Source organism: Facklamia sp. P12932 (assembly GCF_050409545.1).
Lineage (GTDB): Bacteria > Bacillota > Bacilli > Lactobacillales > Aerococcaceae > Facklamia.
In genome coordinates this window covers 1-42,293 of sequence record NZ_JBNUPG010000013.1, presented here as the reverse complement: position 1 = coordinate 42,293, position 42,293 = coordinate 1, and the positions used below count along the sequence as shown (strand labels likewise).

Below are 42,293 nucleotides of genomic sequence, written 5' to 3'. Positions count from 1 at the left end.
GTACTTTCTTCTTTAGAGCTTATTTCTTTGGTACTCTCTTCTTTAGAGCTCTCTTTTTTAGAGCTTTTTTCTTTGGAGCTTTCTTCTTTAGAACTCTCTTTTTTAGAGCTTATTTCTTTGGTACTTTCTTCTTTAGAGCTTATTTCTTTGGTACTCTCTTCTTTAGAGCTCTCTTCTTTGGTACTTTCTTCTTTAGTTGTTTCCTCTTCAGTTTCTTCATTCATCACTTCAGTAGCTGTTGTTTCATCAACGGATGTGTCAGTATTCGTGGTAGTGTTCTCATTTGTACAACCAACTAATAGGGCAATGGCTGATAGAGATAGCACTCCCACTTTCATCTGATTTAAAATTGATTTTTTCATTCAACTCTCCCTTTCATCAATAGAATTTATTAATCAGCAACAATAAAATGAATATGCTTATTTTATGACAAACATATTTCATTCAGCTTTATTGTACGAACGAAAACGCAACAAGTCAAACAATTCAATATTAAATTAGATATAAACAACATATATTATAGATAATGAAAACTTGCTAGAAAATTTATTATTAAATTTAATTATCAAATTATTCAAAATTACTTAGCATAGATTGCTTAAGGAGAATCATGTAGCCGGCTTATCTTGAAGCTTAAATATAAAATTTAAAAAGCAAAGCCTATGAATTATGTTAAGAGGGATTTTATTTTTTTGTTAGTCGCTTTATAGAAAGAAAGTGTATAAATGAATCAGCAAAAACACCTATTATAATTTGAAAGAATTAGCGAATACCCCAATTAAAGTCATTGATTCAAAATTTAATTCAGGCGCTCAGTGACTGGTGGTTAAAAAAGCTGCAGAAGTTTTAGCCGCTAGAGAGGACTTTTAAGAAACGGTTAAAAGAATAGAAGGAACTATTAAGAAAACGCATCTCTTTATCAACGCTCCTACCTTGAAATATATGTTAAATCAGGATGCATAGCTAGGGCGCAGGTTTTTGTTGCCAATAAGGTTATTTTAAAACCAGTAGTCTCGATGGATGAGGTTGGCGGCGGGGTAGCAATAGGTATGACCATTAGTTAAAAGGGTAATATTAAAAAGATTTAAAAATGAGTTAATAATTGTATGCAAGAGCATACAATTATTAACTATGCTAGTGTTCATGCCTATGGAGGCCAATGCGTGCAAGAATTTGAGGAATATTAAACTTAATTAATTAGTAGGGGGCTAGATTATACGATGAAATTTTAGCATTTGTAGCGATGAGTGCGAGGATAGGTTCGGTCGCTATCGCCTTAACTACTGAATCGAATAAGAAGGGGGTTAACTGGATTTTAAAAGGGTAATTATATATAGTGTGTTATTTATAGTCACCTTGGTGATCGCCACTCAAGGCTTTACGACTAAGATGGAGGTGGCTTGATGTTGCCACTTCTTTTCCCCTTTATTTATTTCACTATTATTTTTTAAAATTAAGGGCAACTCAATTGTCGATATAGGGTGGGGCTTAGTCTTTGTGTTGCAAGGAATCTTTAATTTTATTGTCGGCTCGGTAAGCTATTCGATTATTAAATACAATCAATTTGATTTTTCTATGAGTCATAATTACATTGTAATAATTAGCTTGCTAATTGCTGACATTGGTCTGTTTTTCGAAGTGGTTGGCGATGAACAACTTAGATAACACATAAATAAAAACACAGGCAAATGACTCCGAACAGACTTATGGTCAATGCCCCGTCATCCTAATTATTTTAGAGAGATCTTAGTTTAGGTCGACCTATATATTAGTGGGTTCACCTTATTATTTATTCAAGCCGTTCATCCTGTTTATTATATCGTTCTAGTTATTTCTCCTCTAGTAATGGCGACAGTATTGATAAAAATATCTATTCCTTTATTAGAAAAAACATGTAGTAATATGAAGGTTGGCAAGAATATACTCAAAGAGTCCCTATGTTATTTCCATGGGGCAAGAAATAACATCTAATAAAATAACTTCCTAACAAACTGTTTTGAGACAGTTTGTTAGGAAGTTATTTTGTATTAAAGTTCGAAGTTAAAATGGATAGGAGGTTGGAGGTCAAATCTATTCACTACGAAGAGCTTCAACCGGGTTTTTGCGTGAAGCTTGTTTAGATGGAATTAAACCAGCAATAAATGATAGTAGAATGCTTAAGCCAATTAAGATAAGGGCATTTTTAAAAGATAAGCTGACTGTGACCTCTTCTAATAAGTGCAGCAATAAATTGTTTAAAGGAGTGTGTAATAAATAAGTAAACCCGATGCCTAATAATCCTGAAAACAAGCCGATAATAATCGTTTCAGCATTAAAAACCGTTGAAATATTTCTTTTTGAGGCGCCGATGGCTCTTAGAATACCAATTTCTTTTGTGCGTTCTAATACTGAGATATAAGTGATGATCCCGATCATAATCGATGATACGAGTAATGATACGCTGACAAAAGCAATGAGAACGTAGGTAATAACATTCACAATTTCCGAAACAGAAGACATGATTAAGCCGGCAAAGTCGGAGTAGGTAATTTTTTCCTTTTCACTAACAGTCTGATTATAAGCTTCAATTGCGTCAGAAATAGCTTCTTTATCAGCAAAATCATCTGCATAAATACTGATTGCAGAAGGATTTTCAGTAGAAACGACACCAAATTCTTTTAAATTAGTGTCGTAACTAGCCGGTGCAATTGAAGAATCATAAATTTCAAGAAGGGACGAATCATCCAGGTCTTTAACGACTTGATTAAATGGATCCGCGATATTAGCCGGATTGTCAGCTAAATTTGGCTCTGTTGTTGCGAACGGTTCTAAGCTTTGCTGTTTTGCTTGAATTTGCTTAATAAATTCAGCTTGTTGACTGAGGGTGAAATCCTCTAAATAATGATAGACATCTTCAATTTTTTCTCTATCGTTAGCTGCTTCAAAAGCTAGACCATTTAAAACGTTGGTTTTTGGTTGCTTTTTTTGTGCTTGAACGATGTCACTTTGATTGACATAAGCCATTAAAAAGTTTCTTAATTTGCGTGTATAAGCAAGCGGAGTGCGAATGGTTAAGGTTTTAGCATTATCAACTGGTTGAATGATACCGGAAATTTTTATCGGGATAGCTTTTTCTTTAACAACTTTTTCAATCGTTAAGGGATCGTCAGTCAGTTTTTGATAATTACCTCGCGCGTTTTTCTCATAGTAATCACTGCGAGGTAATAAATAAAAAGTTTGATTGCGTAGGTCTTTAAACCGAAGTGTCTTTTTTTCGAGGTGAAGTTCTTCATCATTTTCTATTTGATTGAGAATTTTCTCATAATCTTCAGAGGGGAGCATGCCAAACTCGTAAAAATCAGAAAGGCTGATTTCATTGGCTTCATTTACAACCAGCACCATCTCATTATATTTTTCAGGCCATTTACCATCGATTAAATGATAATTATCCTTTACAACTGGGCTAATAACTTGCTCACCTTGACCTGGAAGAAGTTCGCTAATTTTTGTGTTGGGTTGATTAAACGAGTTTGAAGGGGAACTAAAGTTTGTTCTTGGTTGTCGATTCACACTTTCAAAAGAACTACCATCAGTATTGATCAAACGCTCATTTTCGTCGTAGGCGAATAAATCAAAATTGATAGCGTAAGAATAAACGATACCATTTTTGCCGACATAGTTAGAAAGTTTATTGTCATCTTGATCTAAATATTTTTTGAAAGCTGTTAAATTATTTTGGCGAAAAGAAGAATTGAACTCACTCATTTGTTCAAGCGATTCATTGTTACTGTAGATGACGTCTAAATTTTCATTGTTAGAGTCGGTATCTTCTGTTTCTTTAGTAGAAGTTTCCGCTCTTCTTGCCGACATTAATTGATTAAAGTCGACAGACTCTTGTTCAATGGTTATTGGATAGGCCGACATAGTCTCTTCTTGGACGTTATCAATATAGTTATTCACGCCGGTCGATAGCGATAGAATGAGGGCAATTCCAATAATCCCGATGGACCCTGCAAAAGCTGTCAAAAACGTTCGGGCTTTTTTAGCGTTTAAATTATTAAAACTTAACGACAAGGCCGTAAGAAACGACATGGAAGACTTGCCCATGCTTTCATGCTTAGAGTTTTTGTTTTCTTCAATGGCTAAAGGATGGGTGTCAGAAATGACTTTGCCGTCTTGCAATTCAATAATGCGGTTGGAGTATTGGTGAGCCAATTCAGCATTATGAGTAACCATCACGACCAAACGTTTTTTGGCAACGTTTTTTAATAGGTTCATTATTTGAAGGCTAGTCTGTGTATCTAAGGCTCCTGTCGGTTCATCGGCTAAAAGAATATCTGGCTCATTGACTAATGCTCGTGCGATCGCAACTCGTTGCATTTGCCCCCCAGATAATTGATTGGGCTGTTTGTTGATATGATCTTTTAACTCTACTTCCTCTAAGGCTTTGATAGCTTTTTGCTTCCGAAGCTTGGCTGAAATTCCTGAAATAGTAAGTGCCAATTCAACATTGGATAAAACGGATTGGTGAGGGATTAAATTATAGCTTTGAAAGACAAAACCGACCGAGTGGTTGCGGTATGAATCCCAGTCTTTGTCTTTATAATTTTTGGTTGAAATGCCATTAATAATAATATCACCACTGTCATAGCGGTCCAAGCCGCCAATGATATTGAGTAACGTCGTTTTACCTGACCCGCTGTGACCTAAAATAGATACAAACTCATTGTCTCTTAAATTGAACGTCACATTATCCAAGGCTTTTTGCTTAAAGCCCCCTGTATGGTAACTTTTGGTTATTTTTTCTATTTGGTGCATTGTAAAACTCCTTCATTGAAAGATTTACGAATAAATGGTAATAGTCTCATTTCAAACAAAGTATATCACTAATACCGACCTAATTCGATCCTAGCGCAAACAAAAAATAGCAACACAATATCTTCCACCTAAAAAAACTCAAGTCGAAAGTTTTAAGGTATGCGTGGGAAGCCTTGCGATAAAATAGTAAGTGTGATCAATTGTCTGATAAGGATGTTTTTTATATTGTTAGCTTAATGGGACATGAACGACTAAAATAATCCGTCAGGTAACGATTGGAGCATTATTTTATAATATAAATCTATCAGTTTCTAAAATGACACCAAGGGGAGCTAGTTTGTAGGATGCTTAAAGGGAACAGTGCATAAGTTTTCCAAGCAAAAGCCATTGTGGCCTACCACTTAATTAAATAGAATTTTAAGAAGTTATCTAATAAATCAGGCCTATTTATCAGAAACTCTGATAGGTCCGCGGCCTGTTAGTAAGTTATAATAGCATCAGGAATATTATTTAGATGCATCCATCCAAGATGTTGAGAGTGGTTTTGTTTATAGGAAGCCTGTTGTTCACAAAAGCGGTAGGACTTAAATAATGCTAGTGCAACTAATAGAAAAAGAGCGAGGGGTTAATTTTGAATAGTAAGCGTATGTTAGATTGTTTCGCAAGTGATTTTGCTACGATGACTTCCTCGGATTTACTCAATAGTATACGAGCTAATGAAGGCAGAACTTTATTAGTAGAATTAAGAGAAGATCGAACTCCTCACCTACCTGATCTTACTAACAGTGAACTTGCTCGAGCCGCTGGTGCGGATTTGATTTTGCTCAATCAAGTAGATGTTTTTAATCCAAAGATATGGGCTTTACCAGATACGCCACATCCAATTGAAACTTTGAAACAGTTTGTCCAACGTCCCATCGGTGTCAATTTAGAACCGGTAGCCAGTGAGGGACATTATTTGGAAAAAGTAAAGAGCCTAGTTGAGGGGCGTATATGTAGTGTTGAAAGCTTAAAAAGAGTGGAAGAATTGGGGTTAGATTTTATATGCTTAACAGGAAACCCACAATCCGGAGTTAGTAATCAGGCAATAGTAGAAGGTATTCGTCTGGCGAAAAACCATTATTCTGGTATTGTGATTGCTGGCAAAATGCATGGGGCAGCCTATGATGAACCTATTTCTTCAGAAGAATGGGTGCAACACTTTTTGACAGCTGGGGCTGAAATTATCATATTACCTCAAGTTGGAACCGTGCCTGGTTACTCGATGGAAGAGTTTAGGCGCAGTTGTCAGTTGATTCACAAAGTGGGGGCTTTGAGTTTAGCAGCTAACGGGACGAGTCAGGATTGTTCACAAAAAGAGGTGGTTACTCAATTGGGATTAACTGCTAAAATAGGTGGTGCAGATATTTTGCATATTGGTTGTTCAGGTAGTGGGGGCATTGCCCCGTTTGAAAATATTATGCAATTATCGATTGCCATTCGAGGGTTGAATCACACGCTTAGAAGAATGGCCATATCCAATCTTCGATAAAGACTCTGCTTCAAGACTTATTACTAAAAAAGATGGAAAGGATGTGGTAGGCTAGAATAGATAATTATTTAGGGATTTAGTCATTCCAACAACTTAAAGAATAAAGGAGAAAAATATGAAAAAAACATTAAAAAGCATCTTAGCAGCATCGCTCACTTTATCAACTGTGTTAGCACCTTTAACAGCTATGGCTCAAGAAGAAAATGCAGGTATAGAAATTAGCTTTATGATTCCTGATTGGGGAGCTCCATCGGATGAAATGTTGGCTAGATTTGAAGAAGAGTATGGGATTAAAGTCAATGTTTTACCAACTAGTTGGGACGATATTCGTGATAAGTTAGCGATTGCAGCTGCAAGTAACACGGTGGCAGCGGATGTCTTTGAAGTAGATTGGTCTTGGATGGGAGAATTCACCAGCGCAGATTGGTTGGCTCCTATTGATTTGCCAGATGCGGATGCTTTTCCAGCAATCGAGCAATTTATGCTAAACGATGAGGTCTATGCAGTCCCTTATGCAAATGATTTTCGGATTGCCTACTACAATACAAAAATGTATGAGGAGGCTGGCTTAGAAGAACCGCCAGTAACTTGGGATCAAGTGATGGAACAAGCTAAAACTATTAAAGATGCTGGAATTACAGAATACCCAGTATCGCTTCCGTTAGGTGCGGATGAAAATTTAACGACTACTTTCTTCTGGTTGGCTTATACACGCAATGGTATTATATTTAATGAGGATAATACTTTGAATGAAGAAGCGTCTCTCGATGCATTAACTATTATTAAGGCTTTATCAGATGAAGAATTAATTAATCCAGGTAATGTGAACGGTTCGGGAATGGACGCTTACAGACAGATTAACTCAGGAGATACTGCCTTTATAGTAGGCCCATCTTCATTTGTTGGTCGCGTTAATAATGAAGAGGAGTCAACAGTAGTTGGACAGGTAAAACCAATTTTACTGCCAGGTGTTGATGCAAACGCTGAAAGAACAGTACCTTTCCAAGAAGCAGTAGGTATTTCACCAAATACTGAAAATATGGAAGCTGCTCAAACCTTCGTTAAGTGGTATACTTCCGAAGAAACTCAATTAGAATTATTTGATGCGGTAGGAGCACTTCCTACACGATTAAGCATCTTACAGCAGCTAATTGATGAGGAAAAGATTAAAAACACAGGTGCGATGGTTGAATTGGCTGAAATGGTTGAATCGCCATTCCCAAATGGGGTGCCAGAATATTACACCGAAATGAGTGCCGAAATTTATAATACTATCAATAAAATGGTAACTTCAGATCTTTCTGCCGAAGAGGTTGTTAAAGAATTAGTTGAAAAAGTAAATAGTGTTGTTGAGGAATTTGCTGAGTAATTAATAATAAATCTAGGTGTAGTGCACTACACCTAGATTTAAATTTTTAAGGGTTGATCCGTGCTATTATAAAAATGATAGTAGGGATCAATGATTTAAAAGGAGTTTATTATGAAAAAATCTAAAAAAGCCATTTTTCTAATCTTACCCATGATGCTTATCATGGGATTGTTCGTCTACTTACCAATTGTACGCACCTTCATCTACAGTCTTCATGCGTTTAAATTAAGTAGACCAGACCGCTTTAAGTTTATCGGACTCGATAATTATAAAGAGGTTTTACTCTCAGAAGATTTTCATCATGCTTTTCAAAATAGTTTGATGGTTTTTTTATTAGTCGTCTTTTTAACCGTCATTTCCAGCATTATTGTGGGACTTTTGCTCAATAAGCGGACAGTTATTAGCCCAATGCTAACGGGTATTGCAATTGTTCCTTGGGCTTTGCCCCCCCTAGTTAATGGTATTGTCTGGCAATTTATTTTTCATCCCAGTTATGGTTTTATGAATAAATTATTGATGAGTCTTTCAATTATTGATCAGCCAGTTGCTTGGATTAATAATCGTTATTTACTCCTAATTGTCGTTTCAATTGTAATTGCTTGGCGGGTGGTACCTTTTTGTGCCATTTTAATTTTGGCAACCCTACAAACAATTCCTAAAGAAATCTACGAAGCGGCTAAAATGGATGGTGCCAGTCGTTATTCAGAGTTTTTCTATATAACGCTAAGAATGATTTTGCCTACACTTTCAATTGTGTTAATCCAAGCAACTATGGCAGGTTTAAATGTTTTTGATGAGGTAATTTCTTTAGTAGGTTACCGTTATGAAGGACAAACCCTTTTAATATATAATTATTTAAATACCTTTAGCTTTTTAGACTTTGGTCTAGGGTCAGCGATTACCTATATAATCATGATTTTATCGGGGATTATTGGTTACTTTTATATTCGTTCGCTAAGATTGGAGGGAGATCATGCTTAAAAATAAACGTTGGGATTGGTTATACATTATAACTGTAATTATCTTTCTGCTATTCACTTTAGGTCCCCTTATTTGGGCTTTTATAATTAGCGTCACCCCTAAAGCAGAATTAATGAAAGCGGGAGGTCGCTTTCTACCCAGTCAAGCAACTTTTACAAATTATCAAAGCTTGTTTGATCCGACAGATAAGGCACATATAACCATTTTTAATGGCTTAAAGAATTCCTTAATTAGTTCCTTATATACTCTCTTTATTGGGGTACCTTTAGCTGTTTTAACCAGTTACGCTATGGTACGTTTTCGCTTTCGCTTACGAAAAGTGATTTTACGCTTATTATTGATTACCATCGTTATTCCTGTGTTTACCACCATCATTCCAATATTTGCTATTTTTTCAAACTATCAGTTGCTGGATAAGCTTTTCTGGATTAGTGTCATTTATGTGACTGCTTTTTTACCTCTAGCAACTTGGATGTTGATTACGCATTTTAATAAGATTCCTAAAGAAATGTGGGAAGCAGCAGAACTCGATGGTTGTACAGAATGGCAGCTTTTCTGGAGGGTGATTTTACCCATGTCACGAACAGCTATTATTACCTGTGTCTTAATTCTCTTGTTAATGAGTTGGAGCCAATTTCAAATCCCAATGATTTTAACGTCAACTCAGAATAATAAAGTAATTACCCTAGTTCTATCTGAGTTTATGACAAGAGATGCTATTGACTATAGTATGATTGCAGCCTCTGGTTTAATAGCTATTATTCCACCAGCAGTTATCGCAATGGTTTTTAGAAAAGATCTTGTATCAGGTTTATCAGCAGGGTCAATTAAAGGATAGTATTTCCTAGAAAGGAACAATCCCCACTCCAATTCCCAGAAATGAAAGATGACTTTTTGCTCTTCTTTGCAAACTAGTGATTTGAGGCATTGAGTCAGGATGGATATCTTTAGAACCATAAATATGCTCTAAGGCCATATCAGGATAGGCAGAATGGGCGATTAGGTCAAAGTTACTTGAAAAAGATAGAATATTGCTTTGAGATCCTAATAAAAATGAGTTGTTAGGATTTAAGAGCCAAGAATAACAGTAAAAGTATTGTGCTGGGAAATTAGTTAAATATCTTTTTTTAAAGGCTCGAGCTAAGTAAAAAGCAGTTGAAGAGTGTGCTTCATCAATTAAACTATCTTGCATGATGTGGACACTAATAATAGGGAGAGCATCTTGAAGGATTTTACTACCGTTATTAATGTAAGAAATGTCTTTAGGAAGAGTGGCTGAATCAAAAAGAGTAAATTCAAATTGAAGCTCGCCTAACTTGAAAATCCTAAGACGAAAGATACGTGCTAACCATTCAAAATCATCTGTTGATAAACCGACAGCCTGGGATAAGTTAATACGTAAAAAAAGGTCGGATAGTGTATTTTGTAATATATTAAGAGGGAGATTGTACTTTTTATACAGCTCTATTAAAGCTTGAATACATACAATCATAATGACCAATTGTTGCCAATCATTTAGTTGAATATTAGTTAGCAGAAAGTCTTGTTTAATAATTTGCTGTAAAACTGCCAAGTAAACTGTTTGATTATCTTTAAAGTCTTTTAACGCTCTTTGAATGGTTGTTAATTCAATCTGGCGAGACTTAATGGTTTGAGACTGATTGTATTTTTGACAAAAGGTTTGGATTTGTTGGCTATCAATCGAAAAGTTTTTAAAACAGTTTTGGTAGAAATACGAGTATGATAAGTAGGTCATGGTTGCTCCTCCTTGAAGATTTAAAATAAGTATAGCACGGGATCCTACTAAGCACACAAATTTGTTAAAGGAATGATTAAATGTCTAACGGGTTAACCATATATTTTGTCCGTCATGGTGAAACGTTTTTTAATAAGAATGGGCGTACCCAAGGGTGGTGTGATCCTTTATTGACAGCAGAAGGGATTCAAGCAGTTAAAGATTTAGGCGAAAAATTAAGTAAGGTTAAATTTGATGCGGCGATTGTAAGTGATTTAAAGAGAACACGTACCACAGCCGAAATTCTTATTGAACAAAGTATCTATCCGAATTGGATGATTCCCATTATAGAAATGGCAGATTTTCGAGAAATTAGCTTTGGTTCCTTTGAAGGTATGGAAAGCTATCAAACTTGGGATATCATAAGGAGATATTTGGGTTTTGATTCTGTAGAGAGTATGTTGAGAAATACAACAGAAAAACAAAGGCTGACAGCATTACAACCTGCTGACCCTCTAGGTCAAGGAGAAGACTATGCTGTTTATTGTAAGCGTCTTAAAGAAGGAATGGATAAATTGTTTAATGAATTAATTGAGACGGAGGCTTGTATCTTATTTGTTGGACACAGTATCAATATTCGCCATATACTTCAAATTCTATTACCAAAAACAGAACATATTGATGAGTTTTATGATATGCGGTCTATGAATAATGGGGGCGTGGTAATTATTCAAAAAGTAAGAGAGGGCTTTAAACTCAAACAGTTTATAGACAAAAAGTTCGCTTAACTAACAGAGGGTTGTTTTTGTTCACTTTAGACAAAATACATTGTAAAGTTGAGCAAATATAACAATGAGAAATGAAACCGTTTTACACTATAATGTATGCAAGATACAAATGGGCAAAATTTGGAAAGGGTGCGAACTATGATAAAAATTTCACCAGCAGAAATCGATCGCCAAATGGATTGGATTTCGAGTATTTCTGATAAAGAAGGAAAAGGTACTACAAGACTTTTATATAGCAAATCATGGATTGAAGCTCAGAATGCCTTGAAAGAACTTTTTGAAAAAGAGGGGATGAAGGTAGAGTTCGACGAAGTAGGGAATATGTTTGCAACAGTTGAAGGTAGTGAAGAGCCAGAATCAATCATCGCCTCAGGATCGCATATTGATACAGTTGTTGATGGTGGTCGTCTAGATGGCCAATTGGGTATTATGTCTGCCTACTTAGCGATTAAGGGGTTGGTTGAAGAATACGGCCAACCAAAGAAATCTTTGCGAATTGTTTCGATGGCAGAAGAGGAAGGCTCTCGTTTTCCATATGCCTTTTGGGGATCTAAAAATATTTTTGGTTTAGCGAAAAAAGAAGATGTTGAAACCATTAAGGACAATGACGGTGTTCCTTTTGAGACAGCTATGAAGGAAGCAGGCTTTAATTACCTTGTAGATTCTCCACGCTTTAATCACTTTGATGCTTTTGTAGAATTACATATTGAACAAGGAAACTTCTTGGAAAATGCAGGCAAAAAAGTTGGGGTTGTTAATGCCATAGTGGGGCAAAAACGCTACACCATTAAATTAAAGGGTGAAGCTAATCATGCCGGAACGACCTTAATGAGATATCGTAAAGATGTCATCGACTGTTACGCTAGAATTGTTTCTGAAGTCATTGATAAAGCAAATGAAATTGGCGATCCTTTAGTCGTAACCTTTGGCCACGTAGAAGTAAAGCCTAATGTGGTGAATGTTGTTCCTGGAGAAATGGAATTTTCAATTGATACTAGACACACTAACCAGGAAGCTCTCGATGAGTTTGCTGTATTTATTGAAACGACTATTGAGAAACATTGTCATGAAAAAGCGATTGAAGTAGAAATGAATTTATGGATGAATGAGCCACCAGTGCCAATGGATCCTGAGATTGTTAAAGTTTTAGAAAAAGTTTGTCAGGATAACCAATTAAATTATCAAATCATGCATTCAGGAGCGGGGCATGATTCACAGATATTTGCTCCACAAGTTCCAACAGCTATGATCTTCGTTCCTTCCATCAAAGGAATTAGTCATAATCCGGAAGAACATACCGAGGCGGTGGATATTGTTGAAGGGATACAAGCTTTAGCAGAGGCCTTAAAAGAATTGGCCTATTAAAATAATTTGGAGGACTTTTAATAATGGAACATAATGATGTCTTAGTAAGACAAGAACAAATTGATTTGTTTAAATCAAGGGGATATACCAATGATGACATATTGCCTAATAAGCCAGAACAACGTAGTATGTCAACACTTAACTTCTTTACTCTGTGGATGGGATCGGTCCATAATATTCCTAATTATCTAACTGTTGGTGGCTTTCTAGCTTTAGGGGTGGCACCTATTCACGTGTTCTTAGCTATCATTTTGGCGGGACTAGCAGTAGCGGGACTAATGACAGTTAACGGTAAAGCAGGGTCTATGTATGGCATTCCATTTGCCATTCATTTACGTTCTGTTTATGGTAGTGCAGGATCTAAATTGCCTGGCTTTCTAAGGGGAGTTGTGGCAGCTATTGCTTGGTTTGGGGTCCAAAACTATGCAGGTTCGAAAGCTTTGTTGATCTTAGTAAGTAGAATTTGGCCAGCTTTCTTGAATGTTGGTGAAGGCATTAATATTTTGGGCCTTTCTGTACCAGCCTTTTTATCATTTGTAGTCTTCTTCTTGATCAATGTAATGATTGGCTTAGGGGGAGGCCGCGTATTAAACAAGTTTACAGCTATACTAAATCCACTTATTTATGTTGTGTTCGGAGGAATGGTTGTTTGGGGATTGAGTGTAGCGGGCGGGTTTGGACCAATTTTCGACCATGTAACAGCTGTTAATCAATCGGTTGCAACCCCTTTAGCCTATTTGATTATTATTGCATCTACCTTATCTGTTTGGGCAGCTCCAGGAGTAAGTGTTTCTGACTTTACTCAAAACGCAACTTCCACCAAGTCTCAAACAATAGGACAAATCTTATCGTTGTTAGTTGGGTATGTCATTTTTGCTTTTGCAAGTATCACTGTTTTAAATGGTGCGGCCATTACTGGTGTTTCACATCAAGGAGATGTCTTACAAATTATTAATCAATGGGACTCTATGCCGGCTATTTTCTTGGCTTCTTTTGTCTTATTGATGACAACCGTTTCAACTAATGCGACTGGTAATATTATTCCAGCAGCCTTCCAGTTAACAGCTCTTTTTCCACAAAAAATTAATTATCGTAAAGGTGTTATCATCGCAAGTATTATCAGTTTTATCATAATGCCTTGGAAATTCATGGAGTCAGGGAGTGTAATTCTAGTTTTCCTTAACTATATTGGAAGCTTGTTAGGCCCTGTAGCCGGTGTTATGATTGCTCACTTCTACTTTGTGGACAAACAAAAGATCGACTTGGATTTACTATACTATTCACCAGAGCAAGCAGCGGATAACCCTTATTCTGGTGTCAATAAGAAAGCTTATATCGCAACCATTTGTGGGTTTGTTGTTTCAATTGTCGGACAATTTATCCCAGCCCTAGAGTTTCTGTCCCAAATCTCTTGGATTGATGGTTTTGTAGTGGGATTACTTGTTTACTTTGTATTAAATCGTGCAGAATAATTAAATTTAATTATTTTGGACGCTTAATAAAAATTTATTAGGAGGTTATTTTATGTCATATGATTTAGTCATCAAGAATGGTCAAGTCATTTTAGAAAGCGGCGCAGTTGTGACCGATTTGGCAGTCAAAGACGGAAAGATTGCTGCAATTGGTGAAAATTTATCGGCTGAGCAAGAGGTTAACGCTAAAGGATTAATTGTTAGTCCGGGAATGTTTGATTGTCACGTTCATATTACTGAAAATGGTGGAGGGTATCGTGATGAGTGGGAAGGTTATGTTACAGGAACTTCTGCTTGTGCTAAGGGAGGAGTAACTTCTTTCTTAGAAATGCCATTGAACCAAGTACCAGCAACAACTGATGAAGCGAGTATTAAGGACAAATACCAATCTGGTCAAGGTAAATTAAAAGTGGATGTTTTCTCATTTGGAGGACTCGTTCCTTATAATGTTGAAACAGGTGGTATTCAAGAATTAAATGAGAACGGTGTAACGGCCTATAAATGTTTTATGGCAACTTGTGGCGACCGTTCAATTGATGGAGACTTCCAAAATGTGGATGACTATTCACTCTACGAAGGGATGAAACAAATTGCTAAGACAGGAAAAGTTCTAGCTATCCATGCTGAAAATGCAGCGATTACTGATCGCCTAGGTGAAAAAGCAAAAGCGGAAGGCAAATCAAAATTGTCAGAGTATGTGGCGACTCGTCCAGTCTTTACAGAGGTGGAACCTATTCAACGAGCAATTCTTTTTGCTAAAGAAACAGGCTGTCGTATTCATATCTGTCACGTGGCTTGCCCAGAAGGTGTGGAAGCAGTTATTAAAGGGCAACAAGAAGGTGTCGATGTCACTTGTGAGACTTGTTTACATTATTTATACTTTACAACAGACCAATTAGATGCTATTGGAAATGTGGCTAAATGTTCACCACCAATCCGTGATAAAGAAGCTCAAGATGGTTTATGGGATTATGTCTTTTCAGGGGATATTATTTCATCAATCTCTGATCATTCTCCATGTACCCCAGACTTGAAAGATAAAGAAAATGCATTTGATGCTTGGGGCGGTATCTCAGGCGTACAAAATGATGTCGATGTGTTCTTTGATGAAGCAGTTAATAAGCGTGGTATGTCTCTTGAGCAATTTGCACAAGTGATTGCGACACAACCAGCCCGTCGTTTTGGTATTGATGATACAAAAGGAAGCTTATCAGTAGGCAAAGATGCAGATATCGTTTTAATTGATCCTAATAAATCTTACGTCTTAACTGCTGAAGATTTAGAATATCGCAATAAGATCAGTCCTTATATTGGTAGCGAAATTGGTGCAACTGTTATGGCTACTTATGTAAGAGGACATGAGGTTTATAGCATAGATAAGGGAGTAACAGAGGAGTTTGTTGGAGAATTTAAATAATTAAATATAGACTAATTTGTTTTCAGAAGAAGCAAATAGTCCCTAAGAATAGATTGGATCTAATTCTTAGGGGTTTTTTAATACCAACAGAAGACTTTTTAATTAGAAGAGCAAAGTGATGATTGGTATGGTAACGACTGAGAGCAGAGAAGTCATAAAGACCATCTGACTAGCAAACTCAGGATGATTGTCGTAATTTTGAGCAAACATAGCTACATAAGATGCTGTCGGCATAGCTAACATGATAGTCGGAATAATTAACTCATAGTTTGAGAAATTAAAAGCTTTTAAAGTAAAGAGAATTATTAGAGGTATAAAAACGAGTTTGAGTAAAGCTTGAATATATAAGAATTTATTAGCGAATATCTTAGAAATATCACTGCGCGATAGAATTAAACCAACAACAATCATGGCTAGCGGTGAAGTTGCCGGGCTTAAAATATTCAAAACTTTATCCAAGGGTTGAGGAACTCGCCAACTAAAAAGAAAGAAGATTAAACCAACGACTATCGATAAGATGCCGGGACTTAGAACAATTTTTTTCCAATTAAATTCTACCTTACCTGAACCGTTTCTTCCCATTAAATAAATACCAATTGACCATGAGACAGTTTCAAATAAAAACCCGGCGCCGATAACAGCATAGAATAGAGCTTCTTCTCCTAAGAGATTACTAACAATAGGGTAACCCATAAAAGAGGTATTAGATAAAAGAAGGGCCACTCTAAAAACATCCTGCTCGGAAATACTTAACTTAGTTTGTTTAGCAACTAACCATCCTAATAACAACATACCAGCATAACAAACGGCTACAATTATTAGAATTGTAAAAGCTCTTTGCACACGTTCAATATTAAAATCTAATTGCATGGCATTAAAGATGGTTGCCGGCATGGTGATATACAAAACAAGGTTGGTAATATCTTTTTGACCTTGAGCACTGATTACTTTCCACCTACCAGCAAAAAAGCCAATAATAATAAGAATGAATAAGACGAGCACACTTTGAAGCGTGGACATAAAATCTAACTGCATAAAAACATCCTTTCAATTTTTATTTAATTTGATAACGAATCAAGCCACTCTATGACTTGCAGATAAACCTCTCTCCCTTTTGTTAAATTTGTTCGATCGAAATCATGATCTGCAGAAGCAACCTCAATCAAATGACTTTGATTAGCGAATTTGTTTAGTTGTTTTGATTGTTGAATGGGAACATCAGGGTCTTTATCAGCATGGACAAGAAGTAAAGGAGGTAGTAGGTTAATTTGCTCTTTAGTGAGTGAAAAACTGTTTGGATCATCCGTTAGAAATTCAATCCAATTTCCAACTTGTCTACAATAGAGGTAGATTAAATAACGCTCATTTTCGTTTCCCTGACTGATAGGTTTGTTTTGAATGAAAGTCTCGATTAATTCTTTGGACACTTTCGCAAATTTATTATGGTAAGGATTAGGATAGATAAAGTTTGCATCATTTAACTTGTAATAGCCATAAAAGCTGATGATAGTTTTCAACCATTTAGAAGACCTTCTTGTAGCTAGTTGTAGGGCAAGATAAGCTCCGGCTGACCGGCCAAATAGATTGTATGAAGGATCTATTTGGCCTGCTAATTGATAACCTGCATTTTGATACCATTCAAGAGTTTTGCTTAAAAGATTAATGATTTGCTCTAAATTACTTTCAGGAGCTAATAAGTAGTCAAGAGCTAGTATCGAATATCCTTTACTGTTAAGTAATTCGATATATTCGCCCGGCAAGTCTTCGCGTTGACCAAAAATCAGTCCACCACCGTGAAGATAAATCAACATCTGGCTTTGTGGCAGTGAAGATCTATATAGTGTAGCTGAAATTTTATAGTGAGGAGTTTGAAAAACATCAATTATTTGTCGAATTTAAATCACCTTCTTCTAAATAGGGAGATGGAGCCCATTCTTGTAAGGTTATTTTAACATTCTTTTTAACGCATCCACTACAAATTTAAAATGAAAGAAACCTTATTTTTGTTCGAAATGAACAAAAGAAGGCGTTTTATTTGTAAACTGAGCAATCGAATTATATGAAGGGAAACGATATAATAGTAGACAAAGGGAGGGGTTTTCTTGTTATTCACAAAAATTCAAAAAGGTAATTATCAAGACTCTATTAACTTGATGCTTTTATCAGCAGAAATTAATAAAGTTGATGGTGTTACTCAAGCACAGGTTATGATGGCGACGGATGCAAATAAGGATATCTTTAAAGGGGCCGGTTTATCTACTCCTGAATTAGAATCTGCCGGTGCTAATGATTTGGCAATTGTAGTTGAAACAGAAGATCAAGCAGTTTTTGACAAAGTTTTAGAAGAAATCGATCATTTTCTGGCAGACCTAACGGTTAAGAAAGAATCTGATAATAAGGTAGATGTTGATAACTGGGAGGAAGCAATGGAAGCTTTACCAGATGCTAATTTAGCCTTAGTATCTATTCCAGGAGAGTATGCAGCCTATGAGATAGAAAAGGCGCTTGATAATAATTTACATGTTTTCTCATTCTCAGATAACGTTTCAATGGAAGATGAAGTGAGACTAAAAGAGAAGGCGCATGAAAAAGGACTCTTATTCATGGGGCCTGATTGTGGGACAGGAATCATTTCGAGTATTCCAATGGCCTTTACCAATGTTGTGAAACCAGGAAATATTGGCGTGGTTGGAGCTTCAGGGACAGGCATTCAAGAAGTCACAACTATTATTGATCGTTTAGGTGGTGGAGTAGTTCACGCTATTGGTACTGGTGGTAGAGACTTGAAGAAAGCAGTTGGCGCACGTACCATGATTGACGCCATTATCGCTTTAGAAAAGCACCCATTGACAGATGTCATCTGTGTTATTTCTAAACCACCTGCAAAAGAAGTAAGGGATCAAGTTGTTAAAGTATTACAATCCCTATCCAAGCCTGTAGTAGCCATTTTCTTAGGTGAAAAACCAACCGAACATATTGGTAATGTAGCTTTAGCTTATACATTAGAAGAAGCAGCTAGAATAGCAATAGACTTAGCTAATGGTGAAGAAGTCAAAGCTAAATATGTGGACGGGTTAGATAACCAAATCCAATCTCAATTAAAAGATAAAACAGTAAAAGGTCTCTACTCAGGTGGAACATTAGCAAATGAAGCAGCTATGCTAATTGCAGATGCTTTAGAACTAGGAGATATTCAAAACGAAGAAGGTTACATCTTAAATACGCACGGTTTCCAAGTGATGGACTTAGGAGACGATGTTTATACACAAGGTAAACCACATCCAATGATTGACCCAAGTATTCGAATCGAAAAGTTAGAAGAAGCTTTTGCAGATGAAAAGACAGGTGTTATTTTATTAGATGTTGTCTTAGGATATGGTTCACACCCAGATATGGCTAATGCTCTGATTCCTACTATTCAAGAAAATCTCTCAAAATTGGCTGATAGTGAACGTGAAGTTTATGTTGTTGCGACTGTAACGGGAACACCAAACGATCCTCAAGATTACGATAAGGCTGTAGCCAACTTAAAAGAAGCGGGCGTATATGTTGAAACAACTAACGCAAAAGCGATTCGTTTAGCTTTAGAATTGATGGGCGTTCACTATCAATTTGCTGCTAAAGAACATGTGGCTTATACAGGCGAAAAGATCGAATTACCTAGTCCAAGTGAACACGTTCAAGAATTAGTGATGACTTCTCCACGTGTTATAAATATTGGTATCGAAAGTTTTGTGGATCCAATTATTAAGTTTGGAGGCAAAGCTATTCAATACAACTGGCGACCAAAAGCAGGTGGCAATAAGAAATTAATCAAGATCTTAAATGAACTAGAAAAACATGCAGAGGCTATTGATGAAGCCAACCAGAAAGTAATTGGTCGTATGCGAGATTCGCAACCTTACTTAATCGATGTGAAATATGCTAAAGAGGTTATCCCAGAATTAAATACGGATAAAAAAGTTGTTTTACATGCTGGACCACCAGTGAAATATGAAAACATGACGGGTCCAATGCAAGGTTCAGTTATTGGAGCGATGCTATTTGAAGGTTGGGCTTCCAATCATGAAGAAGCACAACAACAAATTGATGCTGGAGAAATCACCTTCATGCCTTGTCACCATGTGGGCGCAGTAGGCCCTATGGGCGGAATTACTACTGCTAATTTCCCTGTCTTTATCGTTGAAAATAAAGCAGACGGTACCACTGGTTACTGTATTATGAACGAAGGGATCGGAACGGTATTACGTTTCGGAGCCAACAATGAGGAAGTTATTACTCGTCTTGAATGGATGCGTGATGTATTAGGGCCTGTATTAGGACAAGCGTTACGTCAAATTGAAGGTGGTATTAATGTCAATGTTATGATTGCTAAAGCCATTACCATGGGTGATGAATTCCACCAAAGAAATATTGCGGCTTCCCTTGTATTCTTAAAAGAAATTGCTCCAATCATTACATCCTTAGATATTGATGCTAAACAAAAGCAGGAAGTGATTCAATTCTTAGCGGATACCGACCAGTTCTTCCTCAATATTGCGATGGCTACTGGCAAAGCGATTGTTGACTACGCACGTAAGATTCAAGAAGGCTGTATTGTTACCACTATGGCACGTAATGGTGAAAACTTTGGTGTTCGTATTGCAGCCATGGGTGACCAATGGTTTACTGCACCTGTTAATACGCCGAAGGGTCTATATTTCACTGGTTATAGTGAAGAAGACGGTAGTAAGGATATCGGAGACTCTGCAATTACAGAGACTATCGGTTTAGGTGGTTCAGCCATTGTAGCGGCCCCTGGAGTGACACGCTTTATCGGTGCAGGTGGTTTTGAAGACGCAGTTCGCATTTCCAATGAACAAGCAAAAATAGTCAGCGCACAAAACCCTAACTGGTCTATTCCAACTTGGGATTTCCGTGGAGCTAACTTAGGAATCGATATTCGTAAAGTTGTTGAAACAGGAATTGAACCAATTATTAATACTGGTATTGCACATAAGAAAGCAGGTGTCGGTCAAGTAGGTGCTGGAACGGTTACTGCTCCGATTGCTTGCTTTGAAAAAGCTTTAGTAGCTTTTGCGGAATCATTAGGAATTAAGGTGGATGAATAAGCTAGTAGCGGATAAAACAGCCCTATTGATCTCGACTTATCTTTTCCCCTTAGAAGATCAAATATATTGGGTCGACTCTGTCTTTGAACATGGGATTAATTTAGTCACAAGAAAGACAGAGGGTTCACAACAACTGATTTATCTTTCAGCAGTTAATCAAGAAAAGGCTTCTGTAATAGGCGTTCAGTTAGAAAACAAGCAAGTGTTTAATCAGTTGATGCGCTGTCTGAAGCCGGGTGAACAAATTCGACAGCGGAACCATTCATGGATTGTCTATACGCGCCCTTTACCCCTAAAAATTGATCTAGTCGACTATCAAAGATATTCTTGTTGTTTACCCGCTTATTCTTTAAAGCTAACCGTTAAAGATTTAAAACAGCTTATTGATAGCCTGAGAAAAGCCAAAGTTTATCAGCAATCGGCTTTTAATAAGTTAGCTACACTGCAAAATTACTATCAAAACAAATTGCTTGGCGATTTACAAAATGATTTATTGACTGATCCAGCTAAAATGTCAGATTTAGTCCAATTTCTTTTTGGTAAAGGGCTTGGACTAACTCCTTCGGGAGATGACTTTTTACAAGGAATGCTAGTTATGGAACAGAGTCTCTTAAGTCGCCGAGGTCCAATTGCTTCGTTTGAACAAACCTGTGTAATATTATCTAATCTCATCCAGCAAGCGCTGAAAGTAAAAGCAACAACTAAAGTTAGTCAAGCCTATTATCATGCTGCTTTAGCAAGACAAGTCAATCCGACATGGCTGAAATTGATTGAGGCGATAGAGAATCAAGCAACTGATCAGTTAAGTCAATCAATTCGTGCAATCCAATCGTATGGGCACACTTCAGGTAATGATATGCTCTTGGGAGCACAATTTTACTTACAACTAATACTAAAAAACAAACTTTTAAAAGGAGAGGTTTAAATGGGATATAAAAACAATAAAACAGGTTATAGAGATGGTTTATTAGAAAGCCGTGCTGTGGTTGAGAAAGACTTATATGCAATTTTACCGCATGATGGTTTAGTGAATAATCAGATTCCAGGATTTGAAAATGTTTTGATTTCAATTTTAGGCTCACCTGCTCTTGGCGCTAGCTTTAATGATTATATTGCAGAGTTCCAAGAAGGCGGTAAGAACGAACGTGGTTTTGGTGGAGAAGGGCTTGAAACATTTGCTTATGTTATCTCAGGTAAATTAAAAGTAAGTGATGGTAAAGAAGAACACCTATTAACAGATGGTGGCTACGCTTTCTTCCCAGTAGATCAATTAATGTATCTAGAAAATGCTCAAAAAGAGATAACAGAAGTTTTCTTGTACCAACGACGTTATGATGCTATTGAAGGTCATGAAGCGCATAAAGTGGTGGGTAATAAAGCTGATTTACAACCAATTGAGTATGAAGGTATGAAAGACGTCCTCTTATGGAACTTCTTGCCAACAGATGATTTTGGCTTTGATATGAATATTCATATTCTTGAATTCCAACCAGGAGCTAGTCATGGATATATCGAAACCCACTATCAAGAACATGGTGCTTATCTACTTTCTGGTCAAGGAATGTATAACCTTGATAATAAGTGGTTCCCGGTCGAAAAAGGTGACTACATCTTTATGGGAAGATATTCTTTACAATGTGCTTATGCTGTTGGACGTGACGAACCTTTATCTTATGTTTATTCTAAAGATGCTAACCGCAACCCTAAACTATAGGAGGATAAAATGACAGATAAAAATGAAACAGTAAAAATTCAAGCCAGTCGTCTACAAGACTTAATAAAAAAGAAGTTAATGGCAGCAGGACTACCAGAAGATTCGGCTTTAGAAACGGCTAAACACTTAACTTATGCTGATTTATCTGATATTCATTCTCACGGAGCTGTTCGTGTTGCATATTATGCTGAACGCATTGCCAAGGGGGGCGTGACCAAAGAACCGAAGATTACTTATACAAAAACAGGTCCTGCGACAGCTACTTTTGATGGTGACAATGGTCAAGGACATTATATTGCTAATCTTGCTTTAGAAAAAGTCATCGAATTAGTAAAAGAAAATGGAATTGCCATGGTAGGAGTCACCCATGTTAGTCATACAGGTATGTTAGCTTACTATGTTGAGAAGTTGGCAGAAGCTGGTTATGTTAGCCTGTCGATGACACAATCTGATCCTATGGTAGTGCCTTTTGGAGGGTCTGAAAATTATTTTGGAACCAATCCGATTGCTTTTGGTGCACCTCGCAAGGAGGGTCGTCCAATCTTCTTTGATATGGCAACCACTGTTCAAGCTTGGGGTAAAGTCTTGGATGCGCGTTCAAAGGGCGAGTCAATTCCGGATACCTGGGCAGTTGATGCTGAAGGTAATTCGACCACCGATCCACATAAAGTAGCGGGTCTTTTACCAATTGCGGGTCCCAAGGGATATGGTTTAATGATGATTGTTGATATTCTTTCGGGTATGCTCTTTGGCTTACCTTTTGGTAAGAGTGTCTCTTCAATGTATAATGATTTAGACAAGGGCAGAGACTTAGGACACGTTTATATCGCGGTCGACCCAGCACGCTTTACTAGCTTGGATCAATTTACTTCCAATATTGAACAGATGGTAGAGGAGTTGCATGCTATCAAACCAGCTGATGGCTTCGATCAGGTCTACTATCCTGGAGAATTAGCGGTTTTAAGCACAGAACGTAATCTTGAAAAAGGGATTGATATTCCAAAACATATTATCGATTACCTTGAGTCAGATACTGTTCATTTTAATCAGTATGGTAATAAAGGCGCTTTTGCTGAATAAACCACATAAGCTTAGAAAAAACAAGATAATTAATAAATTTAAAAATAGTCTAACAATCTATCAATTGCTAGACTATTTTTTATATTGAAGAAAGTGATAAGTGTCAAGTCTTTTAAAAAAGGAAGATGAAAATCAGTTATAAAATTGCTCAAGCAAGAAATTGTTATTTTGGTTAGTCTCAGTCTAAGTTGTTTTATATCCTATAAAAGATGGCTTGTAAAAGTAGGAAGGAATTAAATCTCTTGGTATAATGAGTTTACTAAGGAGATGGTTTGTGTGGTATCCGTAGAAAAATTATTAACAATCGACTACCTCTCGGAGATTAAATTATTAACAGATAGAAAAACAATTGAACACCAAGAAGTTAGTAACGTCGAAATAACTGAAACACCCGATGTTGAGTTTTATATCAGTCCGGAGACTTTAATTCTTACAACCGGAATGATTTTTAAAGATGATCAGTTGCAGATGATTCCCTTTATCGATTCATTAATTCGTGCTAAAGGAGTAGGTTTAGCCATTAAATCAGGACGTTTTCTTAATGGAGAACTCCATCCCAAAGTGATTGATTATGCCAATCAGCGCAACTTTCCTATTATTAATATACCTGATAAATATCCACTCGGACGCTTACTCCATCAAATTTCAAATTATATCTGGAATCAACGAAAAGAAGAAATTGAGTTTGCGCTAAGTATTCAAAAGCAATTCTCAGACCTTTTACTTAACAATACTTCCATTGATAAAGTAATCAATGAATTCAGTAAAATCATTAAATGTCCGATTATTCTCTTGAGCCCAATAAAAAAAGTGGTGAGTTATTCGCATCATTTCACTAAAAAACCACTTCTTATCCAATCGTTGCAGGAGCAGTTTCAAAAGCGATTTAAACAAAAACAAGTCCCTAATGATTATTTTAAAATGAAAGATGAAAATGACCAGATACTTCTAATCTCTGCCAGCAGTGTCTTTGTATTTAAATACTTTCCCCATTACTTGCTCATACTAAACCCAGAGAATATGACCTACCCCATATCTGCCTTTACGATTGATCAAGCCAAATTAGTTCTTTCCTATATTCTTTATAAAACGGAAAAAGTTTTTTCCAGTTATTTACACACTTCCTCTAGTTTTATGTTAGAGACTATGGGAGGAGATACCTTAAATAAAGGGATTCTTTATAAAACGATTGAAGAAATTAAATATGTTGACTCCAACTATTACTTGGCTGTTGAAGTAAATGTTTCAAGTGCACTGGAACCTAAATTAAAAACAGTTAAACTCTATGAAAAATATGCGTTAATTTTAGATTTTCTAAAAATTTATGGTCAAGAATATTTTAAGGATATGTTTTTATTTCAAACAGACGCTAATGCCCATCTCTATCTAATCTTACAAAATCATGTCGGTAATCTGGATGAGAAATTAATGCAGTGTCATGATGATTTGTTAAAACTGGTTAATATTGACATGATTTTTAGCGTCGGCGAATCAGTCAGTTCAATTGATCAAGTATCCAGGTCGATTGACCAAGCGTCCTTAGCATTTAAAGCTCGATTGACAGATTATAATAAAGAGACTATTAGCTATTATAACAATTCGGGAGTTCAACATCTTTTTCACGATATCGACAGTAAAGATATTAATTATTTTTGCGAATCAGTACTAAAAGAGTTAGCTTATCCTCAAACAAATAATTTAAAAGAATTACGTGAAACCCTTAAGGTATATTTAGATAATCAGTGTGAGACAACGTTAACTGCCAATATACTATTTGTTCATCGAAATACCGTCAAATATCGTATTGAGAAATGTCAAGAATTATTAGGAGTTGATGTTACCGACCCAAGAGCGTCCTTAAACATTAGAATAGCCTTAATGCTTAGCGTCTAGCTTATCAGTCATATGCAGATCAGTTTGAGCAAACTCTTATGGCTCATCGCTGGAGTTAAGAGAGTTTGCTATTTTATTGCAAAGGACTTTAATAAAGATAAAAAATGCTAAAAGTTAAAACCTCTTGAAAAAAACGAACATACGTTCTATAATGTTGAAGAGGTGATTCGATGTTGAAGGAAGAACAAGCGCTGGAAATTAATTTTTTTGATTTGGCCTATCGACAATTAGAAGAAGATTATATGAGATATTCAGCTGTAGGTTTGCCTCTTTATTGTGTAATCGACAGCATTATTAAGATGATGCAAAGAGATGAGATAACATTTTTTATCTTACCTCGAGCAAAAAGTTTAGACGGCAAAAATCATTGTTTTTATTTTCGTGTAGTTGATAAGTTCTATGAATATCGTGGCTGTGATTTGTTTTAAAATTTATTTAATGGACAAACATGCAGAACATATTATTAATAAGTAAAGATGTTATAATCAAAGTGGAAACGTTTTTTTGAATTGAATTGAATTGAGTTGAGGGGTATCTAAAGGTCGTTAGTTTAAAATGTAAAAAGGAATGATAAATATGTTAGAACAAACAAAGAGTCAAGCTGTTAATAGAACAAATTTTTGGATAATAGCTGATTTCATCTCTTTTTTTCTTACCATATTTGTCAATTATTTGGGGGGATCAGGTTTAATTAATGATATGAGCCAGCAAGAAGTATCTGCTAAATATACAACACTGATTACTCCCGCTGGTTTTGCTTTTAGTATATGGGGTGTGATTTACACCTTAGTGTTAATCACGCTGACTTATTTAGCCTTTAAGCGTGATGATAAAAAAATTATGCATACTATTTCACTGATTTCTCCTTTATTTATCGTTTCCTGTCTTTTTAATATGGGTTGGATCTTTAGTTTTTCATACGAATTGATAGGTCTTTCTGTTGTGATGATTTTTATATTACTCTTAGCATTAATGAAACTGATTGAAAAAATTAATTATAACAGTAAAAATATTTCTTATAATTTACCAGCTTACGCTTTTACACTCTATGCTGCTTGGGTTTTAATCGCAACTTTTTTAAACATCTCTATTTTCTTAGTCAAAATAGGCTGGGATGGCTTTGGTATCTCAGATTCAGTGTGGTCATTGGTGGTTATTATTATTGCCATTGTTTTCGTTGTAGGCTATGTCTTTATGTATAAGAATGCTTTCTTTCCTATCTCAATAGCTTGGGCTTTCTATGGCATTTATAGTAATTATGAAGAAGGTGTACATAGTCCGGAATTAGTAACAAGTATTAAAGCTGTCTTATTAGCTGGTTTAGCTATCTTAGTAGTATCGGCTATCTATCGGTTTGTTAGGAATAAAAATAGCATCTTCCCAAAGGATGTAAACAGCCAAAATCAATGAGTAGAAAGGGAACAAATATGGTGGGTCAAAATTTCAAAAAAAGAAAGTCAATCTCTTTGGAGAAGAAATAAGTATTTAGTTCTTTCTAAATTACAAAATATTTACTTAGAGATTAAAGAGCACCTTAAAAATGATCATGTTGACCTCGAATATGTTCGTGGAAAAAAGATATTGCCGAAAAATGCCAGAAAACCAAAAGCAAAGCGTAAATGCCTTGCTTCATGGATGGGCTTATTTTGAAAAACAAGCCAATCAGCAGGAAAAAGATGATTTTTTAAGCAGCTTAGAGGTCTATCCACAAGGAAAAATCGAACCAAATGATGTCATTAAATATATCAACCATTTACTTGAGCGATACACCAATTCTTATTTGCAGGCATCGACTTTACTAAAATAAAAGCGAATTTAAATAAATTTCCAATTAGAGTCTTCTACTCATTTAATTTAAGTTTTTAACTTGGATTGAAAGGTGAAAGGCTCTTTTTATTAGAAAAAACCTTCCAAAAGGAAGGTCAAAATTAATTAGAGTTAATTTGAAGGTTGATATCTACCAAATGCGATAAGCTATAGCAAAATCCATTTGGCCAATAGCTTTATCCCAACGACAAGTCATAAAGGCAGCCATGTCATCGCCATTTCCGTAATAGGCAAGGAAGGGAATAGAATCTTCATTATAGAAATAGTTATATTGGAAGTCGGTTTGAATGGGAATGATTGCTGTGATTTCATAGCCTTTGGATATTCCGTCCTTATCTGTAACAATAAATTCATTACCCGGTTCAAAATAATTGTTGCTAGCAAAGGGAGCAAAAGCTCCTGTATTAATATGGTCATAATAATGGCCAAAAAAGGTACGGATACCATTCATTCCAACTTGAGGAACACCATCTATCCCTAATACATCATTCACTTGGTCAAAGTCATCTTTACTGCCTGTATTATCTTCTAAAGGAATATATTCGACGACGATCCCATTTGATTCGATGGTATTGGGGTTTTTTCCTAAAACTTTTCCCTCGGTATGCATAACGTCTAAATAGTTTTTTGGAATGATGGCTTCTTGATTTTGATAGTCTTTGTTCTTCTTATCATACTTTGTGACTTTTGAATTGCCATCCTTGATTAATTGTTCGGTCATCGCCCCTGCTTTAGCAGTTTCTTTTTTTTCTAGTTTCAAACTGGATTGAATTTTTGCAGGAATTCTCTCTTTTTCTTTATTTTCAGCACTGGCCTCAAGGGTTACTGTCATAATTCCTAATGTTAAACAGAGGACTTTAATAAAAAATTTATTCTTCATAGTGACCACCTCTCAAATGATTTGTTATTTATAATATGCTATACAAGTTATCAAATAGCAACAACTTTCACTTTAATGTAATATAGAAGAAAGATTGATATATAAATCTATAACATTAAATCAGATTATTCAGCTTAAAATTATCAAGCAATAAATTTAATTCTTAGCTAAAAAGGGTGTGTAAGATGAATATTCATTATCAAAGTAAACAAAATCTATCTAATAACGACATACAAGCAGCAAAAGATCTTTTAACACACAAACATCAAGTGGATCGAACCTTTTCTGATCCGTATCTATTTAATCGATACAATTTTGATCGATCAATGCCTAGTTTTTTTACGGCCTATAAAGATCGGAAAATGATAGGTTTATTAGCAGTTTATGCCGATGATGCTGAAGCGGAACTTTCAATAATTGTCGATCCAAACTATCGACGCAAGGGCATAGCATCTAAACTTTACGAAAACTTTCAATCAGAAACTGCTTCTTATGGAATTAAATCTCTTACTTTTAAAACGGAACGCATATTTATAGATGAAAATCCAAAATTTTTAGTCTCTTTAAACTTATTGTTAACAGATGAGGAAGTATTAATGGCTTATGGGACAAGTCCTTACTTAGTTGAAGAACGTTTTGATATTAAAGTTCTGATTGCTTCTGAGGAACATGTAGAGGAAATTGCTCGCTTTCAATCCGAAAGCTTTGAGGATGATTATGAGCTGAGCCTACGATATGCTAGAGAAACAGTAGCAAACCAAGAAAGCCCCATCTATGTAGCCCTATGCCAAGGGTATGTAGTTGCATCCATTTCTGCTGACCAAAGCTCAGATGTCAATTATTTATTTGGTGTTGCAGTGGACTCGAATTTTCAAGGGCAGGGAATTGCCACTTACCTAATGAAGCAAACAATTAATGATTTGATTCAATCAAATCATAAGCCTTTCCACTTAACAGTTGAAGCAGATAACCAAACTGCATTTAATCTTTATAAAAAGTTAGGGTTTAAGGAAATCACTCGTATTGTCCACTTAGAACTTAAAAAATAGAACATTTAGTACAGCCACTTGACTTTTTAGCTCTTAATTTATGAAAGCATCATTTACTTTCAAATAAAGTTTGACAGATCAATAATTTTGGACTATACTAGGTGAGTAGTAAAGAAATAAGTTAATTAAGTCATTTCCATTCAACAAATGTAAATCTTCTTTTTAATTATTTAGTTATTGCAATACAAAGTGCTTAAGACGCACACAGGAGGATTTATATATGAATACAGGTACAGTAAAATGGTTTAATGCCGATAAAGGTTTTGGTTTCATCGAAGGACAAGATGGGAAAGATGTTTTTGCACATTTCTCAGCTGTTTCTGGAGACGGCTTCAAAACATTAGATGAAGGCCAAGCAGTGTCTTACGATATTGTTTCAGGCGATCGTGGCGACCAAGCCGCAAACATCGTAAAACTTTAATATAATTTAAACCCACCAGCTTTGCTGGTGGTTTTTTTGTGTTTTTTTATAAAAGGATTGACAAGTGTTATATACTGTTATACACTGTTTATGAAAGGGGCAAAATGCATGCAAATAATTATCGATAATACAAGTATGACTCCTCTTTATGAACAAATTGTAGACCAGATAACTGCAATGATTCTAGCAGGAGAAATACCGACTGCAAGTGCGCTTCCTTCCGTGAGATCCCTTTCTAAGGAATTGAAGATCAGTGCGCTAACGGTCAAAAAAGCTTATGACCAATTGGAGAGAGAAGGGTTTATTGAGACAATTCATGGTAAAGGCTCCTATGTTTTAGAAGCCAATCAAGAACTTTTACGTAATGAACAGTTGATGCAAGTGGAAGCTATAATGGCTCAAGCAATTGAGAAAGCACAACTTTTTCACTTAAGTAAAGATGAAATGCAGTCCATATTTGATTTATTAATGGGGGATTGGGATGTTAAAAGTTAATCATTTAAAGAAAAATTACGGTTCTTTTCAGCTCGATTGCAGTTTGCAAGTTAAAGAAGGAATGGTAACTGGCTTTTTGGGTAGGAACGGATCTGGCAAGACAACGACGATTAAGGCGATTCTTGGTTTGATCTTTCCTGATCAAGGGGAAGTTGAACTTTTTGGGCGTCCGGTTAATCAGTTATCTGGTCATGACAAGGAGAAGTTGGGGGTCGTTTTGTCGGATTCCAATTTTAGTCGAGTGATGAATTGTAAAGATGTTTTAGCTATCTTAAAGCGTAGCTATCGAAACTTTGATGAGGCCATGTTTAGACATTTTGTAGACCAGCAAGGCTTAACGTGGGATAAAAAGTTTGAAAAATTTTCGACAGGTATGCAGGCAAAAATGAAAGTAATTACGGCCATTTCGCATAAAGCTCAATTTTTAATAATGGATGAGCCGACCTCAGGGTTGGATGTAGTGGCGCGTGAAGAAATATTAGATATTTTGCGTGAATACTTAGACGAGTCTCCGCAAACGAGCATTTTAATTTCTTCCCATATTGCCACAGATTTGGAAGGGATTTGCGATGATTTCTACCTTATCGATCAAGGTAAAATAGTTATGTACGAGGAAATGGATCAACTTTTATCTAGCTATGGTATTTTAAAGCTTCGTCAAGAAGAACTGGATCAGATCGATCAATCGCATATCATTAAGATTGATCAGACAAATTATGGTTATTGCTGCTTAACCAATCAAAGACAGTTTTATTTGGAAAATTATCCACAAGTAATTATCGAAAAAGCTTCGGTGGATGATTTAATTAAATTAATGGTAGGTGGTCGCAAATGAAAGGATTGCTTTATAAAGATTGGCTACTAATTCGTAAGATGGGTCTGCAATTTATGATACCAGTAGTGGTAGGAATCATTGTGCTTTATAGTGAGGACGATAAATTATTTTTTATGACTTACACCTCGATGGTAGGTCTATTCTCCATTATTTCGACTATTTCTTACGATGAGTATGATAATGGCATGCCCATGCTTTTATCGCTACCGTATACACGGCAAGACTATGTGCGTTCAAAATATTTGTTTGCAGTTATAACCATCGTTACTTTATTGATTTTTGAAGTGGGCTTAATCACCAGTATGGCTACCTTCAAAAATATTGAAGAATTTTCTTTTACTGACAACTTTCTTGAAATATTGAGTACTTTAGTGGTATCTTCTGCTATGTGTTGGATTTTGCTTCCCATTTATTTAAAATATGGTGTTAAAAAAGCAATGATTGCCATGATGGTAGTAGGTGGCTTATTATTTGGAGGAATAATGGGAGTTCTTTATCTTATTAAGGAGTTTAAGTTAATTTCATTGGATCAAATACAGTTCTTGCAAAATTTCTTAGCAAATGATTGGAATGTTTTCTTTTTATTTATACTAGTGATAGCAGGAATGATGGGCATATCCTATTATATAAGTAGCAGAATTATGCAAAAGCGGGAGTATTAAATTGTGAAGGCAAGTATAGAAATGTCATTGATCAAGATTAAACGTTCACTTAAGTCATTCATATTAAAATTCAGCTTAGAAAATCAATGCCCCTTTTCGATGTTCTCCACGAATAAATAATCAGTGTAAAGCGATGTAAAATTAATAAAAGGAGGTGGTGGCTTATGAAAGGTTTGATATATAAAGATTGGCTATTAATTCGCAAGACCAAGTTACATATTTTTTACCAATAATAATGATTTTCATTATCTTGTATATTAAATCTGGTGACCTGGCTTTGATAAGTGTTATTTCAGTTTCAATCTTATCTTTGATACTGTCACCCATGACTTATGATGAGAGGGAAAATGGGATGCCAATGCTTTTGACCCTACCATATACCCGCCAAGATTATGTATATTCAAAATACTTTTCCTTAATCATAGGGTTAATAGGTTTATTAGTTTTTGAAGTTTATTTGACTTCACTCGTTGCTTATTTTCAAAGTCCACAAACTTTCAATTTTATAGACAATCTTTTGACGATACTAATGATTTTGGCTGTTAGCTCAATCCTGGTTTTGATACTGTTACCTATTCAATTAAAATTTGGCTCAGAAGGGACACTATTAATAATCTTTAGCTTTTTAGTCCTTTGTATTGTTGGAGTGGTTCTCTTTTTATTCAGTGAAAAGATAATTTCAACAGATTTATACAGGATTTTGAAAAATTTCTTTTCAAATAAATGGAGCCAACTCTTTACTTCCATACTAGTCATGAGTTTTACTTATTTTGCTTCCTTAATTATAAGTATGAAGATTATGAGAAGACGTGACTATTAAATGAACAAGGGAGTAAAATTCGACAATCATTTAAGTGTTTTCAGCTGAAACATTTCATCGAGTAATAATATATAGGATATTAAAACAGTTATTTAATAATTTGTATCATTTCAATTGGCTTACAGCCGCTTGACTTTCCAGCTAATTTTATTAAAGCATCATTTACTTTCAAATAAAATTTGACAGATCACTATTTATGAACTATACTAGGTAAGTAATAAAGAAATAAGTTAATTAAGTCATTTCCATTCAACAAATGTAAATCTTCTTTTTAATTATTTAGTTATTGCAATACAAAGTGCTTAAGACGCACACAGGAGGATTTATATATGAATACAGGTACAGTAAAATGGTTTAATGCCGATAAAGGTTTTGGTTTCATCGAAGGACAAGATGGGAAAGATGTTTTTGCACATTTCTCAGCTGTTTCTGGAGACGGCTTCAAAACATTAGATGAAGGCCAAGCAGTGTCTTACGATATTGTTTCAGGCGATCGTGGCGACCAAGCCGCAAATATTGTAAAACTATAATATAATTTAGACCCACCAGCTTTGTTGGTGGGCTTTTTTGTTTGTACTTTAAGAGATTAATAAATTTTAAAAATCTCCGTACTGATTTCTAACATTTGAAGCGCGCATTGTCTGAGATTTCCCAATGTTTCATAAGCATAATCTTCGCCGAGAATAGCTCGTGTAGAATCACTCGGTAACAATTCTCTTTTTTCCATTTCAAGATGTTCATACCATTCTTGACTACCATAATAGTCAATGAGCTTTGCTATTTTTTCGATTTGGCCTTGGAACGCATCGAGTTGATCCATTAATTGATTAACAGATTGGTCAACGGCTAAATAGTTTGTTTCCATTTCGATAAAATGATCAATCTTATCCATTTTATATCCCCCTAAACGAATTATTATTATTATTTTATCATCAATTTATTAACCTTGCGCTAAAAAGAGTGAAACAAAAGTGGCAGGGACAGTTTATTTAGGTAATAATAGAAAGAGAACACTAAAAGGAGGCAGGGTTATGAAGATTATTGAAGGAAAGATGCCTTTCAAAGGGCATGAAACCTATTACCGCGTTGTAAATCAAGCAGGCAGCAAACCACCTCTACTCTTACTCCATGGAGGGCCGGGATCTACTCACAATTATTTGGAAGTTTTAGACCCACTTGCTGAATTAGATGATCGTCCATTGGTTATGTATGATCAAATTGGTTGTGGTTTATCGATGGTTGAAGGGCATCCTGAATTATTTACCGCACAGGTGTGGAAAGAAGAACTAATTGCTCTAAGAGATTATTTAAAATTAGACCAAGTTCATATTTTAGGACAATCTTGGGGTGGGATGCTGCAACAAATTTATCAGATTGAAGAACAACCCGAGGGGATAAAATCTTATATCTTTTCATCAACGCTTTCATCCGCCAAGCTTTGGCGCCAAGAAGGGATGCGCCGAGTGAATCTAATGCCAGAAGTCTATCGTCAAGCGATATTAATGGCTGAAGAAAGCGGCAATTACCAATCACCGGATTATCTTGAAGCACTTAATGTGTTTATGGAAAGATATTGTTGTGGTCCAGTCACTGAAGATTCACCTGCTTGCCTAAAAAGAGAAAAGGCAGCTGGTTCAGAAGCTTATCTAGTGGGTTGGGGGCCTAATGAATTTACGCCGACTGGGACTTTGTCTGGCTTTGAATATACGGAGCACTTAAGGGAAATCGTACAACCATCCTTAGTGATCAGTGGGGCTATGGATCTTTCTTCTCCATACATTGCTAAAACTTTGTATGATAATCTACCCAATGCTGAATGGGAGTTGTTCCAGTATAGTCGACATATGTGTTACATTGATGAAACGGAAAAATACATTAATGTTTTAAGAGCTTGGATGAACCAAAAAGATTAAATTCCCAATTAAATTTAAAGAGCCTAAGCACATTTGCTTGGCCTCTTTAAAAATTTATAATTCCATATCATCTAGATTCATTGAATCTCTTATTTCTTCTAATTCTTGTTCAAGGTCAAAAGTATTATCTATGACTTCTTTTTTAAACATATCTTCGTGATATTCATTCCAGCTTTCCATGATAGTGTTCACACTAATTTCTAAGTATTCGTTATTTTTATCATAATATGAAATGTAAGAAAATTCTTTTAGTAATAAAGTTTCTTTATCAAAGCTGACCATAATATCAGTTGTGAAATTTTTTGAGTCAATTCCGTTTACATACAAATCAAAGTGTGGTTGAAATTCATCAAAAAGGTTTATGTCTTGACCATTGTTTAAAAAAATATAATGGGTTTCGTTCTCAAACACTTGCAAGCCATCTGAAATATTTACTAGTGAATCCATTAATAAGTGGTAGTTAGGGTTAGCAAAATATTCTATTCCATCAGAGGAATCTTGCATTTGATTGACCCATTGATCATTTTTAGAGGAACGAACTAATACTGCTTTTTCATCTGAAGGCAAGAAGGTCTCTTCAAAGTAGAATTGATCATTTTCTTCAGTTTCAAAATAAAGGATAGCCGCTTTAATCGCTTGAACTTGATCAAAAAGTAGGTCGAGCAGTGCCCACTGTTGTGAAAAAGTATATTCGTCCTCTGTTTTGACTATAGAATAAAGACTTACATTTTCTGTTACGGAAGTGACTTTCTCATTGGCGATTTTAATTTCCTCAAACAATTCTGTAGCAGTTTTTCGACTAGGTTTAGCTTCAGTCATAAAATCTTCAAAATAATTATTAATCTGAGCATGTGTCTTAATAGGTGATAGCATGGATACAGCGAAGAGCAGCACAACAAGTCGGTTGAAAAAAGACTTTACTTTCATCATTAATCACTCCCTTATAGTTATGGATAAAGTCCATATAATTGTGTAAAAGTAAAAAAGGTCATGAAACGTCCTTTTACGGTACAATGTTTTTGACTAAGAAAACATACCCAGGAGGACTGTCATGACCCAAATACATTTTACTTTAAATCCAGACGAGATTCAAAAACTTATTAATCGTTCGGTTTCTGATGATCTTGCCAAAAACTTACTAACAACGTTATTTAATCAACTGATGGAAAACCAACGCGATCAATACATTGGTGTTGGTGAGTTTGAACGCGGTGAAGAACGTGTGAGTCAACGTAATGGCTACTGCGATAGAACGGACACAACGCGAGTGGGTACTCTTACTCTTCGTGTCCCACGCTCAAGGGATGGTCAGTTTTCAACAGATATCTTTGAAAGATATCAAAGACTTGAAAAAGCTCTTTTAGCGTCTATGCTCGAGATGTATGTTTCAGGTGTTTCGACTCGAAAAGTCAGCCAAATCGTCGAAGAACTATGTGGTAAACAAGTCTCTAAGTCCTTTGTTTCTAATCTTACTAAAGAATTAGACGAGGTTGTCAAAGCATGGCAAATTGCACCTTTTGAGAAAAGCTATCCCTATCTCATGACAGATGTGCTTTATATTAAAGTGCGTGAAAATAATCGAGTTGTTTCTAAAAGCTGCCATATCGCCATCGGTTTTAGTGAATCTGGAGAAAGAGAAGTCTTAGGATTTCTCATCCAAGATGGTGAGAGTGAACAAACATGGACACATTTCTTCGAGTACTTAAAAGAACGTCATTTACAAGGTGTTAAACTCATTATTTCCGATGCCCATAAAGGCCTTGTAACAGCCATCAAAAAAGAATTCACGAATGTATCCTGGCAAAGGTGCCAAGTACATTTCTTACGACACATCTTCGCCAGCATTCCAAAGAAAGATTCTCAGCTCTTTCGAGAGCAAGTTAAAGCTGTGTTTCGAATGACTAATCTTGAAGAAGCACGAAAACTAAAACAAGAAATCCTTGAGGAATTTGAGATACAAGCCCGATATGCGAAAGCATGCCAAGTTTTGGATGAAGGTTTTGAAGATGGATTCCAATATGTCGCTATTGGAACAGCCCACTCTCGATTACGAAGTACAAACCTTTTAGAACGATTGAATCAAGAAGTACGTCGTAGAGAGAAAGTGGTACGAATCTTTCCAAATGTCGACTCAGCTAATCGATTAATTGGCTCTGTATTAATGCACATCCACGAAGAATGGATTACTTCTTCAAGGGCTTATATGAGGCTTTAATGGTGATGAACATTGTACTAAGTTATTTTACACAATTATATGGACTTTATCGACGAATTGTAATTAAAACAACTTGGTAGATTAATGGAGAAAATTAACAGGATAATTATATTTTATTTATTTTAATTTTAATTTAAATATTAAACTATGGGGATTGTAAACATTTTATTGAAAGGAAGAATCTATTGGAAAATTTTGTCAAAATTCCTGCATCAGATACTCGGTTTATCCATTTTAAAGCACGGTTGAAAAATGAACTAGAAATATTTTACAATTACATATTGAATCACACAAATACAAACCTTTCGAGTGGTAAAAGTAGATCCTATACAAATTATTTAATAAGACTAGGAATTATTTCAGAAAAAACATTCAATTATAAAATCAATTCATTTTTTGATTTAAATACTTTTCACAATATAAGTAGATTAAATACCGACTTTCATGAAAGTTTTAGAATTTATAATCTCGCAGAGAATAGATATCCTAATGCAACTTTAAATAGTTATATGCATTTTTTTAAATTTTATTACTTTTTGACAGAATCTCAAGAAGATTCATTAATTATAGAACTATCAAATTCTTTCAATACATCCGATAAAAAGATTCCTGAAGGTAAATTGGAGAAGAAACCCAAGAAATATGATTCAAAAACAATTCCAAGAAATAGTTATTATGCCCAAAAAGCAAAGGAAAATGCTGGTTGGAAATGTGAAGTGAATAAAAAACATAAAACCTTTCTTACTAAAAATAATAAGCCTTATATGGAGGCTCATCATTTATTACCAATGTTTGCTGAATTAAATTATGATTACTCTATTGATTTCCCAGAAAATATTGTGTGTTTATGTCCCACATGTCATATGCAACTGCACCATGGACGTGAAAATGATAAAAAGACAATTATTAAGAAATTATATAATGAAAGAAAAGATTTTTATAAAAAACGAGGAATTGATTTAACATTATCCGAGTTACTAGAATACTATTAAGTATCTTAAATTTTATGGAGAGCATTTTGTGGATATACACTTAACTTTGTATGAATTGATTCAAATTCTAAAGAGAATATCAACCTGAAGACGTGAATGAGCAAATCGAAAGGATTAATTAAATCTGAGGAGAATCTATATAGTTAGACTTTCAATCCGAGATCTTACTGTTAAAAATGGACAAGCGCCTTTAACGGTTGAAGGAAAAAATTGATTGAGGAGTTGGCAGTTTTTTTGAAGATAAAGAAATCCGTGCTATTTATGCGAGTCTATATCTTGGTGTCAAACAAACCATTGAACCTACAGCTGAACGATTAGAGTGAAAAAGTATTTACCAGAAAGATATACGAGAGCGTAGGATTGGCGAAGGGGGAAGAGTTTTCCGCAATCTTGGAAGATGAATTCAAAATATTAAATGAAGGACATGTAGTATCTTACGCCGTTGTTCAGGCGATCGTGGGGACCAGCCGCAATCATCGTTAAACGATAATAAAAATTATACTCACCATCCAATTAAGTGACCCCCAAAAGAGAGTTTTGTAACTCTAACTTTTGGGGGTCGGCATACAAATTTGCGTAAGCTTTCATTATGAACGATTGTAATTAGATATCATCTGGATTCATAGAGTCTCTTATATCCTCTAATTCTTGCTCAAGGTCATAGGTATTATCTATGATTTCTTTCTTAAACATATCTTCATGATATTCATTCCACATTTCCATCAGTGTATTTACGCTGATTTCGATATAATCATTATTGTTTCTATAATATGAAATGAAAGAAAATTCTTTTAATAATAAGGTTTCTTTATCGAAGCGAACCATTATATCAGTCGTTAAATCTTCAGGATTAAGTCCAGTAACATATAAATCATAGTGTGATTGAAATTCATCAAAAAGATTAATATCATGACTATTGTTTAAAAAGATGTAGTTATTTTCGTCCTCGTACACTTTTAAATCCTCAGAAACATTTACGATTGAGTCTATTAATAAATGATAGTGTGGATTAGCAAAATAGTCTAATTCTTCAGAAGACTCTGCTATTTGATTGATCCATTCATCGTTTTCAGAGGAACGTGTTAAAACTGCTTTTTCATCAGAGGGTAGAAAGGTCTCCTCAAAAAAGATTTGATCGTTGTCTTCGTACTCAGCGTATAAAATAGCCGCTTTAATAGCTTGATCTGAATTAAAGAGTAAGTCTAAAAGTGCCCACTGATGAGAATAGTTGTTTTCTTTATCTGTTTCGACAGCAGAATGAAGGCTGACATTTTCTTTAACGGAAGAAACTTGATCATTTGCCGCTTCAATTTTCTCAAATAATTCTTTAGCGACGTATTGACTAGGCTCTGCTTCATTTATGAAGTCTGCAAAAAAATTATCACTGTTAGCATTTACTTTAACAGGGAGTAGCAGGGACACGGCAATAAATAGTACTACAAATCGGTAGAAATCGCGCGTTACTTTCATTGCTAATCACTCCTTTATAGTTATGTCTAAATTATAAATAAAATAATAGTGTTTATCTACTATTGCAGTAGTGCCCCACTTATTATTTAACCTAATTAGCAAGACTATCCATAATTTTATTTCTTTTCATCTGCTGATCGCGCACTTTAATAGACTTCTGGTTCGACCATAAATTCTTTATGCACTCTTTGAGCAAACTTTAAATTATATTCATGAGGGAACTTTTTAGCTAACCGATCATATCTATTGAAAAAACTCATGCTCTTATTCAATTATTGGGCAAGAGAAATTTTAAGGGGTTGCCTTTGGTCAAATTTTTTTCTTATTCATTGCTTTAATGAAATACAAACAATGCTTTGAAGAAACAGCACAATCTATCTATTTAAATCCTTTGAATCAAAGTAATAATTATTAACGGCGCTTAAAAAACCCTAGCCAATGCTCAAGGACATTAGCTAGGGCTGTTTACTTATTTAAATAGTCAATTCATCCAAATTTTCCAAGTCATCTTCTGATTCCATGAAGAAATCTTCGTTACTAAATTCATTCCACCGATCCATATATGAAAGCACATTAAATTCGACATATCCTTCGTCACCTTCATAGTAAGATAAGAGATTAAATTCTTGAAGCAATAAAGTTTCTTTATCAAAAGTCACCAAAATATCTGTAATTAAATCATCTGAATCAAGACCCGAAATAGATAGGCTATAATGTGGCTGAAATTTATCAAAAAGATTTAGCGTTTGGTTGTCATTAAATAATAGATAGGATGTTTCATCTTCATAAAATTTTAGTTTATCTGCCATCCCCATGATTGTTTCAAGCAAAAGATGATAATTGGGGTTAGCATAATAATCCTCTTGTTCGAGCGAATCTTTTAATAGATCTACCCAGTCCTCATTTTCAGAAGAGCGCGTCCAAACCGCTTTTTTATTCGATGGCAAGAAAGTCTCTTCATAGCGAAACTGATCGTTTTCGTCATATTCAGAATACAGATAAGCGCCTTGAATAGTTTGATTGTTTCCAAAGAGCAATTCAATCGTTGCGGCTTGGCTAAAATAATTTTCCTCTTCACCGGATGCGGTGACAACATAAAGTCCGACGTTTTGAGTAACTGAATCAACGGAGCGGTTTTCCGTTTGAATTTGTTTAAGTAATACATTAGTGTCTTTCTTACTAGGTTTAGCGTGGGCATGCTCTTCAATGAAATAATTATTATTTTGAGCATGAGCATGGGTAGGAAGTAAAAGGGATGCCACTATACCTACTAGAAAGATTAAAGGGAAACTGAACCTTTTCTTCATTAATTATCACTCCTTTATTTTTTAAGTATAGATAAATAGAAGAGAGCAATCAACTACTAATTAAATTGATTGCAAAGGATAGCGAAAAGTTATCTTTCTCTTGTTAACAACTAGAGTATTTAGTAAGATAGAAAAAAATTGGGAGGAAGGATATGAATAGCCACTTACCTTTACATGAATGGGATCATAATCCCCAAGCTATTATTAACCCTAAAGAAGTCACAGAGAAAGTAGTAAATTTTCCAGACACAGTAGTTTCTTGCTTTTCCTGCTTAACTTTCCAAAGAATGATCAGTGATTATCCACATGAAGCGATTGCTTCCACTTCTACTGCTCATGGCGAGATTCCCATTTATCGGCTACAAATTGGAAAACAAACGATTGCTGCTTTCAATTCTCAAGTAGGAAGTCCGGCTTGTGTAGGCGTCCTGGAGCACCTATGGGCAATGGGTATGAAACGCCTCGTTTTATTTGGAACCTGTGGTGTGCTAGACTCTAGTATTGAAGAGGTATCAATTATTATTCCAAATCGAGCGGTGCGTGATGAAGGAACCTCTTTCCACTATCTTAAACCAAGCTATGAATTGGATGTAAATAAAAGGAGCTTAGAAGATTTTCAATCATACCTCAATCAAAAAGGGGTTTCATCGCGTATTGGTAAGGCCTGGACAACGGATGCTATTTTCAGAGAAACAATTGATCGGTATAAAAAACGAAAAGAGCAAGGCTGTATCTGTGTCGATATGGAATGTTCAGCCGTAGCCGCCTGGGCTCAATTGCGATCAGTTGAAGTGTGTCACTTCTTTTATGCTGCCGATCATTTGAGTGAAGAAGCTTGGGACAGCCCGTTCTTTATCCGATCATCTTGCCTTAGATTCTAAGGCTTTCATTGCTCAAATAGCAATTGAGTTTGCTTTAATATGGAAGTAGACTAAAACAAAAGCAGCGACAAAAAGGTCGCTGCTTTTTCACTATAAAACGTCGTAAAGGTCGATTAAAGCACGTGCAGTATCCAGCGAAGAATAATTAATGATCTGATATTCAAAATTTTTATTTTTAAGTGTGTAGTGTTGATCATAGTATGAAAGGATGAGATCTTTAATGACGGATGCATAGTCACCTTGATTAAGGGATTCTATATGCATAGCCTTGCGTTGCGGGTTCATCTTATCCATTCTGTTCAAGCTTTCTTTAATCTCTGCTAAATTTTTTTGATCAGAAGCATTAATATATTCATCTTCGATTCGTTCAATTCGTAAATCTATTGGTGAATCAATGTAGACTTGATGGGGGGATTGTTTATATGCTTGATAAAGGGTGTGGGGGGTGTGCACCTTACCAATGCTAGCACTTTCTCCTTCGATAAAAACAATGCCTGGTTGGAATGATTCAAGTTTGTTAATTAGGGCTGCCTCGTAATTAGCTTGGCTAGGTTGTTGACCCAATCCAATCTGACCAAAATGCGACCCTCTATGATTCGCTAAACCTTCTAAGTCTAATACTTGGCCACCCATTGCTTCGATGTGTTTTAAAATCAAGGTTTTGCCCGTTCCAGTCATACCGTCTAAAGATACGAATTGAAAGTGATGAGGTAGTACTTCGAGTTGAGCTAATACACGTTGGCGATAAGCTTGGTACCCTCCAGCTAATTGATAGACAGTCAAACCGAGTCCATCTAATAAACCAACAATTGAAGAAGAGCGAAAGCCACCACTTTTACAATAGAAAATTAATGTATGGCCATGACTAGCTGTTATAATATGCTGAAAAAAGGTCGGTAAAATACCACTCATAAAATTAATACCAACTTGTTTAGCCTGGTCAATCTGTCCTTGGCTATAAAGTGTTCCAACCTCATGGCGGGTTGAATCATCCATAACAGGAAGATTGATAGCATTTGGAAGGTGGCCTTGAGCAAATTCCTTAGGACTTCTGACATCTATCCAAAGTGGGTTTAATAAAGATTTTGATTGTTGATAAGAAATTAAATATTTCAAAAGATCACCTTCCTTTAGTTACTAAATAGATAAGTTCAATATTAAATTTTACATCTAATCACTATAAAATGAAAGATTAGATTATTTTTCTTGAAGAAAGACTTCTAGAGTTGTCAAACATATGTTACACAAGGTGCTTCTAAAATGGCATGCTTAT

Annotated in this window: 37 protein-coding genes and 3 pseudogenes; 29 read left to right on the top strand and 11 right to left on the bottom strand. The window is 35.5% G+C overall.

The annotated features are described in order from the left end of the window. Positions 1 to 362: pseudogene (locus tag ACQV2P_RS06360) on the bottom strand (hypothetical protein); the annotation flags it as partial. Between the two features lie 1,135 nt (positions 363 to 1,497). Here ACQV2P_RS06360 and ACQV2P_RS06355 point away from each other — a divergent pair. Further along, entirely contained in the window at positions 1,498 to 1,665 is a 168-nt protein-coding gene (locus ACQV2P_RS06355; protein WP_428894772.1) for a hypothetical protein, read from the top strand. A gap of 30 nt (positions 1,666 to 1,695) precedes the next feature. Further along, a pseudogene (locus ACQV2P_RS06350) lies at positions 1,696 to 1,755 on the top strand (DUF1295 domain-containing protein); the annotation flags it as partial. 315 nt (positions 1,756 to 2,070) lie between these two features. On the opposite strand, the gene ACQV2P_RS06345 reads toward ACQV2P_RS06350, so the two are convergent. Further along, complete coding sequence (locus tag ACQV2P_RS06345) at positions 2,071 to 4,797, bottom strand: ATP-binding cassette domain-containing protein (protein ID WP_428894771.1); 2,727 nt, start codon at positions 4,795 to 4,797, stop codon at positions 2,071 to 2,073. A 631-nt stretch (positions 4,798 to 5,428) separates the two neighbouring features. Between ACQV2P_RS06345 and ACQV2P_RS06340 the strand changes: the two genes are divergently transcribed. From ACQV2P_RS06340 to ACQV2P_RS06325, 4 genes are all read left to right on the top strand, one after another. Next, positions 5,429 to 6,328 carry a haloacid dehalogenase-like hydrolase gene (locus ACQV2P_RS06340; protein WP_428882380.1) on the top strand — a complete coding sequence of 300 codons (900 nt, stop codon included), beginning with the start codon at positions 5,429 to 5,431 and terminating at the stop codon, positions 6,326 to 6,328. A 115-nt stretch (positions 6,329 to 6,443) separates the two neighbouring features. Next, positions 6,444 to 7,697 carry an ABC transporter substrate-binding protein gene (locus ACQV2P_RS06335; protein WP_428882382.1) on the top strand — a complete coding sequence of 418 codons (1,254 nt, stop codon included), beginning with the start codon at positions 6,444 to 6,446 and terminating at the stop codon, positions 7,695 to 7,697. A 111-nt stretch (positions 7,698 to 7,808) separates the two neighbouring features. Then, positions 7,809 to 8,678, top strand: a complete 870-nt coding sequence (locus ACQV2P_RS06330; RefSeq protein WP_428874202.1) for a carbohydrate ABC transporter permease — start codon at positions 7,809 to 7,811, stop codon at positions 8,676 to 8,678. Beyond that, positions 8,671 to 9,516 carry a carbohydrate ABC transporter permease gene (locus tag ACQV2P_RS06325; protein ID WP_428874203.1) on the top strand — a complete coding sequence of 282 codons (846 nt, stop codon included), beginning with the start codon at positions 8,671 to 8,673 and terminating at the stop codon, positions 9,514 to 9,516. The genes ACQV2P_RS06330 and ACQV2P_RS06325 overlap by 8 nt, the downstream gene beginning before the upstream one ends. 6 nt (positions 9,517 to 9,522) lie before the next feature. Here ACQV2P_RS06325 and ACQV2P_RS06320 read toward each other — a convergent pair whose 3' ends face one another. Beyond that, complete coding sequence (locus ACQV2P_RS06320; protein ID WP_428894770.1) at positions 9,523 to 10,434, bottom strand: hypothetical protein; 912 nt, start codon at positions 10,432 to 10,434, stop codon at positions 9,523 to 9,525. Positions 10,435 to 10,514: 80 nt separating this feature from the next. Between ACQV2P_RS06320 and ACQV2P_RS06315 the strand changes: the two genes are divergently transcribed. The 4 genes from ACQV2P_RS06315 to allB all read left to right on the top strand — a co-directional run bounded on the left by ACQV2P_RS06315 (position 10,515) and on the right by allB (position 15,455). Next, on the top strand, positions 10,515 to 11,201 hold the full coding sequence (locus ACQV2P_RS06315) for a histidine phosphatase family protein (protein WP_428874206.1): 687 nt from the start codon (positions 10,515 to 10,517) through the stop codon (positions 11,199 to 11,201). A gap of 138 nt (positions 11,202 to 11,339) precedes the next feature. After that, positions 11,340 to 12,566, top strand: coding sequence for an allantoate deiminase (gene allC / locus ACQV2P_RS06310; protein WP_428874230.1), 1,227 nt, complete (start codon positions 11,340 to 11,342; stop codon positions 12,564 to 12,566). Positions 12,567 to 12,589: 23 nt separating this feature from the next. Next, positions 12,590 to 14,038, top strand: a complete 1,449-nt coding sequence (gene allW, locus ACQV2P_RS06305; protein WP_428874207.1) for an allantoin permease — start codon at positions 12,590 to 12,592, stop codon at positions 14,036 to 14,038. Positions 14,039 to 14,090: 52 nt separating this feature from the next. Then, the gene (gene allB, locus ACQV2P_RS06300) at positions 14,091 to 15,455 is read left to right on the top strand and encodes an allantoinase AllB (protein WP_428876162.1); all 1,365 of its coding nucleotides are present in this window, start codon (positions 14,091 to 14,093) and stop codon (positions 15,453 to 15,455) included. Between the two features lie 102 nt (positions 15,456 to 15,557). Here allB and ACQV2P_RS06295 read toward each other — a convergent pair whose 3' ends face one another. Together ACQV2P_RS06295 and ACQV2P_RS06290 are read right to left on the bottom strand one after the other, a co-directional pair. Then, on the bottom strand, positions 15,558 to 16,490 hold the full coding sequence (locus ACQV2P_RS06295; RefSeq protein WP_428874210.1) for an AEC family transporter: 933 nt from the start codon (positions 16,488 to 16,490) through the stop codon (positions 15,558 to 15,560). A gap of 23 nt (positions 16,491 to 16,513) precedes the next feature. Continuing rightward, positions 16,514 to 17,266: an alpha/beta hydrolase gene (locus tag ACQV2P_RS06290; RefSeq protein WP_428874211.1), complete on the bottom strand. Its 753-nt coding sequence runs from the start codon at positions 17,264 to 17,266 to the stop codon at positions 16,514 to 16,516. A gap of 291 nt (positions 17,267 to 17,557) precedes the next feature. Between ACQV2P_RS06290 and fdrA the strand changes: the two genes are divergently transcribed. The 8 genes from fdrA to ACQV2P_RS06250 all read left to right on the top strand — a co-directional run bounded on the left by fdrA (position 17,558) and on the right by ACQV2P_RS06250 (position 27,060). Beyond that, the gene (gene fdrA / locus ACQV2P_RS06285) at positions 17,558 to 20,566 is read left to right on the top strand and encodes an acyl-CoA synthetase FdrA (protein WP_428894769.1); all 3,009 of its coding nucleotides are present in this window, start codon (positions 17,558 to 17,560) and stop codon (positions 20,564 to 20,566) included. Next, entirely contained in the window at positions 20,559 to 21,491 is a 933-nt protein-coding gene (locus ACQV2P_RS06280) for a DUF2877 domain-containing protein (protein WP_428894768.1), read from the top strand. The genes fdrA and ACQV2P_RS06280 overlap by 8 nt, the downstream gene beginning before the upstream one ends. Further along, a complete protein-coding gene (allE, locus tag ACQV2P_RS06275) occupies positions 21,492 to 22,280 on the top strand; it encodes a (S)-ureidoglycine aminohydrolase (protein WP_428874215.1) in 789 nt (262 codons plus the stop codon). 9 nt (positions 22,281 to 22,289) lie between these two features. Continuing rightward, a complete protein-coding gene (gene allD, locus ACQV2P_RS06270; RefSeq protein ID WP_428874216.1) occupies positions 22,290 to 23,360 on the top strand; it encodes an ureidoglycolate dehydrogenase in 1,071 nt (356 codons plus the stop codon). Positions 23,361 to 23,636: 276 nt separating this feature from the next. After that, entirely contained in the window at positions 23,637 to 25,253 is a 1,617-nt protein-coding gene (locus tag ACQV2P_RS06265) for a PucR family transcriptional regulator (protein WP_428894767.1), read from the top strand. Positions 25,254 to 25,423: 170 nt separating this feature from the next. After that, positions 25,424 to 25,681 carry a DUF5960 family protein gene (locus tag ACQV2P_RS06260; RefSeq protein ID WP_428874218.1) on the top strand — a complete coding sequence of 86 codons (258 nt, stop codon included), beginning with the start codon at positions 25,424 to 25,426 and terminating at the stop codon, positions 25,679 to 25,681. Positions 25,682 to 25,829: 148 nt separating this feature from the next. Next, positions 25,830 to 26,663 (top strand): TspO/MBR family protein, encoded by an 834-nt coding sequence (locus tag ACQV2P_RS06255; RefSeq protein ID WP_428882387.1) that lies wholly within the window; start codon positions 25,830 to 25,832, stop codon positions 26,661 to 26,663. A gap of 130 nt (positions 26,664 to 26,793) precedes the next feature. Next, positions 26,794 to 27,060 carry a DUF1722 domain-containing protein gene (locus ACQV2P_RS06250; RefSeq protein WP_428892987.1) on the top strand — a complete coding sequence of 89 codons (267 nt, stop codon included), beginning with the start codon at positions 26,794 to 26,796 and terminating at the stop codon, positions 27,058 to 27,060. 150 nt (positions 27,061 to 27,210) lie between these two features. On the opposite strand, the gene ACQV2P_RS06245 is transcribed toward ACQV2P_RS06250, so the two are convergent. Continuing rightward, entirely contained in the window at positions 27,211 to 27,960 is a 750-nt protein-coding gene (locus ACQV2P_RS06245) for a hypothetical protein (protein ID WP_428874220.1), read from the bottom strand. 185 nt (positions 27,961 to 28,145) lie between these two features. On the opposite strand from ACQV2P_RS06245, the gene ACQV2P_RS06240 reads away from it, so the two are divergent. The 7 genes from ACQV2P_RS06240 to ACQV2P_RS06210 all read left to right on the top strand — a co-directional run bounded on the left by ACQV2P_RS06240 (position 28,146) and on the right by ACQV2P_RS06210 (position 32,772). Then, the gene (locus tag ACQV2P_RS06240; RefSeq protein ID WP_428894766.1) at positions 28,146 to 29,009 is read left to right on the top strand and encodes a GNAT family N-acetyltransferase; all 864 of its coding nucleotides are present in this window, start codon (positions 28,146 to 28,148) and stop codon (positions 29,007 to 29,009) included. A 220-nt stretch (positions 29,010 to 29,229) separates the two neighbouring features. Then, on the top strand, positions 29,230 to 29,430 hold the full coding sequence (locus ACQV2P_RS06235; protein WP_428894763.1) for a cold-shock protein: 201 nt from the start codon (positions 29,230 to 29,232) through the stop codon (positions 29,428 to 29,430). A 108-nt stretch (positions 29,431 to 29,538) separates the two neighbouring features. Beyond that, positions 29,539 to 29,925: a GntR family transcriptional regulator gene (locus ACQV2P_RS06230; RefSeq protein WP_428874224.1), complete on the top strand. Its 387-nt coding sequence runs from the start codon at positions 29,539 to 29,541 to the stop codon at positions 29,923 to 29,925. Next, positions 29,912 to 30,760: an ABC transporter ATP-binding protein gene (locus tag ACQV2P_RS06225; RefSeq protein ID WP_428875553.1), complete on the top strand. Its 849-nt coding sequence runs from the start codon at positions 29,912 to 29,914 to the stop codon at positions 30,758 to 30,760. Before ACQV2P_RS06230 ends, ACQV2P_RS06225 begins: the two co-directional genes overlap by 14 nt. After that, positions 30,757 to 31,422, top strand: coding sequence for an ABC-2 transporter permease (locus tag ACQV2P_RS06220; RefSeq protein ID WP_428894765.1), 666 nt, complete (start codon positions 30,757 to 30,759; stop codon positions 31,420 to 31,422). Before ACQV2P_RS06225 ends, ACQV2P_RS06220 begins: the two co-directional genes overlap by 4 nt. A 187-nt stretch (positions 31,423 to 31,609) precedes the next feature. Continuing rightward, the gene (locus ACQV2P_RS06215) at positions 31,610 to 32,242 is read left to right on the top strand and encodes an ABC-2 transporter permease (protein ID WP_428894764.1); all 633 of its coding nucleotides are present in this window, start codon (positions 31,610 to 31,612) and stop codon (positions 32,240 to 32,242) included. Between the two features lie 329 nt (positions 32,243 to 32,571). Beyond that, on the top strand, positions 32,572 to 32,772 hold the full coding sequence (locus ACQV2P_RS06210; RefSeq protein WP_428894763.1) for a cold-shock protein: 201 nt from the start codon (positions 32,572 to 32,574) through the stop codon (positions 32,770 to 32,772). Between the two features lie 56 nt (positions 32,773 to 32,828). Here ACQV2P_RS06210 and ACQV2P_RS06205 read toward each other — a convergent pair whose 3' ends face one another. Continuing rightward, positions 32,829 to 33,134 carry a DUF4298 domain-containing protein gene (locus tag ACQV2P_RS06205; RefSeq protein ID WP_428876155.1) on the bottom strand — a complete coding sequence of 102 codons (306 nt, stop codon included), beginning with the start codon at positions 33,132 to 33,134 and terminating at the stop codon, positions 32,829 to 32,831. A gap of 139 nt (positions 33,135 to 33,273) precedes the next feature. Here ACQV2P_RS06205 and pepI point away from each other — a divergent pair, with 139 nt between their 5' ends. After that, entirely contained in the window at positions 33,274 to 34,155 is an 882-nt protein-coding gene (pepI, locus tag ACQV2P_RS06200) for a proline iminopeptidase (protein WP_428894762.1), read from the top strand. A gap of 54 nt (positions 34,156 to 34,209) precedes the next feature. Here pepI and ACQV2P_RS06195 read toward each other — a convergent pair whose 3' ends face one another. Beyond that, positions 34,210 to 35,085, bottom strand: a complete 876-nt coding sequence (locus ACQV2P_RS06195) for a hypothetical protein (protein ID WP_428894761.1) — start codon at positions 35,083 to 35,085, stop codon at positions 34,210 to 34,212. Between the two features lie 121 nt (positions 35,086 to 35,206). On the opposite strand from ACQV2P_RS06195, the gene ACQV2P_RS06190 reads away from it, so the two are divergent. Further along, positions 35,207 to 36,370 carry an IS256 family transposase gene (locus ACQV2P_RS06190; RefSeq protein ID WP_428894760.1) on the top strand — a complete coding sequence of 388 codons (1,164 nt, stop codon included), beginning with the start codon at positions 35,207 to 35,209 and terminating at the stop codon, positions 36,368 to 36,370. A 185-nt stretch (positions 36,371 to 36,555) separates the two neighbouring features. After that, positions 36,556 to 37,362 carry an HNH endonuclease gene (locus tag ACQV2P_RS06185; RefSeq protein WP_428874586.1) on the top strand — a complete coding sequence of 269 codons (807 nt, stop codon included), beginning with the start codon at positions 36,556 to 36,558 and terminating at the stop codon, positions 37,360 to 37,362. 603 nt (positions 37,363 to 37,965) lie between these two features. Here ACQV2P_RS06185 and ACQV2P_RS06180 read toward each other — a convergent pair. Both ACQV2P_RS06180 and ACQV2P_RS06175 read right to left on the bottom strand, forming a co-directional pair. Next, entirely contained in the window at positions 37,966 to 38,832 is an 867-nt protein-coding gene (locus tag ACQV2P_RS06180) for a hypothetical protein (protein ID WP_428894759.1), read from the bottom strand. 473 nt (positions 38,833 to 39,305) lie between these two features. After that, positions 39,306 to 40,139, bottom strand: coding sequence for a hypothetical protein (locus ACQV2P_RS06175; protein ID WP_428894758.1), 834 nt, complete (start codon positions 40,137 to 40,139; stop codon positions 39,306 to 39,308). A 152-nt stretch (positions 40,140 to 40,291) separates the two neighbouring features. Here ACQV2P_RS06175 and ACQV2P_RS06170 point away from each other — a divergent pair. After that, positions 40,292 to 41,069, top strand: a pseudogene (locus ACQV2P_RS06170) (nucleoside phosphorylase). Between the two features lie 41 nt (positions 41,070 to 41,110). Here the strand turns inward: ACQV2P_RS06170 and mnmH are convergent. Continuing rightward, positions 41,111 to 42,136 carry a tRNA 2-selenouridine(34) synthase MnmH gene (mnmH, locus tag ACQV2P_RS06165; protein ID WP_428874591.1) on the bottom strand — a complete coding sequence of 342 codons (1,026 nt, stop codon included), beginning with the start codon at positions 42,134 to 42,136 and terminating at the stop codon, positions 41,111 to 41,113. Positions 42,137 to 42,293: the final 157 nt, after the last annotated feature.

Coding starts and splice junctions, on each gene's coding strand:
- ACQV2P_RS06345 (WP_428894771.1), bottom strand. CDS start 4,797: ATGCACCAAATAGAAAAAATAACCAAAAGTTACCATACAGGGGGCTTT.
- ACQV2P_RS06335 (WP_428882382.1), top strand. CDS start 6,444: ATGAAAAAAACATTAAAAAGCATCTTAGCAGCATCGCTCACTTTATCA.
- ACQV2P_RS06330 (WP_428874202.1), top strand. CDS start 7,809: ATGAAAAAATCTAAAAAAGCCATTTTTCTAATCTTACCCATGATGCTT.
- ACQV2P_RS06325 (WP_428874203.1), top strand. CDS start 8,671: ATGCTTAAAAATAAACGTTGGGATTGGTTATACATTATAACTGTAATT.
- ACQV2P_RS06320 (WP_428894770.1), bottom strand. CDS start 10,434: ATGACCTACTTATCATACTCGTATTTCTACCAAAACTGTTTTAAAAAC.
- ACQV2P_RS06315 (WP_428874206.1), top strand. CDS start 10,515: ATGTCTAACGGGTTAACCATATATTTTGTCCGTCATGGTGAAACGTTT.
- allC (WP_428874230.1), top strand. CDS start 11,340: ATGATAAAAATTTCACCAGCAGAAATCGATCGCCAAATGGATTGGATT.
- allW (WP_428874207.1), top strand. CDS start 12,590: ATGGAACATAATGATGTCTTAGTAAGACAAGAACAAATTGATTTGTTT.
- allB (WP_428876162.1), top strand. CDS start 14,091: ATGTCATATGATTTAGTCATCAAGAATGGTCAAGTCATTTTAGAAAGC.
- ACQV2P_RS06295 (WP_428874210.1), bottom strand. CDS start 16,490: ATGCAGTTAGATTTTATGTCCACGCTTCAAAGTGTGCTCGTCTTATTC.
- ACQV2P_RS06290 (WP_428874211.1), bottom strand. CDS start 17,266: ATGTTGATTTATCTTCACGGTGGTGGACTGATTTTTGGTCAACGCGAA.
- ACQV2P_RS06280 (WP_428894768.1), top strand. CDS start 20,559: ATGAATAAGCTAGTAGCGGATAAAACAGCCCTATTGATCTCGACTTAT.
- allE (WP_428874215.1), top strand. CDS start 21,492: ATGGGATATAAAAACAATAAAACAGGTTATAGAGATGGTTTATTAGAA.
- allD (WP_428874216.1), top strand. CDS start 22,290: ATGACAGATAAAAATGAAACAGTAAAAATTCAAGCCAGTCGTCTACAA.
- ACQV2P_RS06260 (WP_428874218.1), top strand. CDS start 25,424: ATGTTGAAGGAAGAACAAGCGCTGGAAATTAATTTTTTTGATTTGGCC.
- ACQV2P_RS06255 (WP_428882387.1), top strand. CDS start 25,830: ATGTTAGAACAAACAAAGAGTCAAGCTGTTAATAGAACAAATTTTTGG.
- ACQV2P_RS06250 (WP_428892987.1), top strand. CDS start 26,794: ATGATCATGTTGACCTCGAATATGTTCGTGGAAAAAAGATATTGCCGA.
- ACQV2P_RS06245 (WP_428874220.1), bottom strand. CDS start 27,960: ATGAAGAATAAATTTTTTATTAAAGTCCTCTGTTTAACATTAGGAATT.
- ACQV2P_RS06240 (WP_428894766.1), top strand. CDS start 28,146: ATGAATATTCATTATCAAAGTAAACAAAATCTATCTAATAACGACATA.
- ACQV2P_RS06235 (WP_428894763.1), top strand. CDS start 29,230: ATGAATACAGGTACAGTAAAATGGTTTAATGCCGATAAAGGTTTTGGT.
- ACQV2P_RS06230 (WP_428874224.1), top strand. CDS start 29,539: ATGCAAATAATTATCGATAATACAAGTATGACTCCTCTTTATGAACAA.
- ACQV2P_RS06225 (WP_428875553.1), top strand. CDS start 29,912: ATGTTAAAAGTTAATCATTTAAAGAAAAATTACGGTTCTTTTCAGCTC.
- ACQV2P_RS06220 (WP_428894765.1), top strand. CDS start 30,757: ATGAAAGGATTGCTTTATAAAGATTGGCTACTAATTCGTAAGATGGGT.
- ACQV2P_RS06210 (WP_428894763.1), top strand. CDS start 32,572: ATGAATACAGGTACAGTAAAATGGTTTAATGCCGATAAAGGTTTTGGT.
- ACQV2P_RS06205 (WP_428876155.1), bottom strand. CDS start 33,134: ATGGATAAGATTGATCATTTTATCGAAATGGAAACAAACTATTTAGCC.
- pepI (WP_428894762.1), top strand. CDS start 33,274: ATGAAGATTATTGAAGGAAAGATGCCTTTCAAAGGGCATGAAACCTAT.
- ACQV2P_RS06195 (WP_428894761.1), bottom strand. CDS start 35,085: ATGATGAAAGTAAAGTCTTTTTTCAACCGACTTGTTGTGCTGCTCTTC.
- ACQV2P_RS06190 (WP_428894760.1), top strand. CDS start 35,207: ATGACCCAAATACATTTTACTTTAAATCCAGACGAGATTCAAAAACTT.
- ACQV2P_RS06180 (WP_428894759.1), bottom strand. CDS start 38,832: ATGAAAGTAACGCGCGATTTCTACCGATTTGTAGTACTATTTATTGCC.
- ACQV2P_RS06175 (WP_428894758.1), bottom strand. CDS start 40,139: ATGAAGAAAAGGTTCAGTTTCCCTTTAATCTTTCTAGTAGGTATAGTG.